A 45,087-nucleotide genomic window follows, 5' to 3' on the forward strand; every position below is an offset into this window, starting at 1 on the left:
AGACAGGCGGCTCGCGGGTGGCAAAGGCATTGATCGAGACGGTGGTCTGCATGTGGCCCGCTCTCAACTGGGGGGGCTGCGCCGGGACAACGCAGTGCGCAAAGCGAAGGCACCGATGATGCGCCACAGCGCGAGCAGCGCGCAAGCGCCGGCCAGCGCGAGCAGGCGCGTGTAGTGCTTTCCTCTTGTCCTGGCGTGCCCACCTGTTCACGATGCGGCGAAGACAAGGTGGACGAACTGAGACGTCGAAAGTCGCGTTCGGCTCGTGACCTGCCGCGCGCGCGTGCCGGTGCGACAGTCGGCAAGGGATCTCGCGCGCTGCTCCAATCGTCATGGCCAGGGTCAGCGCCCGCAGCACGTCCGATGGCGGGCGTTGGCGCCTGCGCACGGAGTCCCGGACGAATGGCCGCAAGCGGCCTGGGATCGTGAGTACCGCCCGCGTTGGCTGCGGACGGCAAGCGCTGCAAAGCGATCGGAAGCCGCTGTGGGCGCCTGTGTCAGCAACCGGTCGGAGCTGGACAGGCAGTGCGCATTTTCAGGGATGATGCGGGACTGCATCGTCCGACGGATCAGAACCATTCAAGGTCAGATCCCGTCGACTTGCCCGCCCATTTCACGCTGATTCGCGCCGACGGACCGGACCATCTGGCAAATGCGGGCTGAGAGCAATGAGGGGCCACTCAGTTCGTGCACTCACAGTTGAGTCGGTGCAAGTGCCGAACCTCTAAGTGGCAGACCAGATCGCTTCTGAACGTCACTCCTTGGTCTCGACTTGCGGGACGAGAGCGGTCGATCCGCAGGGGTTGAGTAGTTGCCAGCGGCAGACTCTGCGTCCTCGTATTGAGACCGCACGTGCAGGGCTACCTCGCCATCGAGATGCGAGCCGACGATCAGTCCCAATGAAATCAACGACTTGCGAGAAAAATGTCTGACAGATGACAGCAGATGGCTGTCAATGTGTTGTCGTTGAAAGCGTCTTTGAGCGCTACTTGCATGCGCGGGCTACCTCGGAACTCGACGACGAATATGGTTGTGTGACGTCCGAGGGGGCGGCATTCCGAGCTCAACGAACTCGACGCCGAACCCAAGGGTGCCCGCATTCACCTCGTCGGCAAAGCCGGACGGCGTCGCAGCATTGTGCGTCCGCTTCAGACTGGCTGCTGCCGTGCGCGTTCGGCGGCAAGAAGTCGGCGGACCTCGGAATCCTGACTTTGGCTGTCTCTCAGTCCCAGCGTCGGCTACGACCCTGCAATCAGTAGGTCACTAACGGTTGATCGGTGACGCCGACAAACTACGGCTGGAGCAAGTCGAGTGACCGGTCTGGCCGTCGGCGAACTCATCATCCCGACCCTCTGCTGACTCAGCATCTGCGGATCTGACTGCCGCAAAGCGGGCATTGAGCTCAACTTTCCCGCTCACCGCGGCTCGGCGGGCTTCGACGTCGAGACCTCGCCGTTGGACCGCAAGCTGGTGGTGCAACTGGCTACTTGCGGGTTCACGCAGGTCGGGCTGAGCGTGGTTCACTGCGGCGGGCACAACGGAAACATCGAGTTCGCTCACCACGGGCGCACGATCGTCTCCTGATGGTCGATTTGTGGCTCGAGATACAGGGACCACAGCCTCGGCACGGGCCGAGGCTGTGTCGTTTCAAGCACCGGAGCGTTCGAAAGCGCGGTGTTGTGCCCGCTGCAGGGGCCAAGTCTGGAGGCAGTCCGATGATCTACAAGTCCCAGTGCAAGGCCACCGGCGACGTACTCATGCTGGGCCTGGGCGGCGATGAGGTGCCGCGCGCGATGGGCATCGCCCTGGCAACCCGGGGCGTTATCGAGCCTGCGGCCAGGTCCGTGGCGATTGAGGCGATCGAGGCAGCCGTGGCACGTGACAGCGCGGCGCAGGACCTGTCCGGGCATGCGGCCCGAGAGGGCGCGGCGCCACCCGAAGACGGCGGCATGACCCTGCGCCAGAGGGCGTGGCCGCTGACGGAGATGATCAAGCGGGCCCAGGCGGCCCGGAAACCTATCGTCACGGGCACCTGATCCGGCCCCGGGGCTCGACCGCCGCCGTTGGTCGTCGACGCCATGGCTGGCCCCGGCCGTTGTCGTGCGGAGCACGGCAGCACGTCGGCGATGCCGAGCGGGTCCGATGACCGCGGGAAGCAAGGTGCGTTCGTGGATCTTCACGCTGCGCGAGCGTCGATGTGAGGCTGGCGGGCCGCGGCACGCGATCGCGGACGTCAGGCCCTTCTGCCGCGCCCGTGTGGCGGGCTGCGACTCGCGCTACGCCGATCGTGCGATGCATCGAGAAGGACCGACCCGCCGCCTCCTCGCAGTGGCAGACGCTGGGCTCAGGCCATCCGCTGCGGACCGAGTCCGGGCCCGTGGTCAAGGCGAGGATACGCACTGACCTCCGTCAAGACCGGGGCGCGGCGGCCAAGGTAGAAATGGTCGCGGCGGTTGCGTATGGGGAAGATCTGATCCGATGACGACTGTGCCCTCGCGCGCCGCCCGGCAGGGCGGCCTATCCTTGTCACAGGCGCTGGTTCGGCGCATCGTCGACAGCGTGGCCGAGGGCCAGAAGTACCACCTGAAGGTGGTCTTCGCCGACGGCAGCGTTCACCACAGCAGCCGGCTCGGAGAGCCGGACATCACGATCATCTTCCGCAAGACCTCCGCGCAATGGCGGATGGCGTTCGGCGGCGTCTTCGAGTTCCTCGAGTCGTACTTCAGAGGCGACGTCGACATCATCGGCGAGCACGGCCTGCGCCGGTTGATCCACCTCGGCTACCGCAGGCCGTTCGGGCGGTTCGAGCATCCGCTGACGTGCCTAAAGCGGCACTGGCTCGAGTGGCGCCAGAACAACCGGGATCGCGATCAGGCCAGGCGCAATGCCACCTTCCACTACGGCCTGCCGATGGAGTTCTTCCATCTCGTGCTTGGCGAGACGTACGGTTACAGCGAGGGGCTCTGGACCGATGCGACGCGCGGACTCGACCAGGCGCAGCACGACAACTTCGATCTCATCTGCCGCAAGCTGCGGTTGCAGCCGGGCGACAGGCTGGTCGAGGTCGGCCCGGGCTGGGGCTACATGTCCATGCTCGCCGCGCGGAAGTATGGTGCCGTGGTGACGGCCTATGGACTCGTCGCCAGCCAGAACGACGGCATGCGCCGGCTGATGCAGGCCCGGGGCTTCCGCGGCGACCTCACGCTTGTCGAGAAGGACCATCGCGACCTCTCCGACGAGCCCGGCCGGTACGACCGCTTCGTGTCGATCGGCGTGCACGAACACGCGGGACGCGACTGCAACGAGGCGTGGATTCGCAGCATCGCCCTCGGGCTGCGGGCCGGTGGCATCGGCCTGATCTCCGCCACGTTCAACATGCAGGCGCGGCCCACCAACTACTGCACGATCAAGCACATCTTCCCCGGCGGCTACATTCCCAGCCTGGCACAGACGCTGTCGCTGATGGAAAGGCATGGGTTGAACCTGCTCTCGATCGAGAACCGGTCGTACCACTACCACCGCACGGTGGTCCATTGGCTCACGAACTTCGAGACGAACTGGGAGCGCATTCGCTCGATAGACCCCGCCCGATTTGACGAAGCCTTCCGCCGGGCGTGGCTTTTCTATCTGGGCGGCGCGGCAGAAACCTTCGAGGCTGCGCAGGAAACTATCAACTGCTACCACGTCACGTTCGTCAAGGGGCACGGCACGGATGCCGATCCGCGTTGATGGCGAGCGACTCGCCAGGTCCATGGCCGACGAGCTGGCGGTGGCTGACCGCAACTTGCTGGCGTCGGCGCCGGTAAGCCACGCCCGGACGGGCGTTCCGCCGAGCCGCGATGTCATCCCACCTCCCGTTCGAGAAGCCCGTCATGCGCGGGCAACGACATGAGCAGTGCAACACCCGCCACCGCGGAAAGGACGGATGCCGCGAAGATTCCCAGCTTCGCGCTGTTGACCAGACTCGAGTCGAAGGCCAGATTGGCAATGAAGAGTGCCATCGTGAAGCCGATTCCGGCGAGCACCCCCCCGCCAGCCAGTGATCTCCAAGTCAGATCCGGGGAGCGCACGGCGATGCCAGAGCGCACCGCCAGCCATGTGAACGATAGGACACCGATGGGTTTGCCAAGAGCGAAACCGACGAACACCGCCAGCGTGACGGAGGTGCCGAGACCCTCCGAAGACAGCGGCAGGCCGGCGTTGGCGAACGCGAAGAGCGGCATGACCACGAAGGCGACCCACGGGTGCAACTGGATTTCCAGACGCTCGACCGGAGACAGCGCCTCGCGCGCTGCGATCTCGGCCATCTGCAAGGTCTGACGACCCTTGGTGTCGCCGCTTCCGTGGTCGCCGGCTGGATGCGCTACGACCTGGTTCAAGATGCCGTAAAGACGCTCGTCGGTGACCCATCTGCGGGCCGGCGTCATCAACCCCAGTACCACGCCAGTCAGCGTTGCGTGGATGCCCGATGCGTCCACCGCGAGCCAGATGAAAGCGCCCGCCAAGGAGTAAAGCGCAAGACTTCGTATGCCGATCAACGCCATCCCGTGAACAAGCACGATGCCGAGCGCGCCCAAGGCGAGCGCGCCCCAGGCCACGTGGCTGCTGTAGCCGATGGCGACGACAAGAATCGCACCGAGATCATCGACGATCGCCAGCGAGAGCATGAACACGCGCAGGCTCTGCGGGATGCGCGATCCCAGAAGCGCAAGGCAGCCGATGACGAACGCGGTATCGGTTGCCATGACGGTGCCCCAGCCGCTTTGGCCCGGTTGGCCCGACTGCAGCACCAGATAGAGCGCGGCCGGCACCAGCATCCCACCGAGCGCAGCGGCAATGGATAGCGCGGCCACGCGCGGCTTGTTCAGTTCGCCCAGGACCAGCTCTCGCTTGAGCTCCAATGCGACGACGAAGAAGAACAGCGTCATCAGCCCATCGTTGATCCACTCCCGCAGCGAGCGGGCGAATGTCCACGTGCCGATCTGAAGACCGATCGGCGTCTCCCAGATCTGCTCGAACTGGTGCGCCCAGGGGGAGTTGGAGATCAGCAGGGCGGCGACCGTGAGCAGCAGAAGAACGACTCCCCCGGCGGCCTCGATGCGAAAGAACCGGGTCACCCGTCTTGTGAGCCGATCGACCAGTTCCTTCGGCAGTTGAGTGGTTCCGGTCGTGACGGTTCGGTCTTCACTCATGGTCAGTGCCTGGGATGCATTGCAACGGAAGGATCGGGAGGGCTGAAGCCCGTGCCGCAGGCCGATCAGCTGCGCGGCGCCGCAGTTTCTTCGAGGTGAAGGGTCAGCTGCGACGTGGGCGCGAGACCGAGGGCACGGGCCTCCTGGTCCCAGTGCGACAAGTCCGCCGCATCAATGCCGGCACGCGCCGCCCGTGCCAAGGTCCGCTGCACCAGTTCCTGCGCCGCTTTCGCCACGGCCGGCGGCGCGTTGTGAACCAGCGCGTCGAGATGGCGCAGCAGCTGCCGCATGACGTCGAACTGCTCCGCGCTGCAGCGGGCAATCGGCTCGTAGGCGATGGCCACCAGCGCCGCCGGTGACGCCGGGGCGGCCGTGACGCGGTCGCGGACCTTGGCGTCGGCGTCCTCCGGCGCGCTGAAGGTCTGCACCAGCAGGCGCGTCTGGCTGCCCAGCACGGCGATCGCCGTGCCGGGGTCGTTGACCGCGGGCGACAACGCACGCTGCGCGATCTCCGCCAGCATGATCAGCCCGTAGGCGGCGTCCTGCTCGATGGTGCGCTCGGCCCCAATCACGAAGGCCTTGCGCACGCCAGTTTCCAAGGCGTCGCGACCGTCGTCGTCCGCCATCGTCAGCAACCAAGCCAGCGGCGACATCGGGTGCACCAGGTCCCCGGGACTCGCGCTCACGTGAACCTGTCCATCGCACCCTTCTGCGAGCGCCTGCAGTGCGTCCACGTCGACGAACTGCACGTGGCCCGTGAGCGTCGAGCGCACCGGCTTGGCGCCGGCCGGTGGCTCGGCGGCAGCGCGCGCGCCACTCAGGGGTGCCCGGGCATAGCGCCCGAGGGTCTTGCCGGTGGCGCGCTCGACGGTTTCGATGGTGTGCGACACGCGGCCGATACGCGTCAGCACGTCGATGTAGCTCATGAACGAGACCACGACCCAGGCCAGCACGCCCAGCGTGCACATGAACAGCGCCATGCGGCCGGGCGCGCCGTAGCGGCCCGTTCCCAGCGCGATGAAGCCGACGATGGAGAAGATGAAAGCGGCCAGGAACACCGCCACCGCTTTTTGGGACCGCGGCTCCGCCACGACCAGCCGGGTCGCGCTCGGCGTGCCGGCGTTGGCGGCCGACGCGTAGGCGTTGACGAGCACCGACAGCGAGAAGGTGCTCACCGCCAGCATGCTGGACGCCATGATGCGCAACAGGTCGTCGACCACTTCGGTCTGGAACGGAGGCAGCCAGTCCGAGGGCACCCAGAGATCGGCCAGCGCCGAGGCGAAAGCCGCCCCCACGGCCGCCGCGCTCCAGACTGCCGGGCGCCACCACAGCGTCTGGCGGACACGCCCCCACAACAGTCGAATTCGGTTCAGGTCGGGCATCGAAGCGATGGAGACTGCTCGGAGCAAGCGGCGCTCTGGGTTTCGAGCATGGCGCCAGCGTATCCGAAACCGTGCCGCCCTACGCGGGACTGCCATTGATCGTGCGCAACCGCCAAGTCGCACCAACGGCGCAGCCTCGGACTGTTGGTCTCGGCGTCTCGCCAAGAGTGGCCATGAGATCCGTGACGAGCCTGCGGGGGTTGGGGCGTCGTGGCCGGCGTGGCTCGTCTGTACGTTGCCGAACAGACTGCGCGGCGTCATGCGCGCAAATTTTGAATGATGAGGTGCCCTTTCCCCATCAACAGGAGCCGAATCATGAATTTCCGCAGCACACTTTCCGCCGTCGTGACCGGCGTCGCCATCCTGACCACCTCCGGCTGCGCAGTCGTGCGCGGACAGGAAAGCGCTGGCGCCTATGTCGATGACACCACGATCACGACCCAGGTCAAGGCCCGCATGCTCGACAACCCGGCCGTCGCCGGCACCAGCATCAGCGTTGAGACGCTGAATGGCACCGTGATGTTGTCCGGCTTCGCCAAGAGTGCCACCGAGAAGGCCACCGCCGAGAAGATCGCTCGCGGCGTCAACGGCGTGAAGGCGGTCAACAACGAGATCGCCGTTCGGCCCTGACCGCGGTTCGGGCCAGGTCGCGACGGGTTGCATGGGCTCGCCCGGGCATCGGGCGTCGACTTTCAAGGAGATTCGAATGAACTGGGACCAGATCGCGGGGAACTGGAAGCAAGCTCGAGGCAAGGCCAAGGAACAATGGGGCAAGTTGACCGACGACGATCTCGATGTCGTGGCCGGGCGGCGCGATCAGCTGGCCGGCAAGATCCAGGAACGATACGGCGTGGCCAAGGACAAGGCCGAGGAGCAGCTTGCCGAATGGGAACGCAAGGCAAGCGACTCGTGGTTCTCCACGGACACGAAGAAGTAGAGCCTTGCGCGCGCGCAAGCGCGTTCAGGTTCAACGACTCGGCGGCTCGGTGAGCGGCCGACCAGGAGTGTCACCATGCTGCGTTACGCCATCGTCTTTCTTGTCATCGCGTTGATCGCCGCCGTGCTGGGCTTCAGCGGCATTGCAGCCAGCGCTGCAAGCGTTGCGAAGATCCTCTTTGTCGTCTTCCTGATCCTCGCAGTCGCCAGCTTCATCTTCGGCCGCGGCCGACGTTGACGCCACCATTGGTGCGGCCATCGATCTTGCGCAGGTTTTGGCGAGCGGGGTCGCTCGTTGCGCGACCGCTGCTGCCTTGGTCCGGCCGAGCGCAATTTCCCATGCCGCGCTGCGAGTCGCGAGAATCGAATGAGTGAAGATCAGCATTCGGCAGGTGATGCGCTCCCTTCGGGCTGCGAGCTGATCGAAGTCCACGTCACGGCGCTGAGGCAGCTCTTCAATGCGATCGATGCATCACCATTCCGCGAAAGGGACCTGGATCCGGGGGCAGATGAGTTCATCGTCGGATGGGCACGTGAAGCTTCGCACGGTGCACCTCTGGCACTACTGGTGTCTCTGGACAGGGATCCAGGCCCGGCCGACGAGCCGGCTGCCCTGCGCGACACCATCCATGCGCACTTCAGCCATCGGGCGAGGATCACGAGGAGTCGCCTGCGTCAGTTGCTCGGCATTGGTCGCATCAGTCTTCTTCTGGGGCTGGGATTCCTGGCCATCGCCGTCGGGCTGGGCGACCTCGTCGCAAGCGCGATGAAGGGTCGGCAGGTGGGCGAACTGCTGAGGCAGGGCCTGGTCATCTGCGGCTGGGTCGCCATGTGGCGTCCCTTGGAGATCTTCTTGTACGGCTGGTGGCCGATCCGCGCGGAGGCCCGGCTCTACGACCGGCTGAGCGCGATGCCCGTTCGCATCCTCTACAGAGGCACGGACCAACCTGACGCCTGGCGCCACGACTGGCCGGTGGTGCTGCCGACGCAAGTCATCCCGCAGAAGTCGCCGCCGCATGCCGCATCGGCTGAACGCATGGCGGAGCCGGCAGTGGACAGCAGCGTCCCCGAGCGGCAACCGATTGGCTCGGTGGCATATGACACCTGTTCACCCAGCCGAAGACCAGGGGGAAGCAGAGCTCAACGTTGACGCGCGGCTGCCCTGACCGGCAATGAGGCTCGGCGGCCTCACGTACCGAGCCATCGGCCACCGATGCTGAGGGTGTGGCCACAGGACGCGCATCCCAAGGCAATGGCCGACGTGGCAATTCGCCGTGAAGACCACGCTGCCCCGCATCTATCACGCCGATGGATTCCCCAGGCATGGCGCGGGTCAGATCCCCGGGGTGCAGTGCAGCGCCAACAGGCGCTCAGAGCGGCATGCCGGCCCTCCTCGTCGGGCACGCGCCACGACCGAGTCTTGGAGTCCTCCTCCTGGTGCGCACGCCATCGTTCTTCGTTCGCATCAACGACCCCCACAGTGGGCATGCCGGTACCGGACAGTCGACAACGGTCGCTCCTGGACGGGTCCGGGTTCTCCCCGGACTCGCCATGACCTGACGCAGGCGGCCGATGGCCGCGTCCCGGAAGTCGGCTTCCTGGCGTGGCCTCGTACTCACACCATCGGCCAATTGCAGTCGTTCAAAATGCGCGAGGCCGTACGTTCTTGGAGATCTGGAGCAGCGGAAAGTCCAGGCTTTCGAGCAGTGCCGGCCTTGCCGCGCTCGGGTCGTTTGCAGTGTTCAACGGCCGGTAGGTGCGCGCTTTGGCGAGGTCATCTCCGGTCTTGCGCACGCATCGGTCGGCCGGTGGAGGCCGATCTGGCGGTCGAGCGCCGTGTAGTAGCGCGCATCGCTGTCGGCCAGTCGACGGAGTCGCTCGATCGCATACCATCGGCCATTCACCACCACGCCAGCGATTTGCCGAACGTTACCGACGTAGTCGAGCGGGTTGGCGCGCAGCAGTACCAGATCGGCCCGCTGCCCAACCGCGACCGTTCCGGTCTCCCCGGGACGTCCAAGCAGCCGGAAGGCCGTCTGCGTCGCCGACTTCAGCACGTCGCCAGGCGGCAACCCGATCTTGTTCAACTCGATCATCTCGTCCGGCACCGAGGATCCGTACGCCACGCCCGGGATGGTTGCGTCCGTACCGACGACCAGGGGAACGCCCCGTTTCCACAGTTCGCGGGCGATGACGCGCTGGAAGTCATACGCCGGCGGGATCAGGGCGGCATTCGGCTGATCGCGAAATTCGTCGCGCAGGTACCGGTTATTGGGTCCTAGCCAGCGCGACAAGAGGAAGGAATCCACGTATCGCAAGTCCGCCGGCGGCGGCAGTGGAACGCACCGAGACGCATACATCTGGACAATGTTTCGGCTGGTGACGAGAGTAGTAACCACGGCCTGCCCCGCAGCCTTCACGCGATTTGCGAGTTCTATTGCAGCGCTAAGTTGGAGGCCAGGCAGGCCGTATGTTCCCAGTTCCTCCAGATGGGCGATGCCGTCAAGCCGAGCCACGAAAGCGTCGTCGGGCGTTGCGCAATTGGCGCAGCCGAGCTCTGGTAAGTGCCCGACCGCGCGCAGCCCTAACTCATGCGCCGTTCGCACTACCGCATTGAACGTCTCGCGATTCAGGAATGTGTAAGGCTTGATGAAGTCGTAGCCCTGCTGCTTCGCTCGTGTGACGCGACGCCGGCCGTCCTCCGCGGTACGTGGCGATTCGATCGTCGACGCAGTGCCGCGGTCTTGATCAGCGTCGGCGCCATCGATAAGGTCGCCAACGAGCAGGCGTGGACCGATTATCTCGTTGCGGTCCACCAAAGTCCTTAGCTCCAGCTCGTCGCCGCCACCAGGTGTCAGAGTTCCAAACGACACTACAGTCGTGACTCCGTTCAGCAAGAAGGCGCGCAGGAGACGGCGATCGAACGAATGTGCAGCGCCCAAGCGCCGCCTTCCCGATGTCAGGGTGAAGTCGCCGCGGGCGATCAGTCCGTCGATCACTCGCTGTGTCGCGAGATGCGCGTGACCATCTACGAGACCCGGGATCAGGAACTTGCCGGTGCCGTCGATGACGACGCCGGTCGGGGTGGCCGCGCCCCGTTTCTCCGGCTCGACGCGCTCTATTCGGCCATCGCGCACGACGACCGTGTGGTGCGGGCGCGCGATGGCGGCATCGACATCGATGACCGTGACGTTGCGGATCACGAGGACGGATGCGTCGGGTGCCGCGCTTGCCGAACCCGCGTACATGAGCACGAGCGCGATCACCGCGAACAGCGTCGACATTCGCGCAGTCATTCATAGCTCCTGGGATGGGGCATGCCGCGCGCTTGGATGAAGGTAAATCGCGGGTGCAAAGGAATCGCCCAAGGACCGCAGGTTGGCGGGCCGCGCGTCACTCGGTATGTCCTGAGCGAGTTGGCGCGACCAATTCTAGTCATCGCTACCGTCGGCTTTGGGTCGAGACTTCCATTTCGCCCAGTTTGAAAGCGCTCTTCTCGAGTGCGCGCCGCGCGAGCAACGCAGCGGAGGACCAGGACGCACTGCGGTCACCCGTCGCGCCGCCGGGCCACTGACTGCTCATGATGGCCGCGCCACTCGGCCGCCAGCCTCGAATGTCCGTGCCCGGTCTTGAACGGGCATAGCGAGCACTCGAACTCCCGATGTGGCGCTCACACATTGCTAAGGCAAGTTGCACGTTTTCGCCCTGTCCTACCTATCGTCCATACTTGCAGTGCCGTCTGGTGACGCTGAACCACTCGACCGTTGAATCGCTGAACCGACGCTCAGTTGCCCAACAAGGCGCACAACTGGCGTGCAAAGACGGGGCAAGAAGGGCTCGGAGCCGCTCAGTTGCCAGAACTCACCGCGTGCTTGCTACACGGGGCGATGCGCTAGTCGATTGAGTCCGATGTTGATGCGGTGGCCAAAATATGGGACCAAGACGACACTTCCCCGACACACAAATGCAGCACGGGCCGGGCGGATCCTCAATGGATTGGCCACGTTATGGGTTACGAAGTGGTCAGCTTATGAGGGGAAGCGCACATTGGTTTCCAAGACGTCCGGAAAGCCTTAGAGATTCAACGCTCTGGGGCCTGCTTCATGTCCCGCGGAGTTCCTGCAGGTCGCCTGAAATCCGGCCGGTGGTGCAGTCTCCTGAACAGTCACTCGACTGCGCCTGCTCGAAGGGGCAGCGGTTACTGCAGCGGCCCGGACCCTGGTGTCCTCCGACTCGACGATCGAGGCCATTCGGACCGGAGTGCCATGGTGTACCTCTCCACCACCATTGCCGCAACAGTGTCGCGCCAGACGATCGACCCATAATTGCGCGTCACGAGCGGTGCCGAGCAGCAGCAGCGCCGCGTGGAGGAGCGAATGACCGAGACGGCTGACGACGCCGGTGCCGCGGCACAGGATCCCGCTTGGCGCACGTTCGCACGCCACCATGCGTTCGTGGTCGGCATCGATGCCTATGCCAACGGCATCGCACCGCTGCGCACCGCCGCGGGCGACGCCCGCCGCCTGTGCGAGTTGCTGGCGCGGCAGCACCACTTCACCGTGCATCCGCCGCTGATCGACGAGGGGGCCTGCGGGGCACCGCTGCGCGAACTGTTCGGCACGACGATGAAGCAGGCGGTCGGCCCCGACGACCGCGTGCTCTTCTACTTCGCCGGCCATGGCATCGCGGCCGACGGCGACGATGGCCCGGCCGGCTATATCGTCCCCGCCGACGCCGAGCCGGCCAGGCTCGACACCTTCATCGCGATGGCCGAGCTGCAGGCCGCGCTCGACGCGCTGCCGTGCCGGCACCTGCTGCTGATCCTCGATTGCTGCTTCTCCGGCGCGTTCAAGTGGTCCAGCCAGCACCGCGCCATCTTCATGACGCCCAAGCGCATCTACCCGACGCGCTTCCGCCGCTTCGTCGAGGACCCGGCGCGCCAGGTGATCACGTCGGCGGCGCACGACCAGAAGGCGCTCGACGTGCTGCACGGCAAGGCCACCGGCGAGCGCGGCAGCCGCCGCACCGAGGACGGCCGCGAACATTCGCCCTTCGCCGCTGCGCTGTTCGATGCCCTGGAAGGGGCCGCCGACGTCGCCCGTGGCGAGCAGCAGGAAGGCGACGGCATCATCACCGCGACGGAGTTGTACGCCTACATCCGCGACCGTATCGAGCCCGCCACCGAGGCCACCGGTGAACGCCTTCGGCAGACGCCCAGCTTCTTCCCGCTGAAGGGGCACGACAAGGGCGAGTTCATGTTCCTGCATCCGCACCATCGGCTGAACCTGCCGAAGATGGAACCCGCGGATTCGCCATACAAGGGGCTGGATTCGTTCAACGAGGCCGACCAGCACCTGTTCTACGGGCGCGACCGCGTGGTCGCTGACCTGCGCCAGCGTGCGCTGGACGCGCAGCAGCGGTTGCTCGTCGTCGCCGGTCCCTCGGGCACCGGCAAGTCATCGGTGATCAAGGCAGGGCTGCTGCCCGAACTCCGCAAGGCGGGCCTGGAGATCCTGCCGGTCATGCGCCCAGGCGCCCAGCCGCTCGCTGCGCTCGAACGTGCGCTCGAAGGCGCCACACGGCCCTCGGTGCTGCTGATCGACCAGTACGAGGAGGTGGTGACGCGCTGCGGCAATGCGGCCGAGCGTCGGGAGTTCGACGAGCGCCTGTACCACCTGCTGGAGCAGGGCGACAAGGTGCAGCGCCTGATCCTGACCGTGCGCTCCGACTTCGAGCCGCAGCTGAACACCGGGATGCTCGCGCGGCACTGGGCCCGCGGACGCTGCTCGGTGCCGCCGTTCAGCCCGGAGGAACTCCGCGAGGTCGTCGTGATGCCGACGCTGCAGGCCTCGATGATCTTCGAGCCGCCGGAGCTGGTCGACACGATCGTCGGCGAGGTGGTGCAGTCGCCGGGCGCGCTGCCGCTGCTGTCCTACGCGCTGTCGGAGCTGTTCCGGGCCTACCAGGCCAGCGGCCGCGAGGACCGGGCGCTGACGCGCGCCGACTTCGACCGCCTCGGGGGCGTGATGGGCGCGCTGCGCACCCGTGCCGACGCGTTGCACGACGAGTTGCCGCCGTTGCCGGACCGGGAGGTGCTGCGCCGGGTGATGCTGCGCATGGTGTCGCTGGAGGGCGATCTCGCCGGCCGGCGCGTCGCCACCTCGGACCTGGTCTTCGACGACGCCGATGCGGCCACCGTCGAGCGGGTGATCGAACGGCTGGTCGACGCGCGGCTGGTGGTGCGCGGCGCCGAGTCGGACGTGGCGGGCGATGGCACGACCCACCGTAGCGACCACATCGAACCCGCACACGACGCATTGGTCCGGGTGTGGCCGCGCCTGCGCGCCTGGATCGATCAGGCCGGGCGCGAGAACCTGATCCTCGGCGCGCAGGTCGAGGCCGCGGCCAAGGCGCTGGACCGCCATCGCGACGCCGGCTACCTCTGGCACGACAACGCCCACCTGCCCGCGGTGCTGGCCGAGCTGCACAAGCCTCACTGCTGGTTCACCGCCGGCGAAGCGGCGTTCATCCGCCGCAGCGAGCAGCGGCGCAAGGCGCGCCTGATGCGCCGGCGGGCGCTCGCGCTGGCGACCTTCACGGTCGTCGGCGTGCTGGGTGCGTGGGGCTGGTTCGAGCAGCGGCTGGCGGCCGGGACGATCCGGGAGGCGCAGGGAATGACCGACCGGCTGCTGTTCGACGTCATGGGCCGGTTGCAGGCGATCCCGGACACACGCGACGTGCGCGTCTCACTCGTCGAGCAGGTCAAGACGCTGCAGGACCGCCTGAGCGACATCGGCGCCCGGGCGGACCACAGCACGAGATACTGGACCGCCGTGCTCGACGGCGATCACGCGGTCGAGCACAGCGAATACGACAAGGCGCGCAGCCGCTACCAGGATGCGATCGAGCTCATCGGCACGGCGGTCGAGCTGGACGCGAACTGGCGGCGAAACGGGTCGCTGGTCTACAGCAAGGTCGGCGAGCTGGAAATGAAGCGCGCCGAGGCCGCAGGCGAGGACCCGGACCTGCGGGCAGCGGCGCAACCCTACGAACGGGCGCTGGCCATCGACAGGCAACTGGTCGCGGAGAACCCGGACAACCCCATCGTCCTGCGCGACCTGTACGTCAGCCTGTACCGCCTTGCGGATCTCGCCCATCGGGACGGCCGCGAGACGCCGGAAGGCCTAGAGGGTGCGGAGAAGGAACGTGCGGAGCAGCAGCAGCGCGCCAGCCGGGAGCGGGCCAGCGAGCTGTACACCGAGGCTCGTGAGGTGGCGGCGCGCCTGCGGGCCTGGCCGGCGGCGACGGGCGGATCGTCGCGGCACCACGATCCGGATCAGGCCCAGCGCGACCACATCAACACGACGCTGCAGATCGGCCACATCGCCTTCGTCCTGTGGGAACGACATGCCGAAACGGCGCACCGCAGCCGTAGCCTCGCCGAGTACAGGTCCGCATTGAACCAGGCCCGCGACGCGCCAGGCGCCGTCGCCAAGGAGGCGGCGCTGATGGAGGACCTGGCGATTGCAGCGCAGCGCGTGGCGATGCTCCGCATGCACGACGGCGAGGCGGCGCTGGATGCGGCGCGCAACGACGCGCTGCATGCCATCGAGTGGGCGACCCAACTGATGCCCGAGCCGCCCACCGTGGACCGGCGATCGGTCGTCGCCCAGGCCTTGCACTACGAGTCGCAGCTCAATCTGGCACGGATCGAGGCGCGCCGCAAGCGCCCCGACTTGGCCCGCACCGCCCTCGAGCAGGCAGCACGGATCGCGCGGGATCAGGCCGGCACGAACCGCGCGTGCACGGACCCCCAGCAGGTCTGCTGGAGTGATCTGGAAGCGGCGGCCTGGATGGAGATCGGCCACCTGGAGGCCGACCAGCGACGCCGGAGCGCAGCCCGGCAGGCCTTCGACCGGGCACAACGTGTCGCCGCCGAGCCCGGGCTGAAGAGCAAGGCGCAACGCTGCTTCGCTGCACCGAAGCTGCCTTGCCCCACCTGAGCCGCCGCGCTCCGGCGGCGCCCGCTGCCGGGCTACTTGGCGCTGAAGACGACCTTGATGAGGCTCTTCTGCGTGGCGAGCACGGCGCTCTTCGGGGGCCTGACGAACAGGCGCGCCGCGCCTTGAGCGATCAGCAGCTCGAGTGCATCCCAGGAGGACGCCGGGTCGGGTTGACCCGAGGGCGACTCTGCAAAGGCGAGCCTGACGCCCGACGCGTCGGCCCGACGCTGGACCGACGCCACCGCAGCACGCACCACATCTTCGACGTGCGTGCCGGCCTCCTCGCACTCGGCCTCCAGGTCGTCGATGTCGAGGTCGTCCTCGTCGTCGCCATCGTTGTCATCGCCCAGGGCACACATCAGGATCTCGACCAGGTCTTCCGACGACACGGCACCGTTCAGGTCGGCGAGTCCGCACTCGATGAGGTCGTCGTCGTCGAGTTCATTCTGCAGCAGGGCGCTGACCTGAGCCTGGCTCAGGTTGTCCATCTCGAGGTCGGGGTGGCGTGCCATCGCTGGCGACTGACCCAGCCCCAGTGCGACCGCGCAGGTCGCCACCAGGGCACGCAATCGAGGTGGGCGCGCGCGGGTCGACTCGTTCACTGACTTCTCCTGAATCCGACGATGACGGGCGCGTCGACCACGCATCGCGTCGACGTCGCGGCGCAGTGTAGTTGCCGGCGGTGCTGAACGGTAAGCCCCCGCCGCGGGGCGGCGCGGCTGCGCCGGCGACGAACTAGGGGGGAGAATTCGTCCAGTGCCACTCGACGCGCCCGGTCGAACGCTGCACGATGCGCAGCGGCCGCACGCACGCGGACGCCATGAACGGCCACCAACGCAGGATCGACACCCATGACCAGCCAAGTCCGCGCTCTGCTCATCGGCATCAACGACTACACGCCGCCGGTGCGTCCGCTCGGTGGCTGCGTCAACGACGTGGAGCGCCTGCACGGCTGGCTCAAGTCCAGCGTCGGGCCGCGGCTTGCCGCGGAAGTGCTGACCAACGGCGATGCCACGCGCGCCAACGTGCTGAAGCTGTTCCGTGAACACCTCGGCCGCGCCGAGGCGGGTGACGTGGTGCTGGTGCACTACTGCGGCCATGGCGCGCAGTCCGGCTCGGCCGCCGAGTTCCTCGAGTTCTATCCAGACGGTCTCGACGAGGGCCTGGTGCTGGCCGACAGCCGCGCCCCTGGCGGCCACGACCTTGCCGACAAGGAACTCGCACTGCTGATCGCCGAACTGTCGCGCAAGGACGTGCACCTCTCGTTCATCCTCGACTCGTGCCACAGCGGCTCGGGGACGCGCAGCGTCGATGCCTTCGCCGGCTTCCAGTCTCGGCTCACGCTGGGCGACACCGCCACCGCGCGCCCGCTGGAGACCTACCTCGATGGTGCCTACCGGCTTCGCCGTGCCAAGGGGCAGGCGCTGCGCCCGCCGCCGGGCCGCCACATGCTGCTGGCCGCCTGCAACCGCGGGCAGGAGGCCAAGGAGTCGATTGCCCGGCGCTCCGGCGTGTTCAGCATGACGCTGGTCGACGTGCTCGAGGCCAGTGGCGGCAACCTGTCCTATGCCGACCTGTTCGTGCGCTGCCGCTCCGCGGTGCGGCAGCTCGCGAAGGACCAGGACCCGCAGTTCGAGCCGATCGGCGGGTTCGACGCCTGGAGCGGCTTTCTGGGCGGCGCCGCCGGCTCGCGTGCCCTGCGGCACAGCGTGTTCTTCGACGGACCGGCCGGTGCGTGGAAGGTCGATGCCGGCGCGATCCACGGCCTCGGCGATGCGCCGGACCGCGCCATCGGCCTCGCCCTATACGACGAGAAGGACCAGAGCCGCGCCGCCGGCACCGCGCACACGATCGAGATCGGCGCGCAGTCGTCCATCGTCATGTTCGACGGCAACGAGACACCGCCAGCCGATGCCCGCTTCCGCGCCGCGCTGACCAGCATGCCGGCGGCGCCTCTGCTGATCTACTGCGATGCCGATGCGGCCAGGCGCGGGGCGCTGCAGCAGGCGCTTGACGATGCCGCCGCGGGCGCCGCGGGCGCGCCGCTGGGCGGCTCCGGCGTGGTGCTCAGCGGCGACCGCGACGGCCTGCGCCACGGGCTGCTCGAGCGGGACGGCGCGCTGGTGATCGTGCAGCTCGACGCCGGCGCGGAACTCGGCCGCGAACGGATCCAGCGCGGCGATGTCGCCGGTGCCCTTGCCAGACTGCGCCCGACGATGAACACGATCGCGCAATGGGAGCGCCTGCTCAGCCTGCGCAACCGGGCTTCGCAAATCGCCGACGACGCGATCGAATTCGTGCTGGCCGAGGCACTCGCCGGCGGCGGTGAGTTCGTGCACGAAGACGGCAGCGCGACGCTGGAGTGCAGTCTGCAGGGCGGCGAGTGGCAGGAGGTGCGCGCCCGCGTGCGGATGCGCAACCGCAGCGGCCGGCCCTTGCACTGCGTGCTGCTGCACTTCAGCGCCGACTACGGCATCCAGGTGCTGGCCAACGACCCCGTCCCCAGCGGCGACGCCTGGATCACGCTCTACGGCGACAGCTCGGAGCACAGCTTCTTCCTCGACGAGGCGCCCGACGGAGAGGGCATGGTCGAGGCGCTGGAGCGCTTCAAGCTGCTGGTGAGCAGCGAGCCGGTGGACAGCTTCCACTTCGAGCAGGAGGGACTCGGTCCGCGCACGCGGGGCATCGGCGTGCGCAAGTCGCAGAAGCCACGCCAGCAGGACTGGCTGATCAAGGACCTGCGCGTGCGCATCGTTCCGCGCATCGATGCCATCGGTGCGCAGGCCTGGGCCTCGGCCGACGGCGCGATCACGATCAAGCCGCACCGCCGGCTGCGCGCCAGCCTCAACTTGGCGAGCGCCCGCCCGGCCACGCGCGGCCCCGGCGAGGACCTGGCGTTCGTCGCCGCGTTCGAGGGCGCCGGTCTGGCGGTCGCCACCCTCTCGAACTCGCGCTCCGCCGCCGGCGCGCCAAGCGTGATCGAGCTGACCGGCATCCAGGGCGAGGAGTCGCTCGCCGCCGAGCCACTGGAGATCGAGGTTCGCCAGGCGCTCGCGGACGACGAAACGCTGCTGACCTTCGCCTGGGATGGCCGACACGTGATCCCCTGCGGCCAGGTCGTTCGCGACGGTGACCTCACCCGCGTCACGATCAACGCGATCCCCGACGCGCCGTCGGACCGGCGCAGCCTTGGCGGCTCGCTAAAGCTCTACTTCTTCAAGACCTACCTGAAGCAGACCGACCTGAACCGGCTGCGCTGGATTGACTACAAGTCCGACGGCCGCTGGGCCTACCGCGAGGACGGCCTGCCCGGCAAGGTGGCCGCCGCGAAGCGCGTGCTGCTGATGGTGCACGGCATCATCGGCGACACCGAAAGCATGGCCGCGGGCGCCCCTCAGATCGGGCTGCACGAGAAGTTCGACCTCGTGCTGACCTACGACTACGAGAACCTCAGCACGCCGATCGGCGAGACCGCGCGCACGCTCAAGCGGCAGCTCGCGGAGATCGGATTGCAGGCCGGCGACGACAAGCACCTGACGCTGCTGGTGCACTCGATGGGCGGCCTGGTCTCGCGCTGGTTCATCGAGCGCGAGGGCGGCAACGAGATCGTCGACCACCTCGTGATGTGCGGCACACCGAACAACGGCTCGCCTTTCGGCCGCATCGACGGTGCGCGCAAGATCCTCGGCGTGCTGCTCGGTCTGGCGGCGAACTACGCGCCGCCGCTGCTGCCGTTCACCGCGCCGGTGCTGATGCTGCTGAACCGCACGCAGAAGGTCACGCCGACGCTGCAGCAGATGGACCCGGGCTCCGACTTCATCCGCGAGCTCAACGCCAGCCCGGATCCCGGCATCCCGTACACCATTCTCGCCGGCAACGTCGACGAGTACCGCGAGCCGACCGACGACGTGTTCGCCAAGCTGGTGGCCAAGCTCGGCCAGAGCGTGGTGTTCGATGCGCTGTTCGCGATGAAGGCCAACGACATCGCCGTCAGCATCGACAGCATCACGCGCATCGGCGCCACGCGGGCCAAGGTGCCGGCGGCGCAGCAGGTGGCGTGCCACCATCTCAACTATTTCGTCTCGGCCGCGGGGCAGAAGGCGCTCCAGACCGTGGCCTGGTAGCCGGCGATGGACATCCCGGTGCGGGAATCGGTCGCGGCCGAGGCTCTGCAGCAGTTCGGCGTCGCGTTCACGCTGGACCAACACGCTCGCGACGAGGCGCAGCACCCGCCCCTGACCTTCAGGCACTGACCGGATGACCGCCCCCGATCTCCTCTTCGAAGCGCTGCCCGCCGGCTACGGCGATGCGCTGCTGGTCACCTGCAGCGTCGACGGCCGGCCGTGGCGGATGCTGGTCGACACCGGGCCCGACGAGAGCTGGCCGATGCTGCGCACGCGGCTCGCGGCAGTCCCGCTCGGTGCGGACGGCAAGCGGCGGATCGACCTCGCCGTGATCAGCCACATCGACCACGACCACATCGGCGCTACGAGGCAGCTTTTCGACGACCGCGAACTCGGCCTCGACTTCGGCGACGTCTGGTTCAATGCGCCACCGACCCGCGGCGTCGCGGAAGGTGCCGCGCTGGCAACGCTGCTGCGCGCGACTGGCCGGGCGCTGCCGTGGAACCTGGCATGGCACGGCGGACTTGCCGTCACGCCAGTCGAGCGCCCATTCGTCGAAGTGCCCGCCGGGCCGCATGCGCCGAAACTGACCCTGCTGTCGCCGACGGCCAAGGGGCTCGAGACGCTGTTCGCCGTCTGGGAGCGCGAGCTGGCAAAGCTCGGCCGGCGCCCGCGGGTCCGGCCGCGGCACGCCTCACGCGGACTCGTGCAGCCGGGCGTCGCCGAACTCGCGGACCGCAAGACGCCGCTGGACCGAGCGCCGGCCAACGGCTCGTCGATCGCACTACTGCTCGAACATGCCGGCGCCTCGCTGCTGCTCGCCGCCGATGCGCACGCGCCGGTGCTCGTCGCGGCGCTCGAGGCGCTGGCCGCGCACCGCGGCCAACCATTGCCGCTGCCGGTGGACGTGTTCAAGCTCAGCCACCACGGAAGCCGCGCGAACATCACGACGGCGCTGCTGCGCACGGTGCGTGCACAGCACTACGTTGTCAGCACCAACGGCGCGATGTTCGACCACCCGGACGAGGAGGCGATCGCCCGCACGGTGTGCGAGGGCCCGGGCGGCCACACGATCTGGTTCAACCATGCGAATGAGCACTCGGCGCGCTGGGCGGCGACGCCGCTGAACGCGTGGCGCTGCAGCGTCGTCGAGCCCGAAGCCCCGGGCGGCGTGCGGCTGGAGGCGCGTGGCGGCCGCTGGCGTGCCACGGCGGCCGCGTGAACGAACGACGACCGACACTGTTCCCACCACGAGACAACACAGGAGAGCACGACCATGGCAACGAAGGCGAAGAAGGCCCCGGCGAAGAAGGCCCCGGCGAAGAAGGCAGCAGCGAAGAAGGCAGCCGCGAAGAAGGCAGCCGCGAAGAAGGCAGCAGCGAAAAAGGCCCCGGCAAAGAAGGCTCCGGCAAAGAAGGCCCCGGCGAAGAAGGCGGCAGCGAAGAAGGCACCCGCGAAGAAGGCCCCGGCGAAGAAGGCCCCGGCGAAGAAGGCGGCCCGCAAGGTGGCCGCCAAGAAGGTCACTGCGAAGAAGGTTGCAGCCAAGAAGGTCGCCCCGAAGAAGGTCATCGCCGGGAAGACGCCCGCCGCGCGCAAGGCGCCGACGAAGCGAGCACCGCGCAAGACCCTTGCCGGCCTGGGCTACGACCCGGCGCGCCAGCTGGAGAAGCTTTCGCCCCCGGACGAGTTTGCCAGCAGAGGTGCCAGCGACAGTGTCGACGTCAATACCGTGCTCGGCGAGTTCTTCGCGATGCGCCGCGACGAACCGCTCACCGAAGAGCGCGCCGCGGAAGCCGCGCAGGAACTCGGCATCGAGGTGGCCGCGCTGAAGGCGATCGCGAAGGTCGAGTCCGGCGGTGCGGGATTCGACGCCCAGGGTCGGCCGAAGATCCTCTACGAGCGCCAGGTCTTCGCGCGCTGCTGCTCGCCCAAGGGACGCTTCAACGCCGAGCATCCCGACATCTCGGCGCCTACCGGCTACGGCCGCGGCAACTATGGCAGCCCCGACTCGCAGTGGACCAAGCTTGCGCGCGCGTTCCAGCTCGACCAAGACGCCGCACTGAAGGCCTGCTCGTGGGGCACCTTTCAGATCCTCGGCGAGAACTACAAGAGCAGTGGCTTCCCCGACGTGCGCTCGTTCGTCGCCGAAATGTTCGCGTCGCCCGCCGGGCACCTGCGCGCGCTGGTTCGCTTCATCCGTGCCAACCCATTGATCCACCGGGGCCTGAAGAACCGCAAGTGGGACGACGTCGCCCGGGGCTACAACGGACCGGGCTACAAGGAGTTCAGCTACGACACGAAGATGGCCCAGGCCTACGCGCAGTTCGCCGCCAAGGGCTGAGACCCGCCGGCGCCGCTCGATCGACGACGCACGGAGCGCACCGCCGAAATGCCGTGATCGAGACCGTGCGGCGGGGGTGCCGCCTTGTCGGGGGCAAGTCGCTTCGGAGCGGACGACAAGCGTTCCCACCCGCGGGTTTGCCGTGGACCACGACCATCCTTTCGCTCGGGAGGTTGTTGCCCTTTCCACGCCATGGCGGTTCGCGAGGCGGCTACCGGGTCGGGCTGGTGACGCTGCTCTGGGGTCAGGCGAGGGCCGGCCTGACCAACAGCACTGAGCCGGGTGAGCAGCGCAGGCGCATGCAGGTGGAGACCAACGCCACATAGTGCGAGCTGGCAGACAACGAATGCGGCCGACTTGTCTTGACCGGCTCGGCGGTTGCGGTGCCGTTCGCCGACGCGCTCGCAGCAAGCATCGTTGTGCCCGAGATGCTCAAGCGCGCGATCGGCCGCTACTACCTGAGCGAGTCGAAAACTCGGGCTTGTTTGCTGGGATTGCAGTCGCCAACCAGATCAGGCACTGCTCAGGTGCGACGTCTCCGCGGTCTGCGAACGGCGCCCGCGCAATCGCTGGGGTAGCTCTGCGTGGCATCGAACTTGCGCGACAACAGGGCCACCGCTTTGCGGCTGTGGCACCGGACAGGATCTGCACCCTTTGGGGCCCGTCGAATGGGCCTGACCCGAATGACGGAGATGCGGCGTAGATCAGTCCTCGAGCCCGGGACCCGCCACTGACCGCTAACGCTGCGAAGCAGTCTGCGGACACTTGGCCATCCGATCTGCGGACTCGTGCAGGTTTCGCGCTCACTGAAACGACCCTCACCGTGCGTCAGGCAAGTTCTTCGATCGCGCCGACGGTTCGGTCGAGCTCGTCCACGATCGCGGTGCGGCCGTGGGACACGAAGGCCCGAACCAGCGCGCGGTAGTACCACAGCGAACCCTCCTTGCCGGCCCTGAAGCGCGTCCACAGCGATGGCCCTTGCACGCGCAGGTCGGCGAGGATCGATCGCGCGTTGTGCAGCTTGTCGGAGGCCGACACGAGCCGTACCGACCGCGACGCCTGGGCCAGATGCGCCAGGTACGCTTCCTTGCGCGGCCTCCAGTCCGGCTTGGGCTCCTCGTAGGAATCGGTGCACCCCTCGACGATGTCGGCCACCGCCTCACCGAACCGTGCGCGGATCAAGGCCAGCGTCGGCTTGCCGCCGGCGTCTTCGACTGCATCGTGCAACAAGGCCGCGATGGCTTCGTCCTCATTCGCCCCGTGCTCGAGCGCGAGGCTGGACACGGCGATCAGGTGCGACACGTAGGGAATCATCGTTCCCTTGCGGAACTGCCCGTCGTGCAGCTTCCTGGCGAGCTGCAGGGCATCGGCATATCGCTGGGTCAGCATGAGGCGCCTCCCTGCTTGGCCTTGCGGATGGCGCGATCGGCAATGCTCTCCGGAAGATCCGGGTTTTCCGACAGGAACTCGCGATTGAGCAACAGGCTCGTGATGAGCTTGTCCGCCGGATCGCGGGTCCGTTCCACCAGCTCGCTTGCACTCAGCCGCCGGTGGGGCGGAACGCCCTCGTCGATCTCTCGCTGCCGAAGGGCCTGCATGCGAAGAAGGTGCTTTGCCGCCGCCACCAGGCGGGCCGGGCTTGCTGCCATGAGTCGCTCCTTTCTTGGACATCCAAACAAGTCTGAACACCGCCATCCTGGCATCCAGATGGCTCATGCCATGAGCCACCCACCTCCGATACTGAATCACCCAACCCAGGAGGTGCCCCATGACCCAGACCATTCCCGTGCCCGCCGCCTTGTCCACCCGTGTGCTCCTCCAGCCGCTGCGAGCCGGCCTGGTCGAAGGGCAGGACACCACCGTCGATGTGCTCGTGCGCGTGCAGGCGCCCGACGCGCCCGCAGGGCAGTTCCCCGACCGTGCGCCGCACGCCCTGGCGCTCGTGATCGACAAGTCCGGCTCGATGGCCGGCCAGCCGCTGGCCGAGGCCATCCGCTGCGCGCGCATGGTGGTCGACCGCCTGCGCCCCGTGGACAGCGTCTCTCTGGTCGAGTTCGACGACTGCGTGCGCCGGCTCTGGCCTGCCGTGCCGCGTGGCGACGGGACGGCGTTGCACCGGGCGCTGGACGGTGTCCACGACGGTGGCTCGACCGATCTGCACGGCGGCTGGCGCGAGGGCGCGGAGACGCTGGCCGATGTGGCCGGCAGCGGGCTCAAGCGCGTGGTGCTGCTGTCCGACGGAGCGGCCAACCAGGGGCTGCAGGACCCGCGAGCCATCGCGACTCAATGCAGCGAGTTCGCTGCCCGCGGCATCACCACCAGCACCTACGGGCTGGGCAACCACTTCAACGAGGAGCTGATGGTGGCGATGGCCCGCGCCGGCGCGGGCAACAGCTACTACGGCGACACCGCCGAGGACCTGGCGGAGCCGTTCCAGCGCGAGCTCGATCTGCTGGGCAACCTGTGCCTGAGTGATCTCCAGATCAGCCTCCAGGCGCCCGCCGGCGTGCAGACCGAGATGCTCAACGACCTGCCGCGAACCGCGGCGGGGTGGCGACTCGCGGATCTGGCGTGGGGCGCCGAAGCCTGGGCCGTGGTGCGCGTGCGGGTCCCCGCGTCCCAGGCATCTACGATCGGTTCGTCGGTCTCGGTCCTGAAGGTGCGGGTCGCAGGCCTGGAGTCCGACGGGACGGCCATCGATCTGGAGCGCGTCGGGCTGACCTTGCCCGTGCTGACCTTCGCCGATTGGGCGCGTTTGCCCGAGGATCCGCTGGTCGCGCAGCGGCTGGCGGAGATCGAGGCGTCGGCCGTGCTGCAGCAGATGCGCCATGCCGCAGGGCAGGGCGACTGGTCGTCAGTCGACCGCATGCTGGAGGATGCACAGCGGCGCTTCGGCGGCCACGAATGGCTGGCAGCGGTGCTGGAGTCGATGAAGCAGACTGCCGCCAGCCGTTCGCGCGAGCGGCTGCGCAAGGAGGCGCTGTATTCCGCGAGCAGCATGAACTACCGGCTCAGCGACAAGGACGAGCAGATCCACTTCTCGGCGGTCGACGAATCGACCTCCAAGCCGTCGTATCTTCGGCGCAAGCCCACGCAGGGGAAAGGTCGGCAGTGACGGACTGGTTCGAACGCATCACCGGCTTCAAGGAAGCGGACTACGAGGCCACGCGCGCCAGGCTCGCCGTCGAGGACGGCCGGCTCGTGTCGGACGCTCACGACCGGCGGTACGCGGTCGGTCGGCTCGAACTGCCGAGCCTGGCCGACCTGCGCGCTCGGGCGTCGGCCTTGCTTCAGTGCGCAGCACGAACGAAGCTGCGGGCGGTCATCGGCGACGTCCGCGCCCTGCACCGCGACCCCGTCCATGCCGGAGCGCTCTTCCAGGTGGCCTCGCAGTTCAACCTGCTCGAGATGACCGGCCCGTCGGTGAGCCCGGAAGAGGGCGTGACGCGCTACATGCACGACCGCACCCAGGGGCCGGCCTGCGCCATCGCGGCGGGTGCCGCCACGATTTACCGCAACTACCTGGTGCCGATCGGCAGTGAGCAGGGGCAGACGCGGCAGCGGCAACTCGACGCGCTGGCGCCGCTGGGCGAGGCCTTGTCGGCCGCGCTGCGCCGGCCCGTGCGCTCGTTGTGGACGATGCGCAATGGCTATGCGTTGTGCACGCCGGAGGGTCTGGCGGCCATCGGCGACATGCTGGGGCGCGCCGATGAAGCCACTCGCGACGGGCTGCGGTCGCGGCTGCGCATCGGCCTGCATCATGACGTCGAGGTCACGGACGCCGATCCAGCACAGGCGCAGTTCGTCACGCAGGCGTTCTGCTCCGCCTTGCCCGTGGCGTATACGACCATCGCGCCGGCCATCTGGAAGCCGTTCGCCATGCTGGTGCTGGAGGCGGCTTACGAGGCCACGCTGCTGGCAGCGGCGATCCGCTCGGCGCAGGGGCAGCCGCGCACCGTGTTCCTGACCAGCCTCGGGGTCGGCGCCTTCGGCAATGACGAGGCGTGGATCGATGCTGCACTCGAGCGTGCGCTGCGGCGGGTCGATCACGCGGGGCTGGACGTGGCGATCTTCAGCCACGGCTCGCTGCGCAGCGGGTTGCACAGGCTGGTCGAGCGCTTCCAGTGAGCGGGAGTTTCGCAGCAGAGCCAGCAGAGCCAGCAGAGCCAGCAGAGCCAGCAGAGCCAGCAGAGCGTGCACGCGATATCCAGCCTTGGGGCGATGGGCCGCCAAGCGCGCTAACGCGAAGGACTGCTTGCGTTGCAGAACGGACGAAGAACATTCTCGAATCGAGCTTCAGCGACTGATCGGGGCGGGGCTACACCAGCCGTTTGGAAGGATCTCAGCACCTGTGGCCGTCGGATCAATCATCCGAGGGTCAACTTTGATGCCGATGCCTCCTCGACGCTTCCCAGTCCGCCACGCTCTTGGGTCCGGCGTCGCGGTTTCGGTGACACGAATGCGGCGATTGCAGTCCGTAGGTCACGACCACCGAACTCAAGGTGTCGATCCCATCGCTACCGTTCAGAGGCCTGACCAGGGCTCACACGGCTGACCGAACCTGGAATCGCGGCTGGCGCTCGGGGTGTGGCCGCCTACCCCCCAACAACTGCTCGCTCGCCAAAGGCCGCGGCTTCGGTCCGTCCACCCACCCGGTCGAGCCCACGCCGAGAATCGTTGCCCTGGTCTCGGTGCCCCCGACGTGGCTGCAGGGATGGGGCCGTGGGCCGACAATACGTGGCCCGGCTACAAAGCCCCGGTGACCGACCTGCTTCGTTCCGATGCCTGACATCCCCAAGATTCCCGAGACTGCTCCGGGCCCGCCGCCCAATGCGACGCTGGGCACGCCGAGCGAGGCGGCGCCAGCTGCCCCCGCGGCGACTGTCGCACCGGCGTCGCGGCTCGAACCCAGCGTGGCCGACACCGCGCGCCTGCTGGCCATGCACTTCCCGGCGCTGTTCGGTGCGGGCGTGATCAAGCCGATCAAGCTTCGCATCCAGGCCGACATTCATCAACGGGCGCCAGGAGTCTTCACCAAGAAGGCACTCTCAATCTTCCTGCAGCGCTACACCACCGGGACCGCCTACCTGCGGGCCCTGGTGGCCGAGGGCGCGACACGCAGCGACCTCGACGGCCAGCCGGTCGGCGAAATTACGGCCGAACACCGCGATGCTGCGGGCGTGGAACTCGAGCGGCGCCGGGCCATCGTCGAAGCAAAGAAACAAGCGGGGCGCGAGGCGGCCCGGGCTTCGCGCCATGACGCCCGACCGCTGCGGCCGGCCCGACCGCCACTCCTTTCGCAGCAGGCGGAGGTGTCGCAGTCCGCTTCGCCAGCGACCGGCGAGCGGCCTGCCACTCGCGGCGCACGCTCGGTGCAGCCCGGTACTTCCGATCGCCCGGACCGCTCTCCGCGGCCATCTCAGCCCAGCCAAGCGCAACGGCGCTCCCGACCGCCCCAACCTGACGTACAACGAAGCTCCGGCCGGCCCGGCGATCCTGGCTCCGGTGCGCCGCGGCGCCCGCACAAGCCCCTGCCCGAGCGGAAACTTGCCCGTGCACATGAACAAGAGCCCGTCAACGCGCCGGCCCTGCCGCTGACTCCCGAGCAGGCTGCCGAGGCCGAGGCTCGCCACCAGCGCGCATTGCTGCTGCGCAGCTTCGAGCAGAGCCCACTTTCGAAGGCGAACTTTGGGGCTTTGAAGGGACTGAGCGAGGAAGCCCTGGACGCGCTCTTGACCCTGGCGCGGCAGGAGCGTGGCTCACGGTGATGGCCCCAGCGCCGCAGGTATCGGGCCCATTCACCATCCAGACCTCCATCGGCAAGTACAGCGGAAATTGCCTGGGTCCCCGGAGGACACTCGCGCTCTACCTCAAACTGGTTGGCGCCAGCACTGGTGACAAGATGGAGGTCGAACAGCTATCGCAATGCAGCGGGTGCGGTCCTTCACTTTGCCAAGCTCGACGCCTGAAAGCGGCCCCACAGCGCCCGACGTAGGGAGTTGACCGCAGGCAGGTCCGCCGACGACAGCCCGGGCTTGTAAGCTCCGCCAAAAGACGGATGCAGGGAGCGCCAAAGGTATGGCGAAGCAAGGTTCTGTAGGTCCATCCAGGAGCGGCGACCAGTTCCACTAACAACGGGCCGCCCGGCAATGCCTCGGGCTGCTTGCCGGAGCGCATGGCCTGGTGGCAGTGGCGATCGAAGGCGCGTCGCTGGACGAGGGGGACGCATCTACGAGCGTCGGAGACGAGGTCATTGACGTCGGCCTGTACTACGGGAGCGAGGATGTCAAAGCGGCAAAGTCCATCCGCTGTGTGCAGCTCAAACACTCGTCTAGGCACGCGCACGCCCCCTGGACTGCAAGCGGCCTCAAAGGAACCATCGAGGGCTTCGCAGGGCGTTTCAAGGAGTTGGAGGCGTCGCTTGGCCTGGACGTCCTGGCGAAGAAGGTTCAGTTCACTTTTCTGACGAACAGGCCCATGGATGGAGCCGTTCTTGAAGCGTTGGCCGATATTGCTGCGGGATCGACAGCGCCGCGGCACCGTGAAACTGATGACTTGCTGAAACGGTACGCCGCGTCAGCCGGCAGCAACGTACAAAGCTTCTTCGCCACCTTCTCGGTTGAAACTGGCGAGCCGGATCCATGGAAACAGCGCAACCTCCTAAGTCAGGACCTGAGCGCATACCTGCCCCGTTCTGCGCAAGTGCAGATGCGCAGGAGTGGCGCAGGTCATGGAACCGGAACGACTTGATGTTCGCCAGCGCCAGTGCCTTCTCCCAGGCGGGTTCGAAGTTGAAGGCCACGTCGGGTCGCCGTTTGGAGGCGAAAAGGAGCTCTCGATCCCCGCCAAGGTGCTTCCTCAGCTCCTCGACGACGGCAGGGATGAGCACCAAGGTCTTTCGATCGCCCTTCTTGGAGCGATGAACGCTCGCCTCCGCGCGCTCGAGGTCGATGTCTTGCCAGCGCAGGGCTTTGAGCTCGCCGCGTCGGGCGCCGGTGGTGAGTCCCATGAGGACCAGCAGGTAGAGCTTTGGCCAGCGAGACGCCTTGCATGCAGCGATAGGGGCGTCGCGCTCCGGTGCATCCAGGAATCGCACGACCTCGTTGCGCTCCGGCCGCATCTCGAGACTCCGGCACGGGTTCGTCGAGTTCCTGGGGGCGATCCGCCGCCTTTGGGCCCAGGAGAGCAGGGCGGACAGGGCAGCCTGGTATCGATTCACCGTGGCCGGCGCCAGACGCTGCTTCTTGGCCTTGAGGATGCGCTGCCCCAGCGCATCGTGGCCGGCGAAGTAGCGGCCACGCCGGTTGGCCAGCGCCTCCAGGGCGTCAAAGACATGGTCGTCGTCGAGCTCACCCAGGGGGATGTCGCCGAGCGTCGTCGCCCAGTACTCCAGCCGCTGTGCGCGGCCGGCGTACTCGGCCATGTAGACGTGAATGAACTCGCGGATGGTCACACGACCGTCGTGAGTTCCGGTGGCCGAAGCGGCCTGCCGGCGGGGTGTCGGTGCAGCGCTGGCGGGCGCAGTTACATCGCCGACGGACTCGAAGATACCGTTCATGGTCAGACTCCATCAACACTTGCCCGCCTTTTTCACCGGCGGACTAGGTGGAGAGTCTGGAACGGCCCGTCCCGACTGGAATTTGGTGGCGCTTCAGGGAGCCTCAGACGACACCCCAAAAGCTCCAACGCAATCAACAACTTAGGCCCGAAGTTTCCCGACCGGGAGCTGGTGTTGATCGGTCCAACAAGTGTATCACCGGCCTCGCGGGACCAAGTTGCGCGCTTGTGACCCAACTGGGCTCCGGTCTACCAGTGAATCGTGCTCCTTCGGGGCAACGATGCTAGTGAGCGGTACTGGATGTCTGTACATTAACGCAGTTGCACAGACAAACGCTGGGCTGCCATGAGATTCAATGACACTAAGAGCGAAACCCTGAACCTGCGGGTCTCGCCAATCTTCAAGCAGGTGCTTAAAGAGGCCGCAGACCACGAGCAACGCAGCATGGTGAACATGCTGGAAGTGCTGCTGGCAGACTACTGCGACCGAAAGGGCATCGTTCCCATTGGCCAAAAAACTACTCGTCCTGCGCACAAGCGGGCGCGTGCAGACCGTAGGGCGCACGTGGGAGCTGTGGCATGACCTTCCGCTACATCGGCTCGAAGTCTCGACTCATCGATCAGATCACGGCCTACATGAGGCACCCCAAACAGGGTGCCTTCTTTGTGGATGCCTTCTGTGGCACGGGGGTGGTGGCTGAGGCTGCGGCTGACCTCGGCTGGAACGTGCGCATCAACGACAGCCTGCACTCTGCAGTGATTTCCGCAGGAGCACGCCTCATCAGCACAGAGCAGGCGGCTTTCAAGAAGCTCGGGGGCTATGCCAAGGCCATCGCCAAGCTGAATGCTGCCAAGCCCAAGCACGGCTTCATGTGGCGCGAGTACAGCCCCGCGTCGACGGACACGTGTGGCCTTGAACGGCGCTACTTCACCCAAGAGAACGCAGCGCGCATCGATGCGATGCGGTCATTGATCGGTGAGTGGGTGGAGGCCGGAACCATTGATGAAGTGGAAGAGCGCCTGCTCATTGCAGACCTCTTTGGAGCGCTCAATCGTGTGGCCAACATCGCGGGCACGTTTGGCTGCTTCCTCTCCAAGTGGACCAGCCAATCGCAAGACAAGATCGCTATGCGTTGCCGCGAGCTCAAAGCCAGTGGTGTGCGCGTGCGGGATCGAAGATGGCCTTGAGGTCTTCGTCGGTGAACGGGATATAGCTCTTGGTCAGCTGCTTGATCTTGCCCTTCGTGCTGACGCGCATGGCCTCAAAAGGGTTGCCCGTGTGGCGCATGCCGTTGTTGATGGCCCAGCGGAACAGCTCTTTGAGGTGGCTCAGCTTGCTGTTGATGCGCACGATGGACAGCACCTGTGCCAGCAAACGCTGCTTGTACGCCACGGCTTGCTCGGCCGCGATGGTGTTGAAGTCCATGTCGCCGAAGAGTTCGACGAAGGTGTCAAAGGTGGCCTGCTTGTCGTCCAACGTCTTGCGGCCGTTGTCGAGCTGCTTTTCAGCCATGTACATGGCGGCGACTTTGCTGAACGGTTTGCTCTTGCCAGCAGCAGGGGCATGGGAGGCTGACACCATGCGCGCAGCCTGCGCGGCGTCGTCGAGGGCTGCGGTGTAGTCGCGCTCGCCGCTGCCAGCCGTGCTGAGCACATCGCGAAGGAAGGTCGCGGCACGGCGGGCTTCGATGTCGTCGTCGATGCCCATGAGCTTGATGCCGTTCGGCAGCACGACGTCAAACTTGGACAGGATCGCAGGAAGGTTGAGCATGGCGGACGGCCTTGGAGTGGGTACCTCCATAGGTACGACCGCTGAACCAAAGTTTTTCGCGCTCCCGGCGAAGGAAAATGTTTCTATTTGTTTGCGGTCGTGATCCGCGCACGGGCCACCGCCTGCTGCCCGATCCACCAGGGCAATGGTTCCGCCTGCCTTCGCCAAGGCGAAAGCCAAGGCGGCCTTCTTTGCCAGCGCGGGCTCCTTGGTGCCCAAGCTGCGCTTGATCTCACGGCCGTTGATCTTGATGCGCAGGTAGTAAGTGCCCAGCCTGTTGCGGTACAGGTTCGGGAGCTTGTGCATGGCGCCCTCGTGCCCTCGCGGGGAAAAAGTGGCTCACCGAGGGGCTCACTAGGGGCACCAAGAAAAAAGCCCGCTCAGCGAGTGCTGACGCGGGCTTTTCTGATGATTGGTGGCGCTTCAGGGACTCGAACCCCGGACCTGCGGATTATGATTCCGTCGCTCTAACCGACTGAGCTAAAGCGCCTGAGCCCGCGAGTATAACGCGGCTCCGGTTCCCGCTTGCGCGGCACCCCCTCCAGTCCCCCCGATGTTCAGCTTCTTCAAGAAAAAGGTCGCGCCTGACCCGGCGGTTCCCGCTCCCGTCCTGCCCATCACCCCCGTTGCCGCTGCGGAGGCGAGCGGCGAGCGCAGTGGCTGGCTGGCCAGGCTGCGCCAGGGTCTGCGCCGCACGGGCAGCGGCATTGCGCAGGTCTTCACCGGCACGCGCATCGACGACGCGCTCTACGAAGAACTGGAGTCCGCTCTGCTGATGGCCGACGCCGGCGTCGCGGCCACGCAATTCCTGCTCGATGATCTGAAGCGCCGCGTCAAGGAGGCCAAGGCCACCGAGCCGATGGCGGTGAAGGCGCTTCTCGCCGAGGCGGTGGCCGAATTGCTGGAGCCTTTGCAGCAGCCGTTGCGGCTGGGCGAGCAGTCGCCGACGGTGATCATGGTCGTTGGCGTGAACGGGGCGGGCAAGACCACCAGCATCGGCAAATTGACGCGCCACCTGGCCGCGGCCGACCAGAAGGTGCTGCTCGCCGCGGCCGACACGTTCCGCGCCGCCGCACGCGAGCAGTTGCTTGCCTGGGCCGACCGCAACCGCGTCGAAATCGTCAGCCAGGAAGGTGGCGACCCGGCGGCGGTGACCTTCGACGCGGTGGTTGCTGGCAAGGCACGCGGCTGCGACGTGGTGATCGCCGACACTGCCGGTCGCCTGACCACGCAGGCGCACCTGATGGAGGAACTGAAGAAGATCCGCCGGACCATCGGCAAGGCGCAGGCGGGCGCGCCGCACGAGGTGCTGCTGGTCGTCGACGGCAACACCGGGCAGAACGCGCTGTCACAGGTGCAGGCGTTCGACGCCGCGCTGCAACTGACCGGCGTCATCATCACCAAGCTGGATGGCACCGCCAAGGGAGGCGTGCTCGCCGCGCTGGCGCTGTGGAACCGTGGTCGGGGACGGCCGCTGCCCGTCTACTTCATCGGCGTGGGCGAACAACTCGAGGACTTGCAGACCTTCGACGCGCAGGAGTTCGCGCAGGCGCTGCTCGGCTGATCCCGCAGAGGCGGTCGCGCGTTTCAGCGATCGCGCTTGTCGCTTCCGGACAGCGGCGCCGCGCCGGTATTGAACTCGTCGAACCAGGTCGACGGCGGCGGCTCGCGCATCTCGATGCGCTCGTCCTGCGTCGAGTCTCGCTGCGAGTCGTCGAACGGCGTCGGCCGCGAGGCACGCCGGCGGGTGTCGGCCACTGGCGCCGCCACGGATGGCGCCGCCGCTGCAGGAACCTTGGGCATGATCATTTCGCGCGTCGCCTCGACGGACGGCAAGGCGTTGTCGGTCCACACGTGCATCGGGATGCCTGCGGCCTTGAGCACGCGCGCCATGCGGTTCAGCCGCTTGCGCGAGCGTTCGCTCTCCGAGCCGGCCGGCGGCTGCACATTCACCACCGCCAGCACTTCGGTGGCCATGTCGCAGACCACCAGGTCGGCGCACTGCGTGCCGAGGCGGCGCAGCCATTCGGCGTAGGAATGGCGCGTCGGCACCTTCAGAAAGCGCGCCAGCGGCACCTGCGCCAGGATCATGTAACCAGGCAGAGCTCGCTCCAGCGTGCTGTAGGCCATCCGCTCGGCACTGGTCAGGATGCGCGTGGCCGTGGGTGGCCAGGAGGCCACGGTGTCGAGCCGGTTCGTCTCGGCGCCCCGGCCGCCGGGCCGCGAGCGGCGGCGCAACAGCACGGTCAACAGCAAGACCACGATCACGGCCAGCGCCGCGACAGCCCAATCAGGCATCAACCTTCCTCGACATACATTCTGAGGGGGGCAGCATAACGCGGCGCCGTGCAGGCGTCATCGCGGACGACGCTCAGCGCGGACCGCCCGGCAGCTTCATGCCGCCCATGCGCTTCATCATCTTCATCAGGCCACCGCCCTTCATCTTCTTCATCATGCCCTGCATCTGCTCGAACTGGTTGAGCAGGCGATTCACCTCCTGGACCTGCACGCCGGCACCGGCAGCGATGCGCCGCTTGCGCGTGGCCTTGATGAGGTCGGGCTTGCGGCGCTCCAGCGGCGTCATCGAGCAGATGATGCCTTCCATGCGGCGCACGTCGCGCTCGGCCCGATCCATGTCGGCCTGACCGAGATTGGCCGTCTTGCCGCCTGTCATCTGGGTGGGCAGCTTGTCGATCAGTCCCGACAGGCCGCCCATCTTCTTCATCTGCGAGATCTGCATCAGGAAATCGTTCAAGTCGAAGGCGTCGCCCGACTTCACCTTGTCCGCCAGCTTCTGCGCGGCAGCGACGTCGACGCCCTTCTGCACCTCCTCGACCAGGGCGACGATGTCGCCCATGCCGAGGATGCGGCCGGCGTGGCGCTGCGCGTCGAAAACCTCGAGGCCGTCGATCTTCTCGCTGGTGCCGGCGAACTTGATCGGCGCACCGGTGATCTGGCGCACCGACAGCGCCGCGCCTCCGCGCGCGTCGCCGTCCATCTTGGTCAGCACGATGCCGGTCAGCGGCAGGGCCTCCTTGAAAGCCTTGGCGGTGTTGATCGCATCCTGGCCCTGCATCGCATCGACGACGAAGAGTGTTTCGACCGGGCTCAGCGCGGCGTGGAGTTCGGCGATCTCCTTCATCATCGCCTCGTCGATGCCCAGGCGACCGGCGGTGTCGACCAGCAGTACGTCGAAGTAGTGTCGCCGCGCGTGATCCAGCGCGGCCTGGGCGATTGCCAGCGGCTTGTCGTTTGCTGTCGACGGGAACCACTCGGCGCCGGCCTGTTTCGTGACCGTTTTCAGCTGCTCGATGGCGGCCGGACGGTAGACGTCGGCCGAGACCGTCAGCACCTTCTTCTTGCGCTTGTCGATCAGGTGCTTGGCGAGCTTGGCGGTGGTGGTGGTCTTGCCGGCGCCCTGCAGGCCGGCCATCAGGATCACCGCCGGAGGCTGCGCGGCGAGGTTGATGTCGGCCACCCCGTCGCCCATGGTGGCGGCGAGTTCGCGGTTGACGATGCCCACCAGCGCCTGGCCCGGCGTCAGCGAACCGACCACGTCGGCGCCCAGGGCCTTTTCCTTCACGCGCGCGATGAAGTCGCGCACCACGGGCAGCGCGACGTCGGCCTCGAGCAGCGCCATGCGCACCTCGCGCAACATGTCCTGCACGTTGCTCTCGGTGATGCGGGCCTGGCCACGCATCGTCTTGACGGCGCGACTCAGGCGTTCGGTGAGGGTGGAAGCCATGCTGTGGCGCAGCCCGAGACCCGGGAGCGCGAAAGTACACTGTGAGCATGATTTTATCGTTCGGTCCCGAAGCGCCCGCGGGCTGGGCATTGGCCGTGCCCACGCTGGCGGCGCTCGTGGCCTATGCGGTCGCCGCGTTCCTGCCCGCGGTGCGCGAGGCCGCGACCCGCAATGCGCTGCTCGCCGGTTGGGCGATCCACGCGCTGGCCATCGCGGTCGACATCAGCGGCATCGGCGTGGATCACACCGGCGCGCGATTCGGCTTCGCACCGGCGCTGTCGGTGACGATGTGGTTGGTGCTGGCGGTGTACGCGGTAGAGAGCCGCTTCGTCCCGCTGGCCGGCGTGCGGCGCACGCTGGCGCTGCTCGGCGCGGCGGCGGTGCTGCTGGCATTCGTCTTCCCGGGCGAATTGCGGCCGAACGCAGTGTCGCGCTGGGCGCCGCTGCACTGGGTGCTGGGCATCGCTTCCTACGGACTGTTCGGTGCCGCGGTGCTGCACGGCGCGATGCTCAATCGCGCTGAGCAGCAGATGCGTCAGCATGCTGCCGCGCCGCCGACCGGCATGCCGCTGCTGCGCTTGGAGCGCCTGACCTTCCGCTTCGTCGGCGCCGGTTTTGTCGTGCTGTCGGCGGCGCTGCTGCTCGGCGCCTGGTTCGCGCAGCCTTGGCGCTGGGACCACAAGACGGTGTTCTCCATGCTGGGCTGGGTGGTGTTCGCGGCGCTGCTTGCGGGCCGACGTGCGTTCGGCTGGCGTGGCCCGCTGGCCACGCGCTGGCTGTACGGCGGTGCGGCCCTGTTGCTGCTGGCTTACGTGGGTTCGCGCTTCGTGCTTGAAATCCTGCTGCAGCGCGGGCCGGCGAACTGAGAGCAGACGCCGATGAAGTACCTGCTGCTCATTGCCGCCATCCTGCTGCTGGTGTGGCTGCTGCGTGGCTCGCGCCGCCGCAGCGAGCCTCCGCCCTCGCGACCCCGGCGTGACGCGCGCGCCCAGCCGATGGTTGCCTGCCGGCAGTGTGGTGTGCACCTGCCGCAGCACGAGGCGTTGCCCGGACGCGGCGGCATGTTCTGCGGGGAAGCCCATCGTGCCGAGTACGAGAAGCAACATCCGGCGGGCTGACGGGTCGGCCACCAGCCCCCGGGGGTGCCGATGAGCGAAGCACCGCGCAACCGCGAGCGACGCGTCGGGGACCGGCGCGCCCAGCGGCGGGCACCCACCGCCGACGAGTCCTGGTTCGGCGCCTTCGGATCCGCGGAGGACACGCAGGTCTCGCCCGACGATGCCACGGTGACGTCGGCGCCGGACAGTTCGACGCGCCCGGCAGCTTCGACCCTGGACTCGCGGCTGTTCTCGCGACAGGCCGAGCGCATCGTCAGCGCCGGCCAGACGGCCTTCGACCGCATCTACCGGACTTTCATCGGGGCGCGGGCGGCGCTCGGCGTTGCGCTGGTGGTGGCGCAGGCGATCACGGGGCTGTTCGGTGCGAGGCCCTCGCTCGAGGCCGCGCTCGTCAGCGTCGCCTATGGAACGATGGCGCTCATTCTGTGGCTGTTGCCACGCAGGCGCACCGTCGAGCCGAAGGCGCTGGCGCGTGTGTTCGGTGCGCCGTGGCTGTCGACGATCGGCATCGATCTGGTCGCCTTCAGTGCCCTGCACATGCTCGCTCCGGGCTCCAACCTCAACTACGTGGCGCTGCTCGTGCTGCCGGTGCTGATGGCCGGTGTGCTCACACCCCGACCGCTGGCCCTCGCGACCGCGGCGGCCGTGGCGATGATGCTGCTCGTTACCGCCTGGCTGGATGCGGGGGCCGGCGGCAGCATGACGCAGCTCATGGCGCAGGCGGCCCTGGCCGGCAGCGGCTTCTTCGTCATCACCGTGCTGGCCGGCGAGCTGGCCGGCCGCCTCGCGCGAGAAGAGCTCACCGCGCGCGGCAACATGGAAATGGCGCGCCAGCAGGCGGCCTTGAATCGCCTCGTCATCGAGGAGATGCAGGACGGCATCCTCGTCGTCGACCGCCGCGGCCGCGTCCGCGCCGCCAACCCGGCGGCGCGACGGCTGCTCGCACCCTCGGGCATGAGCCGCCCGGCACCGTTTCAGCTGCGCGGCGTCGAGGCGTGGTCGGGGCTGGTGCGCACGGTGGAGCAGGCCTTCATCGAGTCGAGCTGGCCCGAAGCCGGGCGCGACGTCACGCTCGAGTTCGAGCCGGGCTCGAGCCGCACCTTGCGGGTGCGCGTGCGCTTCACGCGCCACAAGGCGGCACAGGCGAGCGAAGACTTCTGCGTGCTGTTCCTGGAGGACGTGCGCAACATGCAGGCACGCAGCCGCCAGGAGAAGCTTGCAGCGATGGGCCGAGTGTCGGCGGGCATCGCCCATGAAATTCGCAATCCGCTGGCGGCGATCGCCCAGGCCAACGCCTTGCTCGCCGAGGACGCCACCGACGCGTCGCAGCGCCAGCTCACGCGCATGGTGGCGGACAACGTCGATCGCCTCAAGCGCATCGTCGACGACGTGATGGAGGTGGCGCCGGGCGAGGTGCAGGATCTGCGTGCGATCGACGCCACCGCACTGGTCGCCGCCGTGTGCAGCGACTGGGCTCGCGCGGCCGGCATCAAGCTCGACGAGCACAGCGTGCTGCGCGTGGAACTGCCGCCGCAGCCGATCGGCGTGGCCTTCGACGCCGAGCATCTGCGCCGCGTGCTCGTCAACCTGCTCGACAACGCGCTGCGCCACGCCAGCGGCGCGCCAGGCGCCGTCATGCTGCGGCTGGACTCGCGCGACGAGTCGCGGGCCTTCCTCAGCGTGGCCAGCGACGGTTCGCCAATTCCGCCCGAGGTGGAGCGCTACCTCTTCGAACCGTTCTTCTCCACGCGAAGTCGCGGCACCGGGCTGGGCCTGTATATTTGCCGCGAGCTGTGCGAGCGCTACGGCGCGAGCATCGACTACCGGGCCCGGGCGGGCGGCGACCCGCACTGCAACGAGTTCTTCGTGGTGATGCGCCGCATGCCGCTGACCGACACCGAAGCCCGACTGCACTTGACCTCATGACTTCCGCCTCGCATTTCAGCCTGTTGGTCGTCGATGACGAGCCCGACCTGCGCACGCTGTACGAGCTGACGCTGCTGCGCGAGGGCTACGACATCGAGACGGCAGCCACGGTCGAGGAAGCATGGATGCACCTCAAGGACCGCACCTACAGCGCCGTCATCACCGACATGCGCCTGCCCGACGGCACCGGCCTGGACCTGCTGCGGCGGCTGGAGGAGGCCGGCCGGCGCGAGAAGGCGATCGTGATCACCGCCTACGGCTCGGCCGAGAATGCCGTGGAGGCGTTGAAGGCCGGTGCTTACGATTACCTCACCAAGCCGGTGGACCTGAAACAGTTCCGCGCCGTGGTCGCCTCGGCGCTCGGCCGCGGCGGACCCACGGTGCCGACGATGGACCCGTCGACGCTGCCGTCGAAGGATGGCACGCTGCCTCAGGCGCGCATCCCGCGAGCGCCGACAGCGCCCACGGCACCGGTCAGCATCGCCCTTCGACGCATGGCGGGACATTCGGCGGCGATGCAGCAGGTGCGAGCCTTGGTCGAGAAGGTGGCGCGCAGCATGGCGCCGGTGCTGGTCAACGGCGAGTCGGGCACCGGCAAGGAGCTGGTCGCCCGTGCCATCCACGAGATCAGCCCGCGTGCTGCCCAGCCCTTCATCGCGGTCAATTGCAGCGCCATCCCCGAGCAGTTGCTGGAAGCCGAGTTCTTCGGCTACCGAAAGGGAGCGTTCACCGGCGCGGCCGAGGACCGCGAGGGCTTCTTCCAGGCTGCCAACGGCGGAACGCTCTTCCTCGACGAGATCGGCGATCTGCCGCTGTCGATGCAGAGCAAGCTGCTGCGTGCCATCCAGGAGCGCTCGGTGCGGCCGGTCGGCGCGGTGAGCGAGCAGGCCGTCAATGTGCGGCTGCTCAGCGCCACGCACAAGGATCTCGGCGCCGAGGTCCACGCGGGCAAGTTCCGCCAGGACCTCTACTACCGCCTGAACGTGATCCAGATCCGCGTGCCGCCGCTGCGCGAACGGCTGGAGGACCTGCCGGATATCAGTGAGCGCGTGCTCGAGCGCATCGCTCACGATGCCGGGGTGTCGCCGCCGCCGCGGCTCACGCGCGAGGCGTTGCAGCACCTCGCGCGCTACTCGTTCCCCGGCAATGTGCGCGAACTCGAGAACCTTCTGCACAGGGCCGTCGCGCTGTCCGGCGGCGAGACCATCGATGTGGCAGACCTCGGCCTGCCGGAGTCGGAGGTGGGAGAGCCATTTCTGAGCGAGGCGGAATCGTTCGACGCCATGGCCCGCGACGAACCAGCCGCCCGATTCCCTCCGCCCGTGGTGGCCATCCCCGTCGAGGAGGCCCTGCCGAGCAACCTGGCCGCGCATCTCGACGAAGTCGAGCGGGACATCCTGGTGCGGGCATTGGAGCGTCATCGCTTCAATCGCACGGCCGCCGGTGCAAGCCTCGGACTGTCGTTGCGGCAGATGCGCTATCGGATGGCGCGGCTGGGCGTCAACGTCGGCACCGACGGTGTCGGGGCCGATCGCGACTGAGACCGCGCGCGCCGTGAGGCCGCGCTGGTTCCGCGGGTGGTGGTCGCCGGCGCGGCGCTGCCCTTCGCCGAACTGCGGGCGTCGTCCTCCAGGTGCGGCGGTGTCGCTGCTGGTCGTGCACTCCATCAGCCTGCCACCCGGCGTCTACGGTGGCAATGCGATCGAAGAGCTCTTCACGAACCGACTCGACTGGCGCGCGCATCCGTATTTCGAGACGATCCGTGGGCTGCGCGTGTCGGCCCACTTCTTGATCCGTCGCGACGGTTCGCTGCTGCAGTTCGTGTCCTGCGATCGGCGGGCGTGGCACGCGGGGGTGTCGTCGTGGCACGGGCGCGAGAACTGCAACGACTACTCCATCGGCGTCGAGCTCGAGGGCCTCGAAGGCGACGCCTTCGAGGAGGCCCAGTACGTGTCGCTGTCTTCCCTTGCGGGCGGCCTGGCGCGGCGCTATCCGATCGAGGCGGTGGCCGGACACGAGCACATCGCCGCGGGTCGCAAGGGCGACCCGGGCCCGGCCTTCGACTGGGCCAGGCTGCGGGCCTTGTCGCTGGCGGCCGGCGTGACCGATTGGGACTTTCCCGAGAGTGCAACACGACGCAACAGCGAAGGCTGACGTGCACGCCGAGCGTCGGCGAGAACCGCGGCGCAGCCTGGCGCGCTGAATGCGTCGACGAGCGCGCAGGCGTGCGCCCTCGGCTCCGGGAGGGCCGGGTTCTCGCAGCGCGCGCAGCAGTCGCTAGCAACTCGGAGACGAACTGGCAAGCTCGCTTGCACGCTATCGCTAGTGCTTGAAGGCCAGGAGGACCCTAGATATAGTGTGTCGCCGTGCTATGCTCATTCCTCCTCCACAGCGCCGTGCTCGCCCCGTCGTCCGCTGCCGGCCTCCCGGTTGGCAGTGTGGCCGAGCAGCGTGCGCCGAGCTCATCTGCCATGTCGAATTGCGACCGCCCCTGAAGGGCGGTCCTCCTTCCTGTCGCCCTCGCCCATGACCATCGAAACTCTGCCCACGACCAACACAGGGGAAGCCATGCAAGCCATTCATGTCCCGACGTCCACGCCAGCTGCCGGCTTGCGCGCCCCGTCGACGTCGGCGGCAGCGTCGGCGTACCAGGGCTATCAGATCATTCGCCGCAACGGCGCCGTGGTGGCTTTCGAGCCCAACAAGATCGCCGTGGCGCTGATGAAGGCATTCCTCGCCGTGCACGGCACGCAAGGCGCTGCGTCGGCCAGCGTGCGCGAGACGGTTGATGGGCTGACAGAGGCGGTGGTGCGCGCCCTGTTGCGTTCGCGTCCGGGTGGCGGAACCTTCCATATCGAGGACGTGCAGGACCATGTCGAACTCGGCCTGATGCGTGGTGGCCACCACGAAGTCGCTCGCGCCTACGTGCTGTACCGTGAGCGCCGCGCCCAGGAGCGCGCCAGGCAGGTGCAGCGTGCCGTGCCGGCCGAACCGGTGCTGCATGTCACCGACAATGGACAGCGCGTGCCGCTGGACTTCGGTCGTTTGCAGGCGCTGGTGGAGTCGGCATGCGCCGGGCTGGGGGCCGACGTGAAGGCCGAGCCGGTGATCGCCGAGACGCGCCGCAACCTGTATGACGGTGTGCCGATTGGCGAGGTGCACAAGGCGGCCATTCTCGCGGCGCGTACGCTGATCGAGAAGGACCCGGGCTACACCCGGGCCACCGCGCGACTGCTGCTGCACACCATCCGCCGCGAGATCCTCGGCGAGGAGGTGACGCACGAGCAGATGCACAGCCGCTACGCCGAGTACTTTCCGGGATTCATCAGGAAGGGCGTGCAGGCCGAATTGCTCGACGAAAGGCTGCTGCAGTTCGACCTCGCCAAGCTCGGCGCTGCGCTGAAGGCCGACCGTGACCTGCAGTTCGACTACCTCGGCCTGCAAACGCTGTTCGATCGCTACTTCTTGCATGTCGACGAGGCGCGCATCGAGCTGCCGCAGGCCTTCTTCATGCGAGTGGCGATGGGTCTGGCGCTGGGCGAGATCGACCGCGAGGCGCGCGCGATCGAGTTCTACGAAGTGCTGTCGAGCTTTGACTTCATGAGCTCCACGCCGACGCTGTTCAACTCGGGTACGCGGCGCTCGCAGCTATCGAGCTGCTATCTGACGACTGTGTCGGACGACCTCGAGGGCATCTACGAGGCGCTGAAGGAGAACGCGCTGTTGTCCAAGTTCGCCGGTGGCTTGGGCAACGACTGGACGAACGTGCGTGCGCTGGGCAGCCACATCAAGGGCACGAACGGCAAGAGCCAGGGCGTTGTGCCGTTCCTGAAGGTGGTCAACGACACTGCAGTTGCCGTCAACCAGGGCGGCAAGCGCAAGGGCGCCGTGTGTGCGTATCTCGAAAGCTGGCACCTCGACCTGGAGGAGTTCCTCGAACTGCGCAAGAACACAGGCGACGACCGCCGCCGCACGCACGATATGAACACGGCGAACTGGATTCCCGACCTGTTCATGAAGCGCGTCGTGGAGGGGGGGGACTGGACGCTGTTCTCGCCCTCCACCTGTCCGGACCTGCACGACAGGTTCGGCAAGGAGTTCGAGGTCGCGTACCTGCGCTACGAGGCGAAGACGCAGACCGGCGAGATCAAGTTGTTCAAGAGGGTGCCGGCCAACGACCTGTGGCGCAAGATGCTCTCGATGCTGTTCGAGACCGGGCATCCCTGGATCACCTTCAAGGATGCCTGCAACGTGCGATCGCCGCAGCAGCACGTGGGCGTGGTGCACTCGAGCAACCTCTGCACCGAGATCACGCTGAACACCAGCGACACCGAGATCGCGGTGTGCAACCTCGGTTCGGTCAACTTGGCGCATCACCTGAAGGACGGCAGGATCGATCAGGCCAAGCTGAAGCAGACCGTGGCGACAGCGATGCGGATGCTCGACAACGTCATCGACATCAACTACTACGCCGTGAAGAAGGCGCGTGACTCCAACCTGAAACATCGGCCGGTAGGGCTCGGCATCATGGGCTTCCAGGATGCGCTGCACGAGCTTCGCATGCCCTATGCGTCGCAGGCCGCCTTGGAGTTTGCCGATCGTTCGATGGAGGCGGTGTGCTACCACGCCTATTGGGCCTCGACCGAGTTGGCGCAGGAGCGCGGCCGCTATTCGAGCTACCGGGGATCGCTGTGGGACCGCGGCATCCTGCCGCTGGACTCGCTGAACCTTCTCGAGGAGCAGCGCGGAGGCTATGTCGAGGTCGATCGCAGCACGTCGATGGACTGGGAAGCGTTGCGCACGCGCATTTCGGAGTACGGCATGCGCAACTCCAACTGTGTGGCGATTGCGCCCACGGCGACGATCTCCAACATCATTGGCGTCAGTGCCTCGATCGAACCGTCGTTCGGCAACCTGTCGGTGAAGTCCAACTTGTCAGGGGAGTTCACGGTTCTGAACGAATACCTGGTGCGCGACCTGAAGTCGCTGGGTCTGTGGGACGACGTGATGGTGATGGACCTGAAGCACTTCGACGGCTCGCTGCGCCGCATCGATCGTGTGCCCGAGGATCTGAAGTCGCTCTACGCAACGGCCTTCGAAATCGAGGCGCAATGGTTGGTGGAGGCGGCGGCGCGCCGCCAGAAGTGGATCGACCAGGCGCAGTCGCTCAACATCTACATGGCCGGGGCATCGGGCAAGAAACTCGACGAGACCTACAAGCTTGCCTGGCTTCGCGGGTTGAAGACGACGTACTACCTGCGAACCGTGGGCGCCACGCACGCGGAGAAGTCGACGGTGAAGGCGGGCAATCTCAATGCGGTGTCGAGCCATGCGGATGGCGGTCTGCTGGCGGGAGCCTCGGCGTCGCACGCGGAGGCTGCGAGCGACGTGAAGTTCTGCGCGATCGACGATCCGACCTGTGAAGCGTGTCAGTGAATCGAGCGGCGATTCGATGCGGGACAGCAACAAGCACTCGGCCCAAAAGTCAAGAAGTGCTTGGTGTTTCGATGCAACATTCGGATAATTGAAAAGATTGGGAAGAGAACATGCTTGTTTGGGACGACGAAGTTAAGCCCTCCAGATCACAAGGCGCGGTGAACGCGCAGGGACAAGCATCCGCGTTGCGCGTGCAGGAGCACGTCTTCCAAGCCGCGCCGGTCGCCGCTGACATCACTACGGCGCAAATTGCTGCTGATGCGCGCCGGGTCAAGGCAGCCGACAAGCGCATCATCAACGGTCAGACCGACGTCAACCAGTTGGTGCCGTTCAAGTACAAGTGGGCCTGGGAGAAGTACCTGGCGACCTGTGCCAATCATTGGATGCCGCAGGAGATCAACATGTCGCGCGACATCGCGACCTGGAAGGATCCGAACGGGCTGACCGAGGACGAGCGCCGCATCGTCAAGCGCAATCTTGGCTTCTTCGTCACTGCGGACTCTCTCGCGGCGAACAACATCGTGCTTGGCAGTTATCGGCACATCACGGCGCCGGAGTGCCGCCAGTTCCTGTTGCGCCAGGCTTTCGAAGAGGCGATCCACACGCACGCGTACCAGTACATCGTCGAGTCGCTGGGTCTGGACGAGAGTGAAATCTTCAATGCGTATCACGAGATCGCTTCGATCCGTGATAAGGACGAGTTCCTGCTGCCCTTCATCGAGCAGATCATGGATCCCGCTTTCCGCACCGGCACGACGCAGAACGACCAGCGCCTGCTCAAGTCGCTGATCGTGTTCGCCTGTCTGATGGAAGGACTCTTCTTCTACGTGGGCTTCACGCAGATCCTGGCGCTGGGTCGGCAGAACAAGATGACGGGCGCGGCGGAGCAGTACCAGTACATCTTGCGTGACGAGTCGATGCACTGCAATTTCGGCATCGACCTCATCAACCAGATCAAGCTCGAGAACCCGCATCTTTGGACGCCGGAGTTCAAGGCCGACGTGAAGGCGCTGTTCCTCAGGGCGGTCGAACTCGAGTATCGCTATGCCGAGGACACCATGCCACGCGGAGTGCTCGGCATGAACGCTTCCATGTTCAAGGGTTACCTGCGATACATCGCGAATCGCCGTGCGACTCAGATTGGCTTGGAGGAACTGTTCCCCAACGAGGAGAACCCGTTCCCCTGGATGAGCGAAATGATCGACCTGAAGAAGGAGCGCAACTTCTTCGAGACCCGCGTGATCGAGTACCAGTCGGGTGGAGCGTTGTCCTGGGATTGAAGGGTCCCGGGTCGCAGTCGCTCAGGTCAGTGCGAGAGATCAAGATTGGTGGGCCAGGGATGTCTGACGCAGAAGCAGCGTCTTGGGCCACGGTGGATTCATCGGATCGGGGCGTCCCTCCTGGACAGTCCTCGGGCGATGGATGGCCACGTTGCCTCGGCCTCAAGGCGAGGGGGCGTGGTTCTTTTTTAACTTGATCAAGGAGAACTGTGATGGCAACTGCGAAGAAGGCTGCGGCGAAGAAGGCCCCGGCGAAGAAGGCTGCGGCGAAGAAGG

36 protein-coding genes and 1 tRNA gene (1 of these 37 only partly in view) are annotated in these 45,087 nt (G+C 67.0%); 25 read left to right on the forward strand and 12 right to left on the reverse strand.

Features of this window, described 5'->3' with window-relative positions:
* Positions 1-145: the 5' end (the start) of a class II aldolase/adducin family protein gene (locus Q0599_RS25335; protein WP_298826587.1), read on the reverse strand. Its footprint begins 725 nt before the window's first position; the window shows 145 of its 870 coding nt (coding positions 1-145); the start codon lies at positions 143-145; its stop codon lies beyond the left edge, outside the window.
* 1,310 nt (positions 146-1,455) lie between these two features.
* On the opposite strand from Q0599_RS25335, the gene Q0599_RS25340 reads away from it, so the two are divergent.
* The 3 genes from Q0599_RS25340 to Q0599_RS25350 all read left to right on the forward strand — a co-directional run bounded on the left by Q0599_RS25340 (position 1,456) and on the right by Q0599_RS25350 (position 3,729).
* A complete protein-coding gene (locus tag Q0599_RS25340) occupies positions 1,456-1,584 on the forward strand; it encodes a hypothetical protein (protein ID WP_298826584.1) in 129 nt (42 codons plus the stop codon).
* Positions 1,585-1,715: 131 nt separating this feature from the next.
* Entirely contained in the window at positions 1,716-2,036 is a 321-nt protein-coding gene (locus Q0599_RS25345) for a DUF1840 family protein (RefSeq protein WP_298826581.1), read from the forward strand.
* Between the two features lie 553 nt (positions 2,037-2,589).
* Entirely contained in the window at positions 2,590-3,729 is a 1,140-nt protein-coding gene (locus tag Q0599_RS25350) for a class I SAM-dependent methyltransferase (RefSeq protein WP_298826578.1), read from the forward strand.
* Between the two features lie 113 nt (positions 3,730-3,842).
* Here Q0599_RS25350 and nhaA read toward each other — a convergent pair whose 3' ends face one another.
* Both nhaA and Q0599_RS25360 read right to left on the reverse strand, forming a co-directional pair.
* Positions 3,843-5,192, reverse strand: coding sequence for a Na+/H+ antiporter NhaA (gene nhaA, locus Q0599_RS25355; protein WP_298826575.1), 1,350 nt, complete (start codon positions 5,190-5,192; stop codon positions 3,843-3,845).
* A gap of 65 nt (positions 5,193-5,257) precedes the next feature.
* On the reverse strand, positions 5,258-6,574 hold the full coding sequence (locus tag Q0599_RS25360) for a DUF2254 domain-containing protein (RefSeq protein WP_298826573.1): 1,317 nt from the start codon (positions 6,572-6,574) through the stop codon (positions 5,258-5,260).
* A 315-nt stretch (positions 6,575-6,889) separates the two neighbouring features.
* Here Q0599_RS25360 and Q0599_RS25365 point away from each other — a divergent pair, with 315 nt between their 5' ends.
* The 4 genes from Q0599_RS25365 to Q0599_RS25380 all read left to right on the forward strand — a co-directional run bounded on the left by Q0599_RS25365 (position 6,890) and on the right by Q0599_RS25380 (position 8,660).
* Entirely contained in the window at positions 6,890-7,204 is a 315-nt protein-coding gene (locus tag Q0599_RS25365) for a BON domain-containing protein (RefSeq protein ID WP_298826571.1), read from the forward strand.
* A 76-nt stretch (positions 7,205-7,280) separates the two neighbouring features.
* Positions 7,281-7,511, forward strand: a complete 231-nt coding sequence (locus Q0599_RS25370) for a CsbD family protein (RefSeq protein ID WP_298826568.1) — start codon at positions 7,281-7,283, stop codon at positions 7,509-7,511.
* 75 nt (positions 7,512-7,586) lie between these two features.
* On the forward strand, positions 7,587-7,748 hold the full coding sequence (locus Q0599_RS25375; protein ID WP_298826565.1) for a DUF1328 domain-containing protein: 162 nt from the start codon (positions 7,587-7,589) through the stop codon (positions 7,746-7,748).
* A gap of 129 nt (positions 7,749-7,877) precedes the next feature.
* Entirely contained in the window at positions 7,878-8,660 is a 783-nt protein-coding gene (locus Q0599_RS25380; RefSeq protein ID WP_298826562.1) for a hypothetical protein, read from the forward strand.
* 592 nt (positions 8,661-9,252) lie between these two features.
* On the opposite strand, the gene Q0599_RS25385 is transcribed toward Q0599_RS25380, so the two are convergent.
* Complete coding sequence (locus Q0599_RS25385) at positions 9,253-10,794, reverse strand: amidohydrolase family protein (protein WP_298826559.1); 1,542 nt, start codon at positions 10,792-10,794, stop codon at positions 9,253-9,255.
* Between the two features lie 1,092 nt (positions 10,795-11,886).
* Here Q0599_RS25385 and Q0599_RS25390 point away from each other — a divergent pair.
* Entirely contained in the window at positions 11,887-15,513 is a 3,627-nt protein-coding gene (locus Q0599_RS25390) for a caspase family protein (protein ID WP_298826556.1), read from the forward strand.
* A gap of 32 nt (positions 15,514-15,545) precedes the next feature.
* Here the strand turns inward: Q0599_RS25390 and Q0599_RS25395 are convergent, their stop codons facing one another.
* Positions 15,546-16,115, reverse strand: coding sequence for a hypothetical protein (locus Q0599_RS25395; RefSeq protein ID WP_298826553.1), 570 nt, complete (start codon positions 16,113-16,115; stop codon positions 15,546-15,548).
* 249 nt (positions 16,116-16,364) lie between these two features.
* Here Q0599_RS25395 and Q0599_RS25400 point away from each other — a divergent pair, with 249 nt between their 5' ends.
* The 4 genes from Q0599_RS25400 to Q0599_RS25415 are packed head-to-tail and all read left to right on the forward strand — an operon-like array spanning position 16,365 to position 21,978.
* Positions 16,365-19,637 (forward strand): caspase family protein, encoded by a 3,273-nt coding sequence (locus Q0599_RS25400; RefSeq protein WP_298826550.1) that lies wholly within the window; start codon positions 16,365-16,367, stop codon positions 19,635-19,637.
* Between the two features lie 6 nt (positions 19,638-19,643).
* Positions 19,644-19,766: a hypothetical protein gene (locus Q0599_RS25405; RefSeq protein ID WP_298826546.1), complete on the forward strand. Its 123-nt coding sequence runs from the start codon at positions 19,644-19,646 to the stop codon at positions 19,764-19,766.
* Between the two features lie 4 nt (positions 19,767-19,770).
* The gene (locus tag Q0599_RS25410) at positions 19,771-20,859 is read left to right on the forward strand and encodes a hypothetical protein (protein WP_298826544.1); all 1,089 of its coding nucleotides are present in this window, start codon (positions 19,771-19,773) and stop codon (positions 20,857-20,859) included.
* A 54-nt stretch (positions 20,860-20,913) separates the two neighbouring features.
* Entirely contained in the window at positions 20,914-21,978 is a 1,065-nt protein-coding gene (locus tag Q0599_RS25415) for an N-acetylmuramidase family protein (RefSeq protein ID WP_298826542.1), read from the forward strand.
* A gap of 828 nt (positions 21,979-22,806) precedes the next feature.
* Here the strand turns inward: Q0599_RS25415 and Q0599_RS25420 are convergent.
* On the reverse strand, positions 22,807-23,367 hold the full coding sequence (locus Q0599_RS25420) for an HD domain-containing protein (protein WP_298826539.1): 561 nt from the start codon (positions 23,365-23,367) through the stop codon (positions 22,807-22,809).
* The gene (locus tag Q0599_RS25425) at positions 23,361-23,627 is read right to left on the reverse strand and encodes a hypothetical protein (RefSeq protein ID WP_298826537.1); all 267 of its coding nucleotides are present in this window, start codon (positions 23,625-23,627) and stop codon (positions 23,361-23,363) included. The genes Q0599_RS25420 and Q0599_RS25425 overlap by 7 nt, the downstream gene beginning before the upstream one ends.
* Before the next feature lie 119 nt (positions 23,628-23,746).
* Here Q0599_RS25425 and Q0599_RS25430 point away from each other — a divergent pair, with 119 nt between their 5' ends.
* The 3 genes from Q0599_RS25430 to Q0599_RS25440 all read left to right on the forward strand — a co-directional run bounded on the left by Q0599_RS25430 (position 23,747) and on the right by Q0599_RS25440 (position 27,746).
* On the forward strand, positions 23,747-25,093 hold the full coding sequence (locus Q0599_RS25430; RefSeq protein WP_298826534.1) for a VWA domain-containing protein: 1,347 nt from the start codon (positions 23,747-23,749) through the stop codon (positions 25,091-25,093).
* Complete coding sequence (locus Q0599_RS25435; RefSeq protein WP_298826531.1) at positions 25,090-26,106, forward strand: hypothetical protein; 1,017 nt, start codon at positions 25,090-25,092, stop codon at positions 26,104-26,106. The genes Q0599_RS25430 and Q0599_RS25435 overlap by 4 nt, the downstream gene beginning before the upstream one ends.
* Before the next feature lie 785 nt (positions 26,107-26,891).
* A complete protein-coding gene (locus Q0599_RS25440) occupies positions 26,892-27,746 on the forward strand; it encodes a ProQ/FINO family protein (protein WP_298826528.1) in 855 nt (284 codons plus the stop codon).
* Positions 27,747-28,432: 686 nt separating this feature from the next.
* Here the strand turns inward: Q0599_RS25440 and Q0599_RS25445 are convergent.
* Entirely contained in the window at positions 28,433-29,536 is a 1,104-nt protein-coding gene (locus tag Q0599_RS25445; RefSeq protein WP_298826525.1) for a site-specific integrase, read from the reverse strand.
* 345 nt (positions 29,537-29,881) lie between these two features.
* Here Q0599_RS25445 and Q0599_RS25450 point away from each other — a divergent pair, with 345 nt between their 5' ends.
* Positions 29,882-30,118 (forward strand): hypothetical protein, encoded by a 237-nt coding sequence (locus Q0599_RS25450; RefSeq protein ID WP_298826522.1) that lies wholly within the window; start codon positions 29,882-29,884, stop codon positions 30,116-30,118.
* Complete coding sequence (locus tag Q0599_RS25455) at positions 30,115-30,723, forward strand: DNA adenine methylase (protein ID WP_298826519.1); 609 nt, start codon at positions 30,115-30,117, stop codon at positions 30,721-30,723. Before Q0599_RS25450 ends, Q0599_RS25455 begins: the two co-directional genes overlap by 4 nt.
* On the opposite strand, the gene Q0599_RS25460 is transcribed toward Q0599_RS25455, so the two are convergent.
* Together Q0599_RS25460 and Q0599_RS25465 are read right to left on the reverse strand one after the other, a co-directional pair.
* On the reverse strand, positions 30,680-31,612 hold the full coding sequence (locus tag Q0599_RS25460; protein ID WP_298826516.1) for a hypothetical protein: 933 nt from the start codon (positions 31,610-31,612) through the stop codon (positions 30,680-30,682). The genes Q0599_RS25455 and Q0599_RS25460 overlap by 44 nt on opposite strands.
* 107 nt (positions 31,613-31,719) lie before the next feature.
* A tRNA-Met gene (locus Q0599_RS25465) sits at positions 31,720-31,796 on the reverse strand.
* A gap of 63 nt (positions 31,797-31,859) precedes the next feature.
* On the opposite strand from Q0599_RS25465, the gene ftsY reads away from it, so the two are divergent.
* Positions 31,860-32,870, forward strand: a complete 1,011-nt coding sequence (gene ftsY / locus Q0599_RS25470) for a signal recognition particle-docking protein FtsY (RefSeq protein ID WP_298826513.1) — start codon at positions 31,860-31,862, stop codon at positions 32,868-32,870.
* A 23-nt stretch (positions 32,871-32,893) separates the two neighbouring features.
* On the opposite strand, the gene Q0599_RS25475 is transcribed toward ftsY, so the two are convergent.
* Positions 32,894-33,604: a DUF2726 domain-containing protein gene (locus Q0599_RS25475; RefSeq protein ID WP_298826510.1), complete on the reverse strand. Its 711-nt coding sequence runs from the start codon at positions 33,602-33,604 to the stop codon at positions 32,894-32,896.
* Between the two features lie 73 nt (positions 33,605-33,677).
* The gene (ffh, locus tag Q0599_RS25480; protein WP_298826507.1) at positions 33,678-35,051 is read right to left on the reverse strand and encodes a signal recognition particle protein; all 1,374 of its coding nucleotides are present in this window, start codon (positions 35,049-35,051) and stop codon (positions 33,678-33,680) included.
* 47 nt (positions 35,052-35,098) lie between these two features.
* On the opposite strand from ffh, the gene Q0599_RS25485 reads away from it, so the two are divergent.
* The 7 genes from Q0599_RS25485 (at position 35,099) to Q0599_RS25515 (ending at position 44,811) form a co-directional block, all read left to right on the forward strand.
* Entirely contained in the window at positions 35,099-35,917 is an 819-nt protein-coding gene (locus Q0599_RS25485; protein ID WP_298826504.1) for an inner membrane protein YpjD, read from the forward strand.
* A gap of 12 nt (positions 35,918-35,929) precedes the next feature.
* The gene (locus tag Q0599_RS25490) at positions 35,930-36,169 is read left to right on the forward strand and encodes a PP0621 family protein (RefSeq protein WP_298826501.1); all 240 of its coding nucleotides are present in this window, start codon (positions 35,930-35,932) and stop codon (positions 36,167-36,169) included.
* 30 nt (positions 36,170-36,199) lie between these two features.
* Positions 36,200-38,095 carry an ATP-binding protein gene (locus Q0599_RS25495; protein ID WP_298826499.1) on the forward strand — a complete coding sequence of 632 codons (1,896 nt, stop codon included), beginning with the start codon at positions 36,200-36,202 and terminating at the stop codon, positions 38,093-38,095.
* The gene (locus tag Q0599_RS25500) at positions 38,092-39,636 is read left to right on the forward strand and encodes a sigma-54 dependent transcriptional regulator (RefSeq protein WP_298826497.1); all 1,545 of its coding nucleotides are present in this window, start codon (positions 38,092-38,094) and stop codon (positions 39,634-39,636) included. The genes Q0599_RS25495 and Q0599_RS25500 overlap by 4 nt, the downstream gene beginning before the upstream one ends.
* A 13-nt stretch (positions 39,637-39,649) precedes the next feature.
* The gene (gene ampD / locus Q0599_RS25505) at positions 39,650-40,249 is read left to right on the forward strand and encodes a 1,6-anhydro-N-acetylmuramyl-L-alanine amidase AmpD (protein WP_298826495.1); all 600 of its coding nucleotides are present in this window, start codon (positions 39,650-39,652) and stop codon (positions 40,247-40,249) included.
* A gap of 414 nt (positions 40,250-40,663) precedes the next feature.
* The gene (locus tag Q0599_RS25510) at positions 40,664-43,531 is read left to right on the forward strand and encodes a ribonucleoside-diphosphate reductase subunit alpha (RefSeq protein ID WP_298826494.1); all 2,868 of its coding nucleotides are present in this window, start codon (positions 40,664-40,666) and stop codon (positions 43,529-43,531) included.
* Positions 43,532-43,641: 110 nt separating this feature from the next.
* Complete coding sequence (locus Q0599_RS25515; RefSeq protein ID WP_298826493.1) at positions 43,642-44,811, forward strand: ribonucleotide-diphosphate reductase subunit beta; 1,170 nt, start codon at positions 43,642-43,644, stop codon at positions 44,809-44,811.
* The last annotated feature ends 276 nt before the right edge of the window (positions 44,812-45,087 follow it).

Origin of the sequence: uncultured Piscinibacter sp. (assembly GCF_937952055.1) — a bacterium.
GTDB lineage: Bacteria > Pseudomonadota > Gammaproteobacteria > Burkholderiales > Burkholderiaceae_C > Piscinibacter.

Coding starts and splice junctions, on each gene's coding strand:
- nhaA (WP_298826575.1), bottom strand. CDS start 5,192: ATGAGTGAAGACCGAACCGTCACGACCGGAACCACTCAACTGCCGAAG.
- Q0599_RS25445 (WP_298826525.1), bottom strand. CDS start 29,536: ATGAACGGTATCTTCGAGTCCGTCGGCGATGTAACTGCGCCCGCCAGC.
- Q0599_RS25455 (WP_298826519.1), top strand. CDS start 30,115: ATGACCTTCCGCTACATCGGCTCGAAGTCTCGACTCATCGATCAGATC.
- Q0599_RS25490 (WP_298826501.1), top strand. CDS start 35,930: ATGAAGTACCTGCTGCTCATTGCCGCCATCCTGCTGCTGGTGTGGCTG.
- Q0599_RS25385 (WP_298826559.1), bottom strand. CDS start 10,794: ATGTCGACGCTGTTCGCGGTGATCGCGCTCGTGCTCATGTACGCGGGT.
- ffh (WP_298826507.1), bottom strand. CDS start 35,051: ATGGCTTCCACCCTCACCGAACGCCTGAGTCGCGCCGTCAAGACGATG.
- Q0599_RS25420 (WP_298826539.1), bottom strand. CDS start 23,367: ATGCTGACCCAGCGATATGCCGATGCCCTGCAGCTCGCCAGGAAGCTG.
- Q0599_RS25430 (WP_298826534.1), top strand. CDS start 23,747: ATGACCCAGACCATTCCCGTGCCCGCCGCCTTGTCCACCCGTGTGCTC.
- Q0599_RS25485 (WP_298826504.1), top strand. CDS start 35,099: ATGATTTTATCGTTCGGTCCCGAAGCGCCCGCGGGCTGGGCATTGGCC.
- Q0599_RS25375 (WP_298826565.1), top strand. CDS start 7,587: ATGCTGCGTTACGCCATCGTCTTTCTTGTCATCGCGTTGATCGCCGCC.
- Q0599_RS25380 (WP_298826562.1), top strand. CDS start 7,878: ATGAGTGAAGATCAGCATTCGGCAGGTGATGCGCTCCCTTCGGGCTGC.
- Q0599_RS25345 (WP_298826581.1), top strand. CDS start 1,716: ATGATCTACAAGTCCCAGTGCAAGGCCACCGGCGACGTACTCATGCTG.
- Q0599_RS25365 (WP_298826571.1), top strand. CDS start 6,890: ATGAATTTCCGCAGCACACTTTCCGCCGTCGTGACCGGCGTCGCCATC.
- Q0599_RS25405 (WP_298826546.1), top strand. CDS start 19,644: ATGGACATCCCGGTGCGGGAATCGGTCGCGGCCGAGGCTCTGCAGCAG.
- Q0599_RS25460 (WP_298826516.1), bottom strand. CDS start 31,612: ATGCACAAGCTCCCGAACCTGTACCGCAACAGGCTGGGCACTTACTAC.
- Q0599_RS25450 (WP_298826522.1), top strand. CDS start 29,882: ATGAGATTCAATGACACTAAGAGCGAAACCCTGAACCTGCGGGTCTCG.
- Q0599_RS25360 (WP_298826573.1), bottom strand. CDS start 6,574: ATGCCCGACCTGAACCGAATTCGACTGTTGTGGGGGCGTGTCCGCCAG.
- ftsY (WP_298826513.1), top strand. CDS start 31,860: ATGTTCAGCTTCTTCAAGAAAAAGGTCGCGCCTGACCCGGCGGTTCCC.
- Q0599_RS25475 (WP_298826510.1), bottom strand. CDS start 33,604: ATGCCTGATTGGGCTGTCGCGGCGCTGGCCGTGATCGTGGTCTTGCTG.
- Q0599_RS25425 (WP_298826537.1), bottom strand. CDS start 23,627: ATGGCAGCAAGCCCGGCCCGCCTGGTGGCGGCGGCAAAGCACCTTCTT.
- Q0599_RS25495 (WP_298826499.1), top strand. CDS start 36,200: ATGAGCGAAGCACCGCGCAACCGCGAGCGACGCGTCGGGGACCGGCGC.
- Q0599_RS25390 (WP_298826556.1), top strand. CDS start 11,887: ATGACCGAGACGGCTGACGACGCCGGTGCCGCGGCACAGGATCCCGCT.
- Q0599_RS25410 (WP_298826544.1), top strand. CDS start 19,771: ATGACCGCCCCCGATCTCCTCTTCGAAGCGCTGCCCGCCGGCTACGGC.
- Q0599_RS25400 (WP_298826550.1), top strand. CDS start 16,365: ATGACCAGCCAAGTCCGCGCTCTGCTCATCGGCATCAACGACTACACG.
- Q0599_RS25500 (WP_298826497.1), top strand. CDS start 38,092: ATGACTTCCGCCTCGCATTTCAGCCTGTTGGTCGTCGATGACGAGCCC.
- Q0599_RS25415 (WP_298826542.1), top strand. CDS start 20,914: ATGGCAACGAAGGCGAAGAAGGCCCCGGCGAAGAAGGCCCCGGCGAAG.
- Q0599_RS25370 (WP_298826568.1), top strand. CDS start 7,281: ATGAACTGGGACCAGATCGCGGGGAACTGGAAGCAAGCTCGAGGCAAG.
- Q0599_RS25515 (WP_298826493.1), top strand. CDS start 43,642: ATGCTTGTTTGGGACGACGAAGTTAAGCCCTCCAGATCACAAGGCGCG.
- Q0599_RS25510 (WP_298826494.1), top strand. CDS start 40,664: ATGCAAGCCATTCATGTCCCGACGTCCACGCCAGCTGCCGGCTTGCGC.